General features: G+C 32.7%; 57 protein-coding genes and 2 tRNA genes (2 of these 59 only partly in view). 28 read left to right on the forward strand and 31 right to left on the reverse strand.

Features of this window, described 5'->3' with window-relative positions:
• The 9 genes from NU08_RS06790 to NU08_RS06830 all read right to left on the reverse strand — a co-directional run.
• Positions 1-123, reverse strand: the 5' portion of a protein-coding gene (locus NU08_RS06790; RefSeq protein WP_129746417.1) for an FtsW/RodA/SpoVE family cell cycle protein. The gene continues 1197 nt to the left of window position 1, outside the view; only the first 123 of its 1320 coding nucleotides appear in the window; its start codon is at positions 121-123; the stop codon falls past the left edge of the window.
• A 49-nt stretch (positions 124-172) separates the two neighbouring features.
• Positions 173-532, reverse strand: coding sequence for a four helix bundle protein (locus NU08_RS06795; protein ID WP_129746488.1), 360 nt, complete (start codon positions 530-532; stop codon positions 173-175).
• A gap of 68 nt (positions 533-600) precedes the next feature.
• Positions 601-1932 carry a UDP-N-acetylmuramoyl-L-alanine--D-glutamate ligase gene (gene murD / locus NU08_RS06800; protein ID WP_129746418.1) on the reverse strand — a complete coding sequence of 444 codons (1332 nt, stop codon included), beginning with the start codon at positions 1930-1932 and terminating at the stop codon, positions 601-603.
• On the reverse strand, positions 1933-3165 hold the full coding sequence (mraY, locus tag NU08_RS06805; RefSeq protein WP_129746419.1) for a phospho-N-acetylmuramoyl-pentapeptide-transferase: 1233 nt from the start codon (positions 3163-3165) through the stop codon (positions 1933-1935). It lies immediately after the preceding gene.
• A gap of 76 nt (positions 3166-3241) precedes the next feature.
• Positions 3242-4705 carry a UDP-N-acetylmuramoyl-L-alanyl-D-glutamate--2,6-diaminopimelate ligase gene (locus tag NU08_RS06810; RefSeq protein WP_129746420.1) on the reverse strand — a complete coding sequence of 488 codons (1464 nt, stop codon included), beginning with the start codon at positions 4703-4705 and terminating at the stop codon, positions 3242-3244.
• Positions 4702-6711 carry a penicillin-binding protein gene (locus NU08_RS06815; RefSeq protein WP_129746421.1) on the reverse strand — a complete coding sequence of 670 codons (2010 nt, stop codon included), beginning with the start codon at positions 6709-6711 and terminating at the stop codon, positions 4702-4704. Before NU08_RS06815 ends, NU08_RS06810 begins: the two co-directional genes overlap by 4 nt.
• Complete coding sequence (locus NU08_RS06820) at positions 6702-7049, reverse strand: FtsL-like putative cell division protein (protein ID WP_008467159.1); 348 nt, start codon at positions 7047-7049, stop codon at positions 6702-6704. Before NU08_RS06820 ends, NU08_RS06815 begins: the two co-directional genes overlap by 10 nt.
• Positions 7050-7070: 21 nt before the next feature.
• A complete protein-coding gene (rsmH, locus tag NU08_RS06825) occupies positions 7071-7979 on the reverse strand; it encodes a 16S rRNA (cytosine(1402)-N(4))-methyltransferase RsmH (protein ID WP_192811813.1) in 909 nt (302 codons plus the stop codon).
• Positions 7954-8427, reverse strand: coding sequence for a division/cell wall cluster transcriptional repressor MraZ (locus NU08_RS06830; protein ID WP_035691746.1), 474 nt, complete (start codon positions 8425-8427; stop codon positions 7954-7956). The genes rsmH and NU08_RS06830 overlap by 26 nt, the downstream gene beginning before the upstream one ends.
• Positions 8428-8804: 377 nt before the next feature.
• On the opposite strand from NU08_RS06830, the gene NU08_RS06835 reads away from it, so the two are divergent.
• Both NU08_RS06835 and yihA read left to right on the forward strand, forming a co-directional pair.
• A complete protein-coding gene (locus NU08_RS06835) occupies positions 8805-9569 on the forward strand; it encodes an alpha/beta fold hydrolase (RefSeq protein ID WP_129746422.1) in 765 nt (254 codons plus the stop codon).
• A 44-nt stretch (positions 9570-9613) separates the two neighbouring features.
• Positions 9614-10234 carry a ribosome biogenesis GTP-binding protein YihA/YsxC gene (gene yihA / locus NU08_RS06840; RefSeq protein ID WP_129746423.1) on the forward strand — a complete coding sequence of 207 codons (621 nt, stop codon included), beginning with the start codon at positions 9614-9616 and terminating at the stop codon, positions 10232-10234.
• 845 nt (positions 10235-11079) lie between these two features.
• Here the strand turns inward: yihA and gldC are convergent.
• Positions 11080-11412: a gliding motility protein GldC gene (gldC, locus tag NU08_RS06845; RefSeq protein ID WP_008467164.1), complete on the reverse strand. Its 333-nt coding sequence runs from the start codon at positions 11410-11412 to the stop codon at positions 11080-11082.
• Positions 11412-12368, reverse strand: coding sequence for a gliding motility lipoprotein GldB (gldB, locus tag NU08_RS06850; RefSeq protein ID WP_129746424.1), 957 nt, complete (start codon positions 12366-12368; stop codon positions 11412-11414). The genes gldC and gldB overlap by 1 nt, the downstream gene beginning before the upstream one ends.
• Positions 12369-12467: 99 nt before the next feature.
• Here gldB and nadE point away from each other — a divergent pair, with 99 nt between their 5' ends.
• A complete protein-coding gene (nadE, locus tag NU08_RS06855) occupies positions 12468-13274 on the forward strand; it encodes an NAD(+) synthase (RefSeq protein WP_129746425.1) in 807 nt (268 codons plus the stop codon).
• Between the two features lie 92 nt (positions 13275-13366).
• Entirely contained in the window at positions 13367-13996 is a 630-nt protein-coding gene (locus NU08_RS06860; protein ID WP_008467169.1) for a response regulator transcription factor, read from the forward strand.
• A 95-nt stretch (positions 13997-14091) separates the two neighbouring features.
• On the opposite strand, the gene dnaG is transcribed toward NU08_RS06860, so the two are convergent.
• From dnaG to NU08_RS06880, 4 genes are all read right to left on the reverse strand, one after another.
• On the reverse strand, positions 14092-16164 hold the full coding sequence (gene dnaG, locus NU08_RS06865; protein WP_129746426.1) for a DNA primase: 2073 nt from the start codon (positions 16162-16164) through the stop codon (positions 14092-14094).
• 129 nt (positions 16165-16293) lie between these two features.
• A complete protein-coding gene (locus tag NU08_RS06870) occupies positions 16294-17889 on the reverse strand; it encodes a hypothetical protein (protein ID WP_129746427.1) in 1596 nt (531 codons plus the stop codon).
• Positions 17890-17927: 38 nt separating this feature from the next.
• Positions 17928-18668 (reverse strand): hypothetical protein, encoded by a 741-nt coding sequence (locus tag NU08_RS06875; RefSeq protein WP_129746428.1) that lies wholly within the window; start codon positions 18666-18668, stop codon positions 17928-17930.
• On the reverse strand, positions 18655-19215 hold the full coding sequence (locus tag NU08_RS06880) for an RNA polymerase sigma factor (RefSeq protein WP_129746429.1): 561 nt from the start codon (positions 19213-19215) through the stop codon (positions 18655-18657). The genes NU08_RS06875 and NU08_RS06880 overlap by 14 nt, the downstream gene beginning before the upstream one ends.
• Positions 19216-19388: 173 nt before the next feature.
• Between NU08_RS06880 and NU08_RS06885 the strand changes: the two genes are divergently transcribed.
• Positions 19389-20114 carry a hypothetical protein gene (locus tag NU08_RS06885; protein ID WP_129746430.1) on the forward strand — a complete coding sequence of 242 codons (726 nt, stop codon included), beginning with the start codon at positions 19389-19391 and terminating at the stop codon, positions 20112-20114.
• 13 nt (positions 20115-20127) lie between these two features.
• Here the strand turns inward: NU08_RS06885 and NU08_RS22430 are convergent, their stop codons facing one another.
• The gene (locus NU08_RS22430) at positions 20128-20304 is read right to left on the reverse strand and encodes a hypothetical protein (protein ID WP_207214059.1); all 177 of its coding nucleotides are present in this window, start codon (positions 20302-20304) and stop codon (positions 20128-20130) included.
• 374 nt (positions 20305-20678) lie between these two features.
• Here NU08_RS22430 and NU08_RS06890 point away from each other — a divergent pair, with 374 nt between their 5' ends.
• The gene (locus NU08_RS06890) at positions 20679-21158 is read left to right on the forward strand and encodes a hypothetical protein (protein ID WP_165352425.1); all 480 of its coding nucleotides are present in this window, start codon (positions 20679-20681) and stop codon (positions 21156-21158) included.
• 3 nt (positions 21159-21161) lie between these two features.
• Here NU08_RS06890 and NU08_RS06895 read toward each other — a convergent pair whose 3' ends face one another.
• Positions 21162-22139, reverse strand: coding sequence for a polyprenyl synthetase family protein (locus NU08_RS06895; protein ID WP_129746432.1), 978 nt, complete (start codon positions 22137-22139; stop codon positions 21162-21164).
• Positions 22140-22299: 160 nt separating this feature from the next.
• Here NU08_RS06895 and NU08_RS06900 point away from each other — a divergent pair, with 160 nt between their 5' ends.
• Positions 22300-23163 carry a hypothetical protein gene (locus NU08_RS06900; RefSeq protein WP_129746433.1) on the forward strand — a complete coding sequence of 288 codons (864 nt, stop codon included), beginning with the start codon at positions 22300-22302 and terminating at the stop codon, positions 23161-23163.
• Positions 23164-23338: 175 nt separating this feature from the next.
• On the opposite strand, the gene rlmN is transcribed toward NU08_RS06900, so the two are convergent.
• Positions 23339-24382: a 23S rRNA (adenine(2503)-C(2))-methyltransferase RlmN gene (gene rlmN, locus NU08_RS06905; RefSeq protein WP_129746434.1), complete on the reverse strand. Its 1044-nt coding sequence runs from the start codon at positions 24380-24382 to the stop codon at positions 23339-23341.
• A 337-nt stretch (positions 24383-24719) separates the two neighbouring features.
• On the opposite strand from rlmN, the gene NU08_RS06910 reads away from it, so the two are divergent.
• The 7 genes from NU08_RS06910 (at position 24720) to NU08_RS06940 (ending at position 30249) form a co-directional block, all read left to right on the forward strand.
• Positions 24720-25304 (forward strand): YceI family protein, encoded by a 585-nt coding sequence (locus NU08_RS06910; RefSeq protein WP_242502499.1) that lies wholly within the window; start codon positions 24720-24722, stop codon positions 25302-25304.
• Positions 25305-25597: 293 nt separating this feature from the next.
• Positions 25598-26167, forward strand: coding sequence for a YceI family protein (locus NU08_RS06915; protein ID WP_242502500.1), 570 nt, complete (start codon positions 25598-25600; stop codon positions 26165-26167).
• Between the two features lie 5 nt (positions 26168-26172).
• Positions 26173-27624 carry a hypothetical protein gene (locus NU08_RS06920; protein ID WP_129746436.1) on the forward strand — a complete coding sequence of 484 codons (1452 nt, stop codon included), beginning with the start codon at positions 26173-26175 and terminating at the stop codon, positions 27622-27624.
• Positions 27625-27634: 10 nt separating this feature from the next.
• Complete coding sequence (locus tag NU08_RS06925) at positions 27635-28186, forward strand: hypothetical protein (RefSeq protein ID WP_129746437.1); 552 nt, start codon at positions 27635-27637, stop codon at positions 28184-28186.
• Positions 28187-28365: 179 nt separating this feature from the next.
• Positions 28366-28731 (forward strand): hypothetical protein, encoded by a 366-nt coding sequence (locus NU08_RS06930; RefSeq protein ID WP_129746438.1) that lies wholly within the window; start codon positions 28366-28368, stop codon positions 28729-28731.
• Positions 28732-28842: 111 nt separating this feature from the next.
• On the forward strand, positions 28843-29484 hold the full coding sequence (locus NU08_RS06935) for an O-methyltransferase (protein WP_109191925.1): 642 nt from the start codon (positions 28843-28845) through the stop codon (positions 29482-29484).
• Positions 29485-29529: 45 nt separating this feature from the next.
• Positions 29530-30249, forward strand: coding sequence for a phytanoyl-CoA dioxygenase family protein (locus NU08_RS06940; protein ID WP_129746439.1), 720 nt, complete (start codon positions 29530-29532; stop codon positions 30247-30249).
• A gap of 283 nt (positions 30250-30532) precedes the next feature.
• On the opposite strand, the gene NU08_RS06945 is transcribed toward NU08_RS06940, so the two are convergent.
• The 7 genes from NU08_RS06945 to NU08_RS06975 form a co-directional block, all read right to left on the reverse strand.
• On the reverse strand, positions 30533-31096 hold the full coding sequence (locus tag NU08_RS06945; protein WP_129746440.1) for a phosphatase PAP2 family protein: 564 nt from the start codon (positions 31094-31096) through the stop codon (positions 30533-30535).
• Positions 31096-31443, reverse strand: a complete 348-nt coding sequence (locus NU08_RS06950) for a twin-arginine translocase TatA/TatE family subunit (protein WP_129746441.1) — start codon at positions 31441-31443, stop codon at positions 31096-31098. The genes NU08_RS06945 and NU08_RS06950 overlap by 1 nt, the downstream gene beginning before the upstream one ends.
• A gap of 153 nt (positions 31444-31596) precedes the next feature.
• Positions 31597-33840, reverse strand: a complete 2244-nt coding sequence (locus NU08_RS06955) for a M1 family metallopeptidase (RefSeq protein WP_129746442.1) — start codon at positions 33838-33840, stop codon at positions 31597-31599.
• Positions 33841-33906: 66 nt separating this feature from the next.
• Positions 33907-34413: a DUF6702 family protein gene (locus tag NU08_RS06960; RefSeq protein WP_129746443.1), complete on the reverse strand. Its 507-nt coding sequence runs from the start codon at positions 34411-34413 to the stop codon at positions 33907-33909.
• Positions 34410-35165 (reverse strand): hypothetical protein, encoded by a 756-nt coding sequence (locus tag NU08_RS06965; protein ID WP_129746444.1) that lies wholly within the window; start codon positions 35163-35165, stop codon positions 34410-34412. Before NU08_RS06965 ends, NU08_RS06960 begins: the two co-directional genes overlap by 4 nt.
• Positions 35155-35883, reverse strand: a complete 729-nt coding sequence (locus tag NU08_RS06970) for a carboxypeptidase-like regulatory domain-containing protein (protein ID WP_129746445.1) — start codon at positions 35881-35883, stop codon at positions 35155-35157. Before NU08_RS06970 ends, NU08_RS06965 begins: the two co-directional genes overlap by 11 nt.
• Positions 35870-36688 carry a carboxypeptidase-like regulatory domain-containing protein gene (locus NU08_RS06975; RefSeq protein ID WP_242502501.1) on the reverse strand — a complete coding sequence of 273 codons (819 nt, stop codon included), beginning with the start codon at positions 36686-36688 and terminating at the stop codon, positions 35870-35872. Before NU08_RS06975 ends, NU08_RS06970 begins: the two co-directional genes overlap by 14 nt.
• A 112-nt stretch (positions 36689-36800) precedes the next feature.
• Here NU08_RS06975 and pepE point away from each other — a divergent pair, with 112 nt between their 5' ends.
• A complete protein-coding gene (gene pepE / locus NU08_RS06980; protein WP_129746446.1) occupies positions 36801-37508 on the forward strand; it encodes a dipeptidase PepE in 708 nt (235 codons plus the stop codon).
• Positions 37509-37642: 134 nt separating this feature from the next.
• On the opposite strand, the gene NU08_RS06985 is transcribed toward pepE, so the two are convergent.
• Positions 37643-37715: transfer RNA gene (locus tag NU08_RS06985), tRNA-Gly, on the reverse strand.
• A gap of 96 nt (positions 37716-37811) precedes the next feature.
• Positions 37812-37884: transfer RNA gene (locus tag NU08_RS06990), tRNA-Gly, on the reverse strand.
• Positions 37885-38019: 135 nt separating this feature from the next.
• On the opposite strand from NU08_RS06990, the gene NU08_RS06995 reads away from it, so the two are divergent.
• Positions 38020-38457 (forward strand): GNAT family N-acetyltransferase, encoded by a 438-nt coding sequence (locus NU08_RS06995; protein ID WP_129746447.1) that lies wholly within the window; start codon positions 38020-38022, stop codon positions 38455-38457.
• 1 nt (position 38458) lies between these two features.
• On the forward strand, positions 38459-40042 hold the full coding sequence (locus tag NU08_RS07000) for a murein L,D-transpeptidase (protein ID WP_129746448.1): 1584 nt from the start codon (positions 38459-38461) through the stop codon (positions 40040-40042).
• Here NU08_RS07000 and NU08_RS07005 read toward each other — a convergent pair.
• Entirely contained in the window at positions 40031-40756 is a 726-nt protein-coding gene (locus NU08_RS07005; RefSeq protein WP_129746449.1) for a murein L,D-transpeptidase catalytic domain family protein, read from the reverse strand. The genes NU08_RS07000 and NU08_RS07005 overlap by 12 nt on opposite strands.
• Positions 40757-41268: 512 nt before the next feature.
• Here NU08_RS07005 and gpmI point away from each other — a divergent pair.
• Together gpmI and NU08_RS07015 are read left to right on the forward strand one after the other, a co-directional pair.
• Positions 41269-42786, forward strand: coding sequence for a 2,3-bisphosphoglycerate-independent phosphoglycerate mutase (gpmI, locus tag NU08_RS07010; RefSeq protein ID WP_129746450.1), 1518 nt, complete (start codon positions 41269-41271; stop codon positions 42784-42786).
• Positions 42787-43008: 222 nt separating this feature from the next.
• The gene (locus NU08_RS07015) at positions 43009-43635 is read left to right on the forward strand and encodes a hypothetical protein (RefSeq protein WP_129746451.1); all 627 of its coding nucleotides are present in this window, start codon (positions 43009-43011) and stop codon (positions 43633-43635) included.
• A 127-nt stretch (positions 43636-43762) separates the two neighbouring features.
• Here NU08_RS07015 and NU08_RS07020 read toward each other — a convergent pair whose 3' ends face one another.
• Positions 43763-45016, reverse strand: coding sequence for a DUF445 domain-containing protein (locus NU08_RS07020; RefSeq protein WP_129746452.1), 1254 nt, complete (start codon positions 45014-45016; stop codon positions 43763-43765).
• 222 nt (positions 45017-45238) lie between these two features.
• Between NU08_RS07020 and map the strand changes: the two genes are divergently transcribed.
• The 6 genes from map to pruA all read left to right on the forward strand — a co-directional run bounded on the left by map (position 45239) and on the right by pruA (position 53447).
• Positions 45239-46057, forward strand: coding sequence for a type I methionyl aminopeptidase (gene map, locus NU08_RS07025; RefSeq protein ID WP_111284594.1), 819 nt, complete (start codon positions 45239-45241; stop codon positions 46055-46057).
• Between the two features lie 25 nt (positions 46058-46082).
• Complete coding sequence (locus NU08_RS07030; protein ID WP_129746453.1) at positions 46083-46856, forward strand: class I SAM-dependent methyltransferase; 774 nt, start codon at positions 46083-46085, stop codon at positions 46854-46856.
• Between the two features lie 113 nt (positions 46857-46969).
• The gene (locus tag NU08_RS07035; RefSeq protein ID WP_129746454.1) at positions 46970-49873 is read left to right on the forward strand and encodes a DEAD/DEAH box helicase; all 2904 of its coding nucleotides are present in this window, start codon (positions 46970-46972) and stop codon (positions 49871-49873) included.
• A gap of 74 nt (positions 49874-49947) precedes the next feature.
• Positions 49948-51201 (forward strand): DUF5103 domain-containing protein, encoded by a 1254-nt coding sequence (locus NU08_RS07040; protein WP_129746455.1) that lies wholly within the window; start codon positions 49948-49950, stop codon positions 51199-51201.
• A gap of 80 nt (positions 51202-51281) precedes the next feature.
• Complete coding sequence (apaG, locus tag NU08_RS07045; RefSeq protein ID WP_008467225.1) at positions 51282-51668, forward strand: Co2+/Mg2+ efflux protein ApaG; 387 nt, start codon at positions 51282-51284, stop codon at positions 51666-51668.
• A gap of 153 nt (positions 51669-51821) precedes the next feature.
• Positions 51822-53447, forward strand: a complete 1626-nt coding sequence (pruA, locus tag NU08_RS07050) for an L-glutamate gamma-semialdehyde dehydrogenase (RefSeq protein ID WP_129746456.1) — start codon at positions 51822-51824, stop codon at positions 53445-53447.
• A gap of 80 nt (positions 53448-53527) precedes the next feature.
• Here the strand turns inward: pruA and NU08_RS07055 are convergent, their stop codons facing one another.
• Complete coding sequence (locus NU08_RS07055; protein ID WP_129746457.1) at positions 53528-54274, reverse strand: carbonic anhydrase family protein; 747 nt, start codon at positions 54272-54274, stop codon at positions 53528-53530.
• A gap of 307 nt (positions 54275-54581) precedes the next feature.
• Between NU08_RS07055 and NU08_RS07060 the strand changes: the two genes are divergently transcribed.
• Entirely contained in the window at positions 54582-55313 is a 732-nt protein-coding gene (locus tag NU08_RS07060) for a hypothetical protein (RefSeq protein WP_129746458.1), read from the forward strand.
• A gap of 78 nt (positions 55314-55391) precedes the next feature.
• Here the strand turns inward: NU08_RS07060 and rsmG are convergent, their stop codons facing one another.
• Positions 55392-56021, reverse strand: a complete 630-nt coding sequence (gene rsmG / locus NU08_RS07065; RefSeq protein WP_129746459.1) for a 16S rRNA (guanine(527)-N(7))-methyltransferase RsmG — start codon at positions 56019-56021, stop codon at positions 55392-55394.
• Positions 56022-56128: 107 nt separating this feature from the next.
• On the opposite strand from rsmG, the gene NU08_RS07070 reads away from it, so the two are divergent.
• Both NU08_RS07070 and NU08_RS07075 read left to right on the forward strand, forming a co-directional pair.
• A complete protein-coding gene (locus NU08_RS07070; RefSeq protein WP_129746460.1) occupies positions 56129-57226 on the forward strand; it encodes a fatty acid desaturase family protein in 1098 nt (365 codons plus the stop codon).
• A 75-nt stretch (positions 57227-57301) separates the two neighbouring features.
• A protein-coding gene (locus tag NU08_RS07075; protein WP_129746461.1) for a pyridoxal phosphate-dependent aminotransferase crosses the window boundary here: on the forward strand, positions 57302-57671 show its 5' end (the start). Its footprint extends 821 nt past the window's final position; only the first 370 of its 1191 coding nucleotides appear in the window; its start codon is at positions 57302-57304; its stop codon lies off the right edge, out of view.

Raw genomic sequence — 57671 nt, forward strand, 5'->3', positions numbered from 1 at the left:
GTGACCTATATACGCCAGATTGCTACTTGCACTAAAAACAGGCATAAACGAAAACAACGCCAATAGGGCCACGAATGACCATATTACTCTATCTCCCTTTAGTTTATTTACCAGTTCCTTCATTGTAGATTTCTGATTTTAGATTTTAGATTATTTTCCAAAACCTTCGGTTTTATTTATTGATTCTTTTATTTACTGTTTTTAAACTGCTGACAAAAATGGCTGTTAATTCATTTGCTTCCTTTAGGATTGTCTCCAATTCTTCTTTTACAATCCACATTTTTTCTTTAATAATCTCCAACCAAAACAAAGTTTCATCTGCTTCTTCTAAGACTATATTCATTTTAGCAATAAATTCTCTATCGCTTCTGGCTCGACAAACTGCTCTATAATTTGCTCCAACAGATGTTCCACTTCTTACTATTTGATTAGTTATTGATCTAATCACATTTGTATTTGGCATTTTTTCAGCCAGTTCAATTATCATCAAAGAGAACTTTTTGGTCCTCATTTTCATTTCATCTGTCGTCATAATCAAAAAGAACTTATTTTAATTCAAAGATTGGGAACAATCTAAAATCTGAACTCTAAAATCTAAAATTATAAATTGTATACCGCTTGTTTAAATTGTTTTCCACGATCTTCGTAATTTTCGAATAAATCGAAACTCGCGCAGGCTGGAGACAATAAAACAACATCGCCTTTTTCTGTTAATCTTTGAGCAGTTTTTACTGCATCATTCATATTGTTTACTTCAACCATAATATCAACAACGTTTCCAAAAGCATCGATAATTTTGCGGTTATCGATTCCAAGACAAATAATAGCTTTTACTTTTTCACGCACTAATGACATTAATTCGTTGTAGTCATTTCCTTTATCAACACCTCCAACAATCCATACTGTTGGCGCATTCATACTATCCAAAGCAAAGAAAGTAGCATTTACGTTTGTTGCTTTTGAATCGTTGATATATTGAACGTTTTGTATTTTTAATACTTTTTCTAAACGGTGCTCAACACCTTGGAAATTAGATAGACTTTCACGAATTGTTGCATTTCTAATTTGCATCAATTTAGCTACAGAGCTTGCTGCCATGGCGTTTTTCATATTATGTTTTCCTTCTAACGCAATGTGTTCTGTATCCATTGTAAACTCTTCTTGGTTGATCTTTATTTCCATTTTGTTGTTATTTATAGAAGCCCCTTCATCAAATTTTTTCGTCAATGAAAAAGGAATTAGTTTTGCTTTTGTTTTGTTCTTCTTTAACCATTCGGTACTTGCTTCATCATCTGCATCGTATATGAGATAATCATTTTCAGTCTGGTTCATCGTTATTCGGAACTTCGAATTGATATAATTTTCATATTTATATTCATATCGATCTAAATGGTCCGGACTAATATTAGTTATTATCGCAATATCGGGTCTGTAATTTATTATTCCGTCTAACTGAAAACTGCTTAATTCAAGAACGTATGCATCGAATTTATTTTCTGCAACTTGCCACGCGAAGCTTTTTCCAATATTACCTCCCAACCCGACATTCAATCCTGCATATTTCAGCAAGTGATGCGTTAGCATTGTGGTGGTCGTTTTACCATTACTTCCCGTAATCCCGATGGTCATTGCTTCTGTATAGGGTATCGCAAATTCGATTTCCGAAATCACCTTTACTCCCGCTGCAACCAGCTTTTTTACTATCGGAGATTTATCTGGAATTCCTGGGCTTTTCATCACCACATCTGCATTTAGAATCAAATCTTCTGTATGCTGCTCTTCTTCCCAGGCTATTTTATTAATGATAAGAACTTCTTTATAACTCTCTTTTATTTTTCCAAAATCGGATACAAAAACATCATATCCTTGTTTCTTACCGAGGATCGCGGTTCCTACTCCGCTTTCTCCTCCTCCAAGTACTACTAGCCTCATCTATCGTAATTTTAAAGTAATGATTGATAAAATGGCTAACATTACGGCAACAATCCAAAAACGGGTTACGATTTTACTTTCGTGATATCCCTTTTTCTGATAATGATGATGAAGCGGAGACATCAGGAAAATTCTTCGTCCTTCACCGAAACGCTTCTTCGTATATTTAAAATAAGTTACCTGAATAATTACTGAAGCACTTTCTGCTAAGAAAATCCCGCAGAATAAAACAATCAATATTTCTTTACGAACTGCAATTGCCAAGACTGCGATGATCCCCCCAATAGTCAAACTTCCTGTATCTCCCATAAAAACTGATGCGGGATAAGAGTTGTACCAAAGAAACCCAATCAATGCTCCAACAAAAGCTGATATAAAGACGGTCATTTCTCCCGAATTGGGGATGTACATAATGTTCAGATAATTTGAGAATATGATATTACCTGAAACGAATGTGAATATCCCTAGCGCGAGGACAGAAATTGCGGATGTTCCTGCGGCGAGTCCATCGATTCCATCTGTCAAATTTGCTCCGTTTGAAACTGCTGTGATAATGAAAATTACCACTGGAATAAATACCAACCAAGCCCATTTCTCATATCCTTCACCCATGAAAGACAATACTTCAGCATAGTCAAATTCGTTATTTTTTACGAAAGGAATTGTAGTTGCTGTAGACTTTTCTTCAACTCCAGCAGGCACAATAACTGTCGAATTTGCTGCAGTTTTAAATACATCTGTACGACCTGTATCTGTTCTTACTGTAACGGCAGGATTAAAATAAAGAACTGCCCCAACGATTATCCCTAGACCAACTTGACCAATTACTTTAAAAATACCTTTTAATCCTTGCTTATCTTTTTTGAATATTTTGATATAATCATCAACAAAACCAATTGTTCCCATCCATAATGTTGTTACAATTAGCAAAACAATATAGATGTTGTGTAATCTTGCAAATAATAAAACTGGAACCAAAGTGGCAAAAATGATAATCAGTCCACCCATTGTTGGTGTACCAGCTTTCTCATTCTGACCAGCAAGACCAAGTTCGCGTACTGTTTCTCCAACTTGCTGACGGCGCAAAAAGTTAATTACTCTTTTACCATAAATAGTCGACAAAAGCAACGAAAGCATAAATGCCAAAGCTGACCTAAATGTGATGTACTGGAAAACTCCCGTTCCAGGAATGTCCAATGTTTTATCAAAATATTCAAATAAATAGTACAGCATATTTTTTATTTTTTAAATTCCAATTTTGAAATTCCAAATTCCAATCATTTTGGTGGTATTTGAACTTAATTTTTTCTTATTTATTTAGTTGTTCTAAAATTTCTTTTACCGTTTCCATATCATCAAAATGATGACGAACACCGCTTATTTCCTGATACGTTTCATGTCCTTTTCCTGCAATTAGAATGATATCTTTAGGCTGAGCCAATTGACAAGCTGTTTTAATCGCCTGTTTTCTATCTGTAATTCGCAGCATTTTTTTATAGTTGTGGGGCTCAACTCCCTGTTCCATTTCGTCCAAAATAACTTCGGGATCTTCATTTCTTGGATTATCTGAAGTTAAAACTGCTTTATCACTCAAGTCTGAAGCGATTTTTGCCATAATCGGACGTTTTGTCTTATCGCGATTTCCTCCACAACCCACAACAGTAATTAACTGCTCGTTTTTGGTACGGATATCATTTATAGTTTTTAAAACATTTTCCAATGCGTCTGGCGTATGTGCGTAATCTACAACAGCAGTAATTCCTCCATCTGAAACGATGTATTGAAAACGACCCGAAACACTTTCTAAATCAGACAACAAACGCAACGCTTCTAGACTATCAATACCAAGCTCTACAGCTGTTCCGTAAATAGCTAAAACATTGTATGCGTTGAAAGTACCGATCAGCTTTACCCAAACTTCATTGTCGTTAATTTTTAATAATAATCCAGACAATTGGCTTTCTAAAATCTGTGCTCTATAATCTGCATATGATTTTAAAGCATACGTCAGTTTTTTAGCCACTGTATTCTGAAGCATTACAGAACCGTTTTTATCATCAATATTTGACAATACAAAAGCCGATTTTGGAAGTGAGTCAAAAAATGACTTCTTAACGTCTCTATATTCAGCAAACGTTGGGTGATAATCTAAATGATCGTGAGACAGATTCGTAAAAATGCCACCTACAAAATGCAAAGCTTCTGTACGTTTTTGGTGAATTCCGTGCGAACTTACCTCCATAAAACAGTGCGTAACTCCAGCCTCAACCATTTCATTTAAATAATGATTAATAGTCAAAGAATCTGGCGTTGTATGCGTCGCAGGATATTCCGTTTTATCTACTACGATTTTTACAGTTGACAACAAGCCTACTTTAAAACCAGCTTTTTCAAACAATTGAAACAATAACGATGCAATTGTCGTTTTACCGTTTGTTCCAGTTACCCCAACTAATTTCAGTTTTGCAGATGGATCTCCAAAATAATTAGCTGCCATAAAAGCCAAAGCCGTATTCGTATCTTTTACCTGAATATACGTTACATCATTAGCAGTATTTGCTGGAAGCGTATCACAAATAATTGCTTTTGCTCCTAGCTGAATAGCTTTCTCGATATAATCATGTCCATCTGAAAGCGAACCTCTTATTGCTACAAAAACATCATTTGTTTCTACTTTACGTGAATCAAATTCAATTTTAGAAATAGCAATATCTGTTGAACCTTTTACTGATTCAATAGCTACTTTATATAATATGTCTTTTAATACTTTCACGATAATTCTAATACAATTGTTGTGTTTTTGCTTATACTAGTTCCAGCTTGAATCGATTGATTTTTTACTTTTCCCATTCCATTTACTTTCACTTTTAAACCTAAATTCTCAAGTAAAGCAATCGCGTCCATTCCAGGCATTCCTTTTAAATTAGGAATCTGATTCAATTTTTTATTAGCCTCAGCCGTATATTTATCATAACTAGCATCCTGTTTTGGAATTCTAGTATCTAATTTTTTAATCTTATTTGTTGAAGGCGCATCTGTAAAAATCTTTTGTGCGATTCTTTTAAAAACTGGTCCTGCAACGTCTGCTCCGTAATAATTATTCTTAGCTGTATTCGGTTTATGAACTACCACAATACAAGAATATTTCGGGTGATCAGCCGGAAAATATCCAACAAAGGAAGAAGCATAATACAAGGCTGATTTTCCTTCTTTCCCTCCATAATTCATTTGAGCTGTTCCTGTCTTTCCTGCCATCGAAAAATCCTTCGAATACAATTTAGAACCTGTCCCTTTCTTTACCACATTAAGCAATACCGCCTTCACTTTCTTTAATGTTTCTGGCGAACAAACTTTCGGATTTATAACTTCAACATCAAATTTCTTAATGGTTTTGTTCCATTCCTTAATTTCAGATACAAACTGCGGTTTTACCATCACACCATCATTTGCAATTGAATTATACAATGCCAAAGTTTGCATTGGTGTAACCGAAACGTTATAACCAAATGCCATCCACGGAAGCGTAGTTCCTGACCAATGTTTGTCTCCTGGCTGAGGAATATATGGCCTTCCTTCTCCTTTAAAATGCAATCCCAATGTCTTGTTTAATCCATAACTGTTTATATGGTTAACAAACTTTGAAGGGTTATTTTTGTAATTATCATAAACCGCTTGAACCATTACAGTGTTTGACGAAAGTTCAAATCCACGTGCTAATGAAACTTTTCCATAACCTCCATTATGCGAGTCACGAACCGATCTTCCATAATATTTGACTACACCGTTATGGCTGTCATAAACCGTACTTGTATCTGCCACTTTATCTTCTAAAATCGCCATTAAGTCAACTAGCTTGAAAGTTGATCCAGGTTCATGAGATTCGGCAATAGCATAATTTGTCGTTTCATAATACGATCCGTCTTCTGCTCTTCCTAAATTTGAAATTGCTTTTACATGACCTGTTTGTGTCTCCATTACTACCACACAACCATGATCTGCTTCGTAATCTTCTAATTGTTTTAACAAAGCATGATGTGCAATATCCTGAATGAAAACATCTATAGTTGAAATCACATCGTAACCATCAATTGGATCTACTTCATTAACATCACGAATTGGTTTCCACTGCCCTTTTGCAATCTTCTGCTTTAGAATTTTGCCGTCTTTTCCGTTCAGATAACTTTTGAAAGCCCACTCAATTCCTTTTCCTACCTCTACTCCAGTCGCAGGATCAATTCGATCATAACCAATCGTTCTTTCAGCAATTTTCCCTATCGGATGCTTTCTAACTGTTTCTTGCTCAACAATAATCCCCCCTTTAAAAGCTCCTAGATTGAATAATGGAAAACTTTTTATTTTTACATATTCGGTATAGCTCAGCTTACGAGCGATCAAATAATAACGGTTTTTATTTTCCCGCGCTTTTCGTAGTTCTTTCTGAAAATAGCTACTTGGCTTATCTAAAACTGTTGCCAAAGAATCTGACAATGGTTTTACATATTTCTCAAACGTTTCTGTTTTTGGCGCTTTTGCATCAAAACGAATCTCGTAATTCGGAATTGAGGTTGCCAGCAAACTTCCATCAGCAGAATAGATATTTCCTTTATTGGCCGGAATTACAAAATTTCTCACCGTACGCTGTTTTGCCAGTTTTCTGTAATAATCCCCTTCAACCCATTGAATATTGGTTAATTTAACAACAATAGCAATTGCCATCAAAAAGATGAAAACTGCTACGAGGTAAATTCTGTAGGATATATGTTTATCGTCTACTGCCATATTCTTTTAAAGAAACTTTTTTCTTCTTCTTTTTTAACTTCTATTTTCACTGGAGGAACTGTCGACGGAAAAATCTGTTTTTCTAACATTTTATCCGAAATGGTTGACTCCATTTTTAATTTCATCAATTCTGAACGTCGATCCACAAATTCCGATCTCAGTTCTTTTACTTCATTATTTAACTTCGCGATTTCAAAAACCTTTTGTTCGTATCGCTGTGTATTGGCAATCATCAAAATGGCCAGCAGAATTATAAAGACGATAAATCGCCAATTTTTTACTGCATCTTCATGAATCAGGAATCTTGCTTTTAATATGCTAAATACACCACTTTTCATTATTTCCTACCTTAATATATATTATAGCTTTTCTGCGACTCTTAATTTGGCACTTCTTGCTCTATTATTAATCTTGATTTCTTCATCATCTGGGACAATCAGTTTTCCGATAGTTTTGAATGGAACTGAAAAGTTTCCGTAAAAATCTCTTTCTGGCTCTCCTTCAAACATTCCGTTTTTAATAAATCTTTTTACCAAACGGTCTTCTAAAGAATGATATGAGATAACCGAAAATCTTCCTCCTGGTTTTAAAATCTCTAATGACTGTTCTATAAACTCTTTCAAAACATCCATTTCCTGATTTACCTCGATTCTGATTGCCTGATAAATCTGAGCCAATACTTTGTTTCGAACTTTCTCTGGCAAAAACCTTTTCAAAACTTCTTTTAATTCCTCAGTTGTTTTGATTGGGTAATCTTTTCTTGCCTCAACAATTGTTCTTGCCAAAACCGGTGCGTTTTTCAACTCCCCATAATCAAAAAAAACACGACGTAAATCCTGTTCTTCATATTCGTTAACCACTCGATAAGCATTTAAATCATTTCTTTGACTCATCCGCATATCCAACTCGGCATCAAATCTTGTTGAGAAACCTCTCTCAGGAACATCAAATTGATGTGATGAAACTCCCAAATCTGCCAAGATTCCGTCAACCGCTTTTACTCCGTGAAAACGTAAAAATCTTTTTATGAACCTAAAATTCTCATTTATCAGAGTAAACCTTTCATCTGGCAATGCATTAGCAAGCGCATCTTCGTCTTGATCAAATGCAAACAGCCTTCCGTTTGGCCCTAATCTTCTTAAAATCTCTTTTGAATGACCACCGCCCCCAAACGTAACATCTACATACACACCATCAGGTTTAATATTTAAACCATCTACTGTTGGATGAAGCAAAACCGGATTATGATATTCCATCTTCGTCGTCATTAATATTTCCCATTACTTCTTCGGCTAAATCTGCAAAATCCATATCTTCGCCGCTTATTGATTTTTCGTATAGATCTTTATCCCAGATCTCAACTATATTAACCGCCGATGAAAAAACCACATCTTTAGAAATGCTTGCAAAAGTCACTAAGTCTTTTGGCACAAGTAATCTCCCCAATGCATCAACCTCAACCACTTTAACACCAGCAGTAAACCTTCTAATGAAATCGTTGTTCTTTTTTACAAAGCGATTAAGCTTGTTGATTTTTTTCATCATCGCATCCCATTCTACCATAGGATACAATTCTAAACACGGCTGAAAAACAGAACGCTTCAAAACGAATCCGTCTTGAAGAGAAGCCGTCAACTGCTTTTTTAAAGGCGCAGGCATCATTAGCCTTCCTTTAGCATCGACTTTACACTCATATGTTCCAACAATTGTGTTCAAAAAAACTAGTTAACATGTTATACAGCAAAAATATAAAAAATATTACCACATTTTACCACTTTATACCACTTTGTTAATAAGTTTAACCACTTTGCCACCACTTTCTATAATTCGCACTCAATCAATACCTTAACTATTAATTAACAGATTCTTAAATACGCTAATCATTCAAAAAAATAATGCGCTAATTTTCTTAAAAAATTGATTATAATGCATGTTTCTTAACATTTGGATATTTAAGCAAATAAACTTCTAAATACTGATTTTTAACGATTTACAAGTTCTACTCAAATTATCTAGTTAAAAAATGACATCAAAAATTCATTTTTGTGTAATTAACCCTATATTTGTCGAAATTGAAATTGGCATTAGATTAGATGGACAAACACTATAGAAAAGAAGGCAAATACAGCTATTTTGAAGCTGGAGAAGGAACTCCGATCGTTATTCTGCATGGTTTAATGGGAGGTCTAAGTAACTTTGATGGTGTAGCACAATATTTCCCAACAAAAGGATATAAAGTTGTTATCCCAGATTTGCCAATATACACTCAAAGCATTTTAAAAACAAACGTAAAAAGTTTTGCGAAATACGTAAAAGACTTTATCACTTACAAAGGATTTGACAAGGTTATTCTTCTAGGAAATTCTCTTGGAGGACACATTGCTTTGTACCATACAAAACTTTATCCCGAGAAAGTTGCCGGACTTGTAATTACCGGAAGTTCTGGACTTTACGAAAGCGCAATGGGAGACAGTTATCCAAGAAGAGGCGATTATGAATACATCAAAACAAAAGCTGAAGCTGTATTTTATGACCCAAAAATTGCAACTCCTGATTTGATTGATGAAGTTTACGCGACGGCTAATGACCGAATCAAATTGATCAAAACTTTAACCATTGCAAAAAGTGCGATTCGCCATAATATGGCTAAAGATTTGCCAAAAATGGACGTTGAAACTTGCATTATTTGGGGTCGAAATGACTCTGTAACTCCTCCGAATGTTGCGGAAGAATTTGACAAATTACTACCGAATTCAACTTTATACTGGATTGATAAATGCGGTCACGCAGCAATGATGGAACATCCTCAGGAATTTAATGAAATTCTTGAAAAATGGCTTACTGAAAAGAATTTATAGCCATTAAAACTTATTTTTTTTAGGAGGTTTTAAAACGAAAGATTATGAAAATTAACACCGCCGAATTTATTGTCAGCAATTCTGACGCATCAAAATGTCCGAAGGATTTTTTGCCGGAATATGCTTTTATAGGAAGATCAAACGTAGGTAAGTCATCTTTGATAAACATGCTTACCAACAATAAAAACTTAGCCAAAACATCTGGAAAACCAGGAAAAACACAATTAATTAACCACTTCAAAATCAATAATAATTGGTTTTTGGTCGATTTGCCTGGGTACGGTTACGCTAAAGTTTCAAAGAAAACAAAATCAACTTTTCAGAAGTTTATTACTGACTATTTCGAAAACAGAGAGCAATTGGTTTGCGCTTTTGTTTTGATTGATATTCGCCACGAAGCACAAAATATTGACATTGAATTTATGTCTTACATGGGCGAAAGCGAAATTCCGTTTTGCATTATTTTTACTAAAGCAGATAAAATTGGTAAAACTAAAATAGATTCGCATATCGCAGCTTATAAAAAACAGATGTTTGCCAACAACTGGGCCGAAATGCCGCAGTATTTTGTAACCTCATCTACAGAATCAATCGGAAAAGAAGAGCTTTTGTCTTATATCGATCAAGTGAATCAGGAAGTTTTTAAAAACAACTCAGAATTTTAAAGTTTAAATTCCAAAGTTTTAAAAATATAAAATAAAAGAAATCCCAAATTCCAAGTCTTAAAATTGGAATTTGGGATTTTTTTATTGGAATTTATCACTGTAGTTTTTTCTTCGTTTTTCTTCTAAAATTTAAAGACCTCCATTCTTTATAAATCAGAAACTGATATAGAATATAAAAAAGAGAATTGAAGAACCAGAAATCGAGTACAAATGGTTCTGTAAAAATTACCGATTCGCTGTTTCCAGACAGAAAAATACCCGCACTGCTTGTTACATAAATAATTAGTCCATTACAGAAATAGAAATAATTATGTTTATGCTTTTTTAAATTTGAGACAATAAAATAGACTGCATAAAATAACAATGGAATAGAGGTTATAGCTATTTCAACTAAATTAAATTCCCAATACAACGAAGGCCTTTTAAAATATTGATAGCCTAAAATAATCAACACCGAAACAAACACAATTACCATTATCTGTTTTAGCGCCTTACTTGAAAAGCTTTTATAAAAAAATAAATTGAGCGTAACAAATTGGAAAATAAAATAGTAATGCGAAAGGAAAAAATTAGAATTTGGATAAAGAAATCCGATAATATGGCAAAGCAGTTCTACACCAAACAAGAGAACCAAATAAGCTGTTATAATACGATATAAGACATCTCTTTTTTTGCAGGTCATGTAAAACCGTATCGCATTGGCAAGTAAAAAAAATAATCCGACAAGACTTACCAGAAAAGGAAACAGCATATAATTTGTTTTACCTAGACAATGTACAAAATAAAAAATCCCAAACCCAATATTTAAGATTGGAATTTGGGATTTGTTTTTATTTAAAATCTGACTATTTCGTTAATTCTAGTTTTTCTGCAAAGTAATCGCAGAAATCTTTCATGGTATCAGACATTTTTTCGTCGTCTGTTGCACGTTTAAAAGTGTCTGACATTGCCACTAAAGTCTGGTGGAAGAAAATCTTCATTTCGTCTACCGGCATATCTTTTGTCCACAAATCGATACGCATGGTTTCTTTTGCTTTACTATCCCAAATAGACAGCATAATTGCTTTTGCCTCTTCGGCCTGGACTCCACCGTCTTGTGCACTCCATGTTAGTTTTTCTGGAACGCGGTTTTCGTCCAATTCTATATTGAATTTAATCTCTGAGTTTATATTTGCCATTATTTCTTAGGTTTATATTTTGATTGTTCGAAAATTACCTTTGGCTCTATCTTAAATAATTCAGCCAAAGAAACATCACTATTATTTTTCATGTAAGAACGTACCATCTGCCAGCCAATCCAAGCTCCCACTCGCCCTGGAGAATCGTTATCTATTTCTAAAAAGAATTTAGAAAAAGGTGCTGGAGCTATAAATCGAGCTCTCAACTTTGGGTCTTCGCTATATAGCATTTCATTTTCTATAAAATAACGCCACATATAAGCTTCGTTTTCTTCGCACCATTTTATCTGCTCTGGAGTATACCCCATTTTTTCAGCATCAGTATATTCAGGAATCAATAAATCTTTAGCGTAAAGCTGTTTTCCTTCAAAAATCATTTGCGCTACAAAACTCTTATCTATAGAATTTGGAATATTTCGATACGAAAAACTAGAAACCACATCTGGCATAATTTGTCTTTCTTCAAAATTCTCTTTTAAATAATTTGGAAACTCATAAAACTTATGATCTTTTCCTAAATATAATTCCAAAGCTACAACCACAAGACTGTCTGCATAAATTGTCTTTGCATTATAATCCATTTCTCCAATAACAGTAATTACTTTTGGAATTTTAGTTTTAGGAAAATAATATTTTACGTGCTGAAAAAGCTCATTAAATTCTTTGCGAACAGGTTCAAAATTGCTGTATTTTTTCTGAACTTCTTCATAAACTTCTCTCCAGATCGGGTCGTTCATTTTCTGAATCCAGACATTATCATCATTGCCAGGAAAGAAAAACGGATATTGTTTTTTTATTTTTGGAAGATCTTGAGGTTTGGTCTCAAAAAACACCTTGTCAAATCGTTCCACCTTAATATCAACAGGACTTTCTTCTACTTCTTTTTCAACCTTACTCTTTTGGTTACAAGACAAAAAAAACAGGCACAGAACCACTGCAAAGCGATAAATTTTCATTTTATTTTAATTAGATTTGTGTTATCAGAATTTTAAGCAGTTGCATACTCAAAATAATTCTGCAAATATACATCCCTGCATCTTAAAACTTAAACTATTATGGCTAAAAAAAGCACAATTCAGACAGAAAAGGTAAATACGCACATTGTAGAGTGGTTAAAAAATTACGCTACTAATGCAAAAGTAAACGGTTTTGTAATTGGAATCTCTGGAGGTGTAGATTCTGCAGTAACTTCAACTTTATGCGCACAGACAGGACTGAACGTTTTATGTGTAGAAATGCCGATTCACCAGGCAGAAAGTCAAGTTTCAAGAGGAAGAGAACACATTGACCAGCTAAAAAAACGCTTTCCTAATGTTTCTGACGTTAAGACTGATTTGACCGAAACTTTTGAATCATTCAAAAATGCCGTTCCTTCAACAGAAGATACTGCAAAAGTAAATTTAGCTTTAGCAAACACACGCGCACGTATTAGAATGACTTCTTTATATTATTTAGCAGGAATTCATGGTTTATTGGTTGCCGGAACCGGAAACAAAGTAGAAGATTTTGGTGTAGGTTTTTACACAAAATATGGAGATGGCGGCGTAGATTTAAGTCCGATTGCTGATTTAATGAAATCTGATGTATACGCTTTAGGAGAATTTTTGCAAATCCCGCAATCAATTTTAACAGCTGCTCCTACTGACGGATTATTTGGAGACAATCGTACAGATGAAGATCAATTGGGAGCAAGTTATGACGAACTAGAATGGGCAATGTTAGCCGCGGAGTCAGGAAATACGGCATCTGACTTTGAAGGGAGAGAAAAATCTGTCTTTGAAATTTATAAACGATTAAACACCAGCAACAAGCATAAAATGGATCCGATTCCAGTTTGTTTAATACCAAAAACGTTAAAATAATACATTTTAACATTCTCTGCGAGTTATTACAGAATTTATTTATTAATTTTACCGTTCCAAAAACATGAACAATTCTAAAAAAGGTAAAAATTATGATTAAAGTATGTCTAGCAGACAATCATCCTGTGACGCACTTTGGCGTTAAGTCTTATTTCAAAGACCACGATCAAATTTCAATTGTTGCCAACGTAGGCAATTTTTCAATGGTTAGAGATATTCTTCAAACGAAGGAAATCGATATTCTGATCTTAGATTTAGAATTAGAAGGTCTTTCAAGTATCTTCGAAATTAAATCAATCCTGAAAAATTTCCCAAAAACAAAAATTGTTATTTTCAGTGATCTTGCTGAGCAAATGTACGCTCCAAACGCAATTAAAGCAGGAGTTTCTGGGTATGTGCACAAAACAGAAAAACTTGAAACATTAGGTCATTCTATTATTAAAGTACACGAAGGAAAAATTATCATCAACGAAACAGTACGCAAAAACATGGCTCTTATCGCTAAACAAAGTAAAAGCGAGCGTCTGTACAGAAAACTTTCTAACCGCGAGATCGAAGTTTTACGTTACTTAAGTGATGGTAAGAAAAACAATGAAATCTCTAAAATCTTAAATCTGAACGAAAAAACGATCAGTACTTACAAACTAAGATTATTAACAAAATTAAATGTTACTAATTTAGTTGACTTAGTAAACAAAGCTAAGACTTTAGAAATTATTTAATTACAAAATCGATTAGCTTCAAATTTCAGCTAATCAAAACTTTATAAAAACTCTATCTTTTTTGAATCAATCAAATTAGATAGAGTTTTTCTCTTTTAGTGATAAGGCACCACTACTCGACCTAATTTTTTAGAAAAATTATTTAGGAGTTTAGAATAATCGATCACCATACTTAGAATTTCTGAATTGTCTTCTTGCGGATTAGTCAAAAGAGAATTCTTTAATTCTGCAATAATTCCAGATACCAAATACCATCTCATAGAAAATATCGTATCAGAAACATTCTGCTCTATAGTTTCGCTTTTGTGTTTTGGAAAAATATTCTGTCCTTCCCAGTTATGAATGGTCAGTCTTTCATCTTCCATTAAAATATTGGTTACTTCCTGAGCAAATTCGGGCTCTAAATGCATTAAATATTTATCTAAACTAAATGTCTCATTCTGATTATAAAAATCAATAATGTTTGTGTAAATATTCTGAAATAAAACATTCGACAACTGTACCTCATCTTCTTGAAGGCTTAAATATATTTTTTCGAATACTTTATATTCTCTTTTTTCTGAAACTTCTTTTACATTTCCTTCTTCATCCGCTTTTAAGTACACATCTTCAAAACTCTCGACAACACTTCCGTACAAAAGTAAAATCTCAATGACTTTCCTTTCAAAGCCAAATAAAATATCTACTTTTTGAGTCTGCTCTTGCGGATAATATCCCGGATCTCCTGGATAATCGTAACCTTCCGGCGGCCCGGTTCTAGGATCTTCTGGGTCTCCTCCTGAAAATGTACCTGCTTGCGGAGGCTGGTTCCTAACTACCTCAAAAGGCCTCTGCTCCTGTTTCTGCTTTTTATTTGCATCAGCGATATCTTTCTGAATAAGCTGTGCCAAAGTACTTGTCAAAACCTGCTCTGAAATATCCATAATTCGAGCACATTCCTGAATGTATACCTCACGCTGAATACGGTCTGGTATTTTAGAAATACTGGTTACCATATCACGAATCAGATCGGCTTTTTTTATAGGATCGTTTTTGGCTTCATTCATTAAGATCGAAGCCTTGAACTGTATAAAATCTTTACTGTTGTTTTCTAAATAAGCGACTAATTCATCGTGCGAATTTTTACGGGCAAAACTGTCAGGATCTTCTCCATCAGGAAAAGAACAAACTCTTACATTCATTCCTTCTTCCAGAATCAAATCGATTCCACGAATAGACGCACGCAAACCCGCAGCATCTCCATCAAAAAGAACCGTGATATTTCTCGTCAGACGATTAATCAAACGAATCTGATCTGGTGTTAATGCCGTTCCCGACGAAGCCACAACGTTTTCGATTCCCGCCTGATTAAACTGAATCACATCAGTATAACCTTCAACCAAATAACAATTGTTTTGTTTGGCTATTGATTGTTTTGCATGATAAATGCCATAAAGCACTTTACTTTTATGGTAAATATCACTTTCTGGCGAGTTTAGGTATTTTGCTGCTTTTTTATCGTTGGTTAAAATACGTCCTCCAAAACCCAGAACACGCCCCGACATACTTTGAATCGGGAACATTACACGCCCTTTAAATCGGTCAAAAGGACGATCTTCTCTTGGAATGGTTAAACCTGTACTTTCTAAAAATTCTAATTTATAGCCTTTTCCTAACGCTTCTTTGGTAAAAGCATCCCAAGTTTCTGGAGAATATCCCAGATTAAACTTTTTAATAGTCTCGTTGGTAAATCCTCTTTCTTTAAAATACGACAAACCAATTGCTTTTCCTTCCTCAGAATTCAACAAAACATCCTGAAAATACTTTGCAGCAAATTCAGAAACCAAATACATACTTTCGCGAATATCTGTATTGGCTTTTTCTGCTTCTGTCTGTTCAGTTTCTTCAATTTCGATATTGTACTTTTTAGCTAAGTATCGAATAGCTTCTGGATAGGTAAAATGAGAATGCTCCATCAGGAAGGCAACAGAATTTCCTCCTTTTCCAGAACTAAAATCTTTCCAGATACCTTTTGCTGGAGAAACCATGAACGAAGGCGAACGCTCATCTGAGAACGGGCTCAAACCTTTAAAATTACTTCCTGCGCGTTTTAAATTGACAAAATCGCCGATAACCTCCTCTACTCGAGCAGTTTCAAAAACAGCGTCAATGGTGCTTTGTGAAATCAAAGTGTATTAAATTTTTAAAAGTTGAGAGCTAGCAAAAATACGCAATTCTTGCTGGAATTTTTATCATTTCAAACCAAAAAAAGCACCTCTCTCGAGATGCCCTTTTACTAACTAAACTTAATTTTATATTTAATTGAAATCGAAGCGTAATCCCAAAGAAATATTATTTTGATCGACAGCATTTTTTTCAAATAAAGGTTGCAAATCATATTTCAAATACAAACTTGTCGCTTTGTAACCCACATAGGTGCTTAGTCCATAATTAAAATCATTTACATTAAAATTACCCTTTGTTTTTTGCTTTACATCATTTCCAACCGCATCGTCAAAACATAAAATTTGTTTTGATTTCACTCTAAATCCTGCATAACCCCCTATACCAAATCTGGCACTTTTATGAGATTTAAAATAGCTAACTCCATCTCGAACTTCTTTCTTAGTAAAATCAAACTCTAAATGCAATGGCACCATTACATATACATTTCTAAATCGGGATTCTTCTAAATGTACAGGGCTCGTAACTAAATCGGTTTGCGCACCATTTTTTTCAAAATAACGATCATCTGTAGCTCGCAGATTATTGTACATCAGAGACATTCCGTATTTAAAATGAAGCAAATTATCATCTTTTAAAATCCTAGTGTTCCCAGTTATCCCCCATTCATAAAAGTGAGACGGCAAATATTTAAAATCTGAATGGGCAACTTGGCCATCTGTCACTAAATTATTTACTCCAAAAGCAAAAACGAATTGGGTAGTGGTTCTTTTTGATTGGCGTTTATCAACATCTTTTTGCCCGTGATACACTTTCATAGAAGTAAGATTAATGATTGTTTTATCCTCTTTATCACAATCATTGCAATCTCCAATTACAAACTTTGTCCCTTTGCTTTTATTTGAATTTTCGGTCTCAATTTTTCCATCAACTCTATCTTGAACCAATTGACTTAATTTATTTTCTTCGATAGCAACATTTGTTTCGATATTAGCAGCATGAACTTTAGCTTTACTTAATTTAAGTTCTTCTGCTTTTTCTTTCGAAATCTTTCCTTTTGAAACCTCATTATCTAATGAATCTACTTCGACTTTTAAAGCATTTTTTTCATCCTCTGTTATTTTTTTAATTTGATCAGCAATCGCTTTTGCTCTTACTTCAAATGGAATTTCTTTATGATCTTGTCCTTTAGTTAACCCAGTTTCTGGAACACTATCATCAACCACTTCAAGTTTTACATCTTTAAACCAAATTTGCCCTGGCCCATCTAATAAAACCCCATAAGCAATTGATGTTGCACCCTTTGGCACAAATAAAACAACTTCATATTTTGTCCAATTAGTCGAGCCTTTTATAGGTCTGTTCTGCATATTATCAAAAGCAAGTGTACGAGCAGCATAATAATCGATACGCATCCACAGTCCAGCCCATGAACTTACGTTTTCTGTCTTTACATAAGCAGTCATTTTAAGCTTTTTATCCTGATACAAATTTGGTTTTGCTCCTTTTCCCAGACTGCCAAAACCTTTTATTTTACTTTGAACTGATTTTATGGTAAAGATATTTTGATCTCCTGATTCAGGGTCTTTCTCAAAATTCATTTCATATTTTACAGGGTCATGTTGCCAATAAGACCAGTCTAAAACTTTTTTATAACTGCCATTCTCTTGTGCTGATAATTTAGTCGCCATGACAACTATCATCATTGTAATTAATATAATTTTTTGCATGATTTTCGTTTTTTGATTGATGATTGATGATTGTTTATTTATTCTTCGTAATTCCTATTTGCTATAGCACTTTTTACAGCCTTCAAACTTTTATTAAATTTATCTAGTGCAGACTCTCTATAAGATTGATTTAATTCTGTTTCAGCATTTAATAGCAAATCATTAGGATTTACTGAAACCGCTTTTCTGTTTTTTTTAATTACCTCATCAGCAGATTTTGTTTCGACTTTACCACTGACTTCTGCTAATAGTTGTTCTGCAGTAATGTATTTGCTTTTATTTTCAGGTTGGTAATTTTTATTTTCAAAAGAATTAATTATTGCGCTATCTCTTTTTAAATCATTCCTGGCTGAAAGCTCCACTTTACTCTCAAGTTGTTTTGGATTCTTGTTTTGATTATGAGTGCCAACAACAGCTATCGCATTTTTCATTATTGGTTTCTGATTATGCTTATTGACACTTATAACATCCTCTTTGTGTATTCCTAAATCCAAAGTGTCTTTATTTATTTTTTGTTCTAAGACTATCGGCGTATTCTTTCTTATTTCTACAGTTTCAGAACGATTAAAATAAATTGTGCCAACCAATAAAAATCCGATGAAACTGGCCGCGATATACAACCATTTTCTTTTTGATTTTTTTGAATCAAGTTTAATCGGTTCTTTCTCTTCTGCCACACTCAACATCGCATCCAATCGATCCCAAGCTTTGCTGCTTGGCTCAATTTCGCGTTGGTTTAGTTTTTCACGGAAATCCTTTTCAAAATTATTCGGTTCCATTATCTTGTCTTTTTAAAATAGTAATTTGTGTTTGCAGCATTTTTCTAGCGTGCGATAATTGCGATTTCGATGTTCCTTCATTAATGCCTAGCATCTTGGCAATTTCATTGTGTTTATAACCTTCGATTGCATATAAATTGAAAACCATTTTATAACCGTCTGGCAAAGCATCAATTAAATACTGAATTTGTTCTACTGTAAACTGGCTGTCGATTTCATTAAAACTTTCTTCTACAAAAAATTCATCTTCGGCAAATTTTACTTTTTTCTGAACTCTTAAATAAGAAATAGATTCGTTAACCATAATTCGGCGGATCCAGCCTTCAAAACTTCCTTTGTGTTCAAAGTTTTCCAAATTTGTAAACACTTTCATGAAAGCTGTTATCATTACATCTTCTGCCAATTGAATGTCCTTTATATATTGACGGCAAACACTTAACATTTTCGAAGAATATTTACCATAAATCTGCTGCTGTGCCTGACGATTGTTCTCAACAGCCAGCTTTATGATTTTGGTTTCTTCTTGATGTAACTGAATAATTTTCATTTATAAGCTTTTCGGTTTTGTTTTTAGAAACAGACTTCTATTAGCATAGACGATTGTCGATTTGAAATGGTTGCATGAGCTTAAAAAAAAATAAAATTTTAAATCCCAAATTCCAAAACAATAGAAACATTGTAAGTTTTTATTTATAATTTTGTAAAATAAATCATTAGATTATGAACGAGAATATACAACTTTATCCGAATATCGAGAATGTCTTCGTTGACAAATCATTAGGTATTTTTTTCAAACCTCTTCTAACAATAAAAACATTGATTAATGATGAAGATTATAGTATTCATATAATTTCAACAGATGGTCTTTTTTGTAAAAATCAATACAAATATTCTGAAAATAATTTTTTTGGCTTTAAATACATTAATGGCAAATATGAATTTCTAGGTGAATTGGATGTTTTTGATGATTATGAAAAAATTCACAAACTCCACAATGCTTTAGAAAAAGACTTTACTCAAAATAGAGATACTTATTTAAAAGAAAAAAGAACTGTAGATGATTATTTAGAAAACATACTTCTACAATTAGAAAAAAATAATGTCTATGATTTTTCAAATGCGGAATACTATGCAGAAGCATTTTACAGCTACAATTTTACTAAATATTTCTATGAAAAATTTGGAGTCCATAAGCATATATCAGTCATAACTGAAAATTACGGCAAAAATACCGATCCTTTTTTATTAGATAAAAAAGAAGCTCTTTCCATCCTTGAAGAATTTTTAATTAATATGAATTATAATTTAAAAAGCGATTACCAAATTAATCAAAATATGCTTATGGCTGCTACAGAAATTTCTCGATTTATGACAATTGCAAGAGATGGAATAGTATTTTCTTTATTAGACACAACAAATAAAATTGTTTATATACTTGAATATTAAACGAAATAAAAAACTATTTTTTTCTCTCAATAACATAGTTGAACATCAAAGTCAGCGCCTCTTTATACTCAGAATCTTCGAAGTTTTGAAGTAGAGCAAGTGCTTCACTTCTTCTTATAATTAACATTAAAAAATAAATTAAATCTGAGTAAATATTATTTACAGCTTCATTTACAATTTTATCTCTCATATAATCAAATATGAATAAAAAAAATCTGTATAATAATTTTAGTTTTACTTTCTTCCTGTAAACAGAATAAAACAGACAAAAGGGTAAAAACTCAAAAGGATAAAACAGCCATTTTAAAATTAAACGATACTTCAAATCATAAATTTTATCCAAATAGAAATTGGCAAAAAAACATTCCTAAAGACAGTATTACTGAAATTTATTGGAAGGAAATTATTAGAAAAGAGTCTTTAAACAAAGAATTTAAAGACTCTTTTACGAATTCATTTCCTTTAAAAAATAAAACTATAACTTTTTTATGGACAGAAACAAAACAAGGGATTTTAATAAATGAAAATTATTGTAAAACAATTTCTGAACCAGAACGAGCTGCATTGGCTTTTATTGCCAAGAATGCTTTAAGTAATGGATCATTCAATAAAACAATGAAAGATTGCAATATTGAAATCGCTTTAAATTTAGATTATCAATGTTCAAATAAATATAATTACTATTTGCAATTATGGTTTAGAAATGATCTTTCATCTTTAGAAATAATAAAAAATTGTTCTAAAATGTCTGATATGGCATCTGTTCAATCACATTTTAATAAAATTACTTTGAAAATACAAGGAAATAAAATTTTTATTGATTCTAAACTCACCGGTTTCAATCGTGATATTTGGGACTGTACTTGGACTGAAAATTTTATTTTTTCAGTAAATGGAGACAATATTAAACTCATGAAGAAAACACAATCTGAGGAACAATATGTTTATTACTTTCCTAACGGAAGCGATGTAATTCCTCCTTCCGGCTATAAAAATAATGGACATGGTGAATATCGTTTGCCTAGAAAATCTAAAAAGAAATAAAACCTATTTCTTTCTCTCAATAACGTAATTCACCATCAAAGTCAGAGCATCTTTATACTCAGAATCTTCGAAGTTTTGAAGTAATGCAAGCGCTTCTTGCTGAAATTCGACCATTTTGTTTTCGGCGTAAGCCAAACCATTATTTTTTTTTACAAAGGCAATAACTTCTTTTACGCGTTTTTTGTCTTTGTTGTGGTTTTTGATGGAGTTTATCAACCACTTTTTTTCTTGCGGAGTACAAGTATTTAAAACGTGAATTAAAGGCAAGGTCATTTTTTGCTCCTTAATATCTATTCCTGTTGGTTTTCCAATGGCTTCTTCGCTATAATCAAATAAATCGTCTTTGATTTGAAAAGCCATTCCGATTAATTCACCGAATTTACGCATATTTTCAACCTGAATATCGTCTTCGATTACGGCTTTCGCGCCAAGCGCACAACAAGCTGCAATAAGCGTTGCCGTTTTCTTTCTGATAATTTCATAGTAAACGTCTTCGGTAATGTCAAGTCTTCTTGCTTTTTCTATTTGGAGCAATTCTCCTTCACTCATTTCGCGAACGGCTACAGAAATAATTCTCAATAAATCAAAATCGCCATTATCAATAGAAAGCAATAAACCTTTCGACAATAAATAATCTCCAACCAAAACGGCAATTTTATTTTTCCAAAGCGCATTGATTGAGAAAAATCCGCGACGGCGATTACTGTCGTCAACCACGTCATCGTGTACTAAAGTTGCTGTGTGAATAAGCTCAATTACCGAAGCACCGCGATACGTTCTTTCGTTTACAGTGCCTCCAGAAACCATTTTTGCAGTAAGAAAAACAAACATTGGACGCATTTGTTTTCCCTTGCGGTTTACGATATAATAGGTGATTCGGTTTAATAACGCAACCTTCGAAGTCATCGATTCATGGAACTTTTTCTCGAAAAGTTCCATCTCGTTAAAAATAGGCTGCTTTATTTGAGACGTAATATTCATTTAGACTCCAAATATACTATTTTAAATAAAAAAACGTTGTGTATTTTAGGTTAGCTTTTAAATATTTTATTCTCTAACCTGAAAAAAAACACCAAAAATAGCTCTAACTAATACTGATTTGAATTCATTAACGTAAAAGAAAACCCAAAACTATTTATTTATGAAAACAAAATTTTTATTAATTGGAACATGTATAATTACATTGTCTTTTTTCATTAGTTGTAATTCTGATGAAAAAACAAGTGACGGATCATCAGCTAAGATTACAAACGACGAAATTATAGCTAATTCTAAAATCGACGCTTCTGTAGAAGACGTTACTAATATTGCTGAAGACCAGTTTAGTTCTCAGCTCAACGTAAATTCAAAACCTAGTGGACCGATAAAAAATTATCTTCCAAGCTGTGCCACAATTACCACAGTTTTAACCAATAATACTTGGACAAAAACAGTAGATTTTGGTGTTGAAGGCTGTACACTTAATAACGGAAATACAGTAAAAGGAAAAATGGTTGTTTCTTTTTCAAATGATTTTACTTCTTCCACACAAACCATCAGCTATACTTTTGAGGGATTTTATCATAATGGCAAAAAAATTCAAGGAAGCAAAAGTATTGTGAGAACTATTAAAGAAACCAATTTATTGGTAACGCCACACCCAGTTTCAACAGCTGCTATAGATTTAACGATTACTTTTGACGATGGGAAAGTTTATGCAAGAAAAGGAACTTTGGTAAAAGAAATGACTTCTGGTTACGACACTTGGTTTGATTGGGATGATAATGTGTTTGTCGTTACAGGAAGTTGCTCTACAACTTTCCCTAATGGAGATACTTTTTCGGCAGAAATCACAACCCCTTTAGAGTTTAATGCTTCGTGCAGAAAATCTATTGCAGTAAAAGGAATCGTTTCTATCACTAAAAATGGTGCTTCGGCAACTATTGATTATGGAAACGGAGAATGTGATACTCTTGCAAAAGTCACCAAAGACGGAGTTACAGAAGAAATAGATTTGAAAAAATAAGCATCCTTTTTGTCCAAAATAAAAAGCATTAAAAACGAGAAATACTTCTGTTTTTTAATGCTTTTTTTTTATCGTGTAAAACCAATCAAATTTCCCGATGGGACATATGCACGATTGTCAATATTTTTTTCCTACCGATCAGATACTCCTAGCGGAGTATATTTGGTGAATATTTTTATGCTTCTTTATTGGCTAATTGTCCGCAGGCTGCGTCAATATCTTTGCCTCGGCTTCTTCTCACTTTCACCACTACTCCAATATTTTCCAGAGCTTTTATATAAGCCATAATCGATTCTTCTGAAGCTTGCTGAAATTCGCCATCATCAATCGGATTATATTCAATTAAATTGACTTTGCAAGGCACATATTTACAGAATTTAACCAAAGCATCAACTGAAGCTTTATCGTCGTTAATTCCTTTCCAAACTACATATTCGTATGAAACTTTGCTTTTTGTTTTTCTATACCAATATTCTAATGCTTCTCGTAAATCTTTTAACGGAAAGTTTTTACTGAAAGGCATAATGCGGGCACGCGTTTCGTCTATAGCTGAATGCAGAGAAACTGCCAGTTTAAACTTCACATCGTCATCTGCCATTTTTTTAATCATTTTCGGAATTCCTGAAGTAGAAACCATAATTCGTTTCGGAGACATTCCTAAACCTTCCTCTGATGTAATCATATCGATAGCTTTAATGACATTATTATAATTCATTAAAGGCTCTCCCATTCCCATGAAAACAATATTCGAAAGTGGATGATTGTAATATAGACGACTTTCTTTATCTATAGCCAGAACCTGATCGTAAATTTCGCCTGGTTCTAGATTTCGCATTCTTTTTAATCTTGCTGTTGCACAGAAATTACAATCTAAACTGCAACCAACTTGACTAGAAACACAAGCAGTAGTTCTTGTTTCTGTCGGAATTAAAACCGATTCAACCACCAGTCCGTCATGAAGTCGAACGGCATTTTTTACTGTTCCGTCACTACTCTTCTGCATTGTATCAACCTTAATATGATTGATAACAAAATTATTCTCAAGCATAGATCTTGTAGCTTTGGCTACATTTGTCATATCCTCAAAACTGTGAGCGCCTTTGCTCCATAACCACTCATAAACCTGATTTCCACGGAAAGCTTTATCTCCATTTTCAACAAAAAAATCGCGAAGCTGTTCTTTTGATAAGGCTCTTATGTCTTTTTTCTCCATTTGCATGCTGCAAAGTTAATCACTTTTGCCATTTTTTGTTTGGTTTTTGCATTCATTCTTAATTAAACCTCAAAAAAAGCTAATCAAAAAATTATATTGGCATTTTCCCACACAGAACACAACACATTAACAAACAAGTATTTAGCAGTTAATTTTATTTTAAAAGATTAAAATCATAGCAATAATAGGGCTTTACACACCTTACTATAACAATTTAATAAAACTTTCATCATGATTTTTATCATTCCTTTTCTTTCGTACGCGCGATAATTTTGGTCCAAGAAATAAGAAAAAGTTTTTCATTCTCTAACCACTAAATGAATTTTAAAACTTCCTTATTTAAATGATTAACCTATACTTTATCAACATGAAAACAATTCAATCCTTTTTACTAACAGTAATTTTTACCACAATTTCATTACATACAAATGCACAAAGAAATTATACCGTAGCTGCAAACTCAACTTTTGAAGTAGCGGGAACCTCTACCGTACACGACTGGGTAATGAAATCTACAGAAGGAACAGGAACAGCCAATTTAATCATTAAAGACTCTAAACTGACAGGCATTAATAGTTTAAATGTTTCCTTATTGGCTGAAAGCTTAAAAAGCTACAAAGCAAGCATGGACAAAGTGGCTTATGAAGCAATGGATACTGAAACACACAAATACATTGAATATGTTTTAAAATCTGCTGAAAAGCTTGATGAAACAACTTGGAACTTAACGGGTGTTTACACTATTGCAGGCGTAAGCAAAGAATTTAAAACTCAGGTAAAAGTAACTACAAACAAAGGAAGCATCATTTTGCAAGGTTCTAATCAAATTACTTTTGGCGATTTTGAGATGACACCTCCAAAAGCTGCTTTGGGAGTTGTAAAAGCAGGAAAAGATCTAACTGTAATCTTCAATATTATCTTAAGCTAAATCTTAATGTTAAAAAACATTCTTTTTTAACATTTTATCTCTTCGAATTAAATGTTAAAAAATAGCAATTCAATAAAATGAACCATCTCTTTTTGCGTAACTGATCGATTCTATAGAAAATGAAAACGTTGTAGTTATTAAATACCTATTTAATAAAATTTTAACAATGACTTTTATCATGTATTAAGCTGATTTATAGAAGGATCTTTGATACAAGTTAAAACAACATTCTTAGTACTAAATAGAAACTGGCCGACAATTAACTTATTTTTTATAATATAAACATGACAAAAATGAAAACAAATACATTAAAACTTTTCGCCGTTGTAACAGCATTTTTAGGAATCAGCTCTTTTGCAACAGCACAAAAATCATATGCTTTAGATAGCAAATCAACTTTTTCTGTTGCGGGTACTTCTACACTTCACGACTGGGAAATGAAATCGACTTCTGGAACTGGAACAGCTACTTTAAACATTACTAACGGAAAGCTAACAGACATTGAAGCTCTGACTGTAACTCTTTTAGCAGAAAGCGTAAAAAGCGAGAAAAAAAGCATGGATAAAGTGGCTTATGAGACTTTAAAAACAGACAAAAACAAAAACATTAAATATGTTCTTAAATCTGCTGAAAAAGTAAACGAAACAACTTGGGAACTTACAGGAACTTACACCATTGCTGGAGTTAGCAAAGTTTACAAAACCTCTGTAAAAACAACGGTTACAAAAGATGGTTTAAACCTTCAGGGAACTAACAAAATCACTTTTACAGATTTCGGAATGAAATCTCCAACAGCAATGCTTGGAACAATTAAAACAGGTCAAGACCTAACACTAAAATTCAATTTAAACTTTAATTTATAAACGCCATGAAGAAAATTTATATTCTATTCGTCACATTAATCAGCACATTTGCTGTTCAGGCACAAGTAAGCTTTGGAAACATGCAAAATCAAATCTCTAGAGGAAAAGACGGTATCAACGTTTTTGACGTACAAAAAGACACTAGAGAATTTAAAGGTCTTAGTATTGACCTTGGAGGTGCTTTCAACATGGATTTTCAAGCTACAAATTCATTCAACGACCAACCTAATAACATTACAACTACAACTACTACAGCTACTGGAACAACCACTAGATCAATTACAGGGTATCGTTTAATGAATACTGAAAACAATTTTACTCTTCCTGCTGCTGATATGTATATTGGTGCTCAATTATTTGATGGAGTAAGAGTTAATTTAGATGTTTATTTGGCTTCAAGACACCACAATGATTCTTATGTAAAAGGTGGTTACTTGCAAATTGACAAGTTAGACTTCATTAAAAAAGACTTCCTAGCTGATTTCATGAAATATGCTACTATTAAAATTGGACAAATGGAGAACAATTTTGGTGATGCTCACTTTAGAGGTTCTGATAATGGTAATACAATCAGAAATGCATTTGTTGGAAACAACATCATGTATTCTTTCACTACAGAAATGGGTATGGAAGTTTACTACAACAGAAGTGGATTGGTTAGCATGTTAGGTGTTACAAATGGTAACTTAAATCAAAGTAATGAAGAAGTTTTTTATCCTGCTGGTCCAAACGCTAATACAACGCACAGCCCTTCAATCTTAGCTAAACTTGGTTATGATAAACAGCTTAATCAAGATTTAAGAGTAAGAATAACTGGTTCTTATTACCATAATGCAAATCTTGGTAATGCAAACATATATGCTGCTAATAGATCAGGATTTGGTTATTGGGGTATTTTGAATAATAACGCTTATAAAAATACTATTACGAAGACCGATGCTAATGGTACTGTTATTTCTACAACTACTACTGATGTTCCTACTAGTTTCAGTAAAACATCTACTCCAGAGGCTACGTTCAACCCTAATTTCAAAAATTGGGCTACTACATACATGATTAACCCTTTTGTAAAATATAAAGGACTTGAATTCTTCGGAACAATCGAATTAGCATCAGGAGGAGACAAAGCTGGTACTGATGACAAACGTACTGCTAATCAATATGCTTCAGAGCTTATTTACAGATTTGGAAACACTGAACAATTCTATATTGGAGGAAAATACAATACCGTATCTGGAAAATTATCTAATGCCGATGCTAAAAAGGTTACTGTAGATAAATTTGAAGCAAGTGCTGGTTGGTTTATGACTAAAAACATTTTAGCTAAACTAAACTACGTTAATCAAAAATATAAAGATTATTCACAATTTACTGGAGATCCTACTACTGGAAATCTAAACAACTTTTATGGTGGTAAATTTGAGGGTTTAGTATTCGAAGCAACAATTGCATTCTAATATAAAAAAAATGAAAACAAGATTTTCAATCTTAATTATGGGTTTAGTGGTTTTCTTTTTCTTAGGAAGTGCTAAACCCACTTTTTTTGCAGAAGATACAGCTGTGGCAATCAATAAAATAAAAATAGAAATCACAGGTCTATCAACTGTGGGCAAATACAATTGCTCAAACATCTTTACTATAAAGGACACTGTTTACGTAAACTCAATTAAAAAAAATACTTTTAATACCGACATCAAAATGTCAAACTTTGATTGTGGCAATAAAATAATGACGAAAGATTTGCAAGGAACAGTAAAAGTGAAAAAATTCCCCAACAGCACAGTTTGCATAAGTGACATTAAGCCAATTGGGAAAAATTATAAATGCAGGTTAAACTTTTTTATAACCGATAAAACACTCAAATACAAAGATTTTATACTTTATAATACAGACGATAAAATCCAAGGAACACTTAGTTTGAAATTCTCTGATATCGATTTGGAACCGCCAGTAAAAATGGCTGGATTAATTAAAGTAAAAGACGATATTGTAATTAATTTCAGTTTATATAAAAACTAAAATTTTTCTTCTAAAAAAAATAATGCGCAGCAGCATAATTTCAAAATTTTGGCACAAGAATTGTCTAGCTCTTAAAAGAAAAATAATCTTACAAAGAGCTCAATCATTTTAAAATTTGTAATTTTATTTTTCAGCCATGTAACCTTTAAGTTTTATCAACCTAAAAAAAAATTGAAATTATGAAAAAACAAATTTTGAGTTTAGCTGTAATTGCTTTATTAGCATTCGCTGTTCAATCATGCGAGAAAAAAGAAAACAAACCTGCAGAAGATGAATTAACACTTGGCAACAAAGTAGATTCTCTTACCTCTGATATCGAAGAAGTAAAAGATAGCGCTGTAAGCAAAGCTGAAAATGCAGCAACTAAAGCAAAAGATGCAACAGAAACTGCAGCTCAAGACGTAAAAGACGCAACTAAAAAAGCAGCTGAAGATGTAAAAGATGCCACTAAAAAAGGTGCTGAAAAAGTTGAAAATGCTGCTAAAGCTGCTAAAGACGGAACTGTAAAAACAGCCAAAGAAGTAAATGAAGCTTTGAAAAAATAAATTTCATCAAAATCTAAACAGAAACCATTCGCAATACGAATGGTTTTTTTATGCAAAATTGCAAGCGAATTATTTTTGTATTTTTGCATTCAAATTACTAGATTTTACAACATGCATTTTATATCTCAAGAATTAGAAGATTATATCGAACAGCATTCTGAAAACGAACCAGAATTGCTAGCGAAACTTAATAAAGAAACCTACCAGAAAATACTTTTGCCAAGAATGCTAAGCGGTCATTTTCAAGGCCGTGTTTTAAGCATGCTTTCAAAATTAATTCGTCCAGTCAATATTCTTGAAATTGGAACTTACACAGGTTACGCTGCTTTATGTTTATGCGAAGGAATGCAGGAAAACGGGCAATTGCATACCATTGATATCAAAGAAGAATTAGTCGATTTTCAGCGAAAGTATTTTGACGCATCGCCTTGGGGAAAACAAATTTTTCAGCATTTAGGGGAAGCCGTAAACATTATTCCAGATTTAGACTTGAAATTTGATTTGGTTTTTATTGATGCCGACAAAGAAAACTACTTGAATTACTGGGAAATGATTGTTCCAAAAATGAATAAAGGCGGTATCATTTTATCGGATAATGTTTTATGGAGCGGAAAAATTCTAGAACCGGTTCATCCAAACGATGTCAGCACAAAAGTACTTTTAGAATACAATCAGCTTTTAAAAGACGATCCAAGAGTAGAGACTGTTTTATTGCCAATTCGTGATGGATTGACGGTTAGTCGTGTTCTATAATTTTTTAGATTTCTAAGGTTCTATTCAGATTTTAAACATTTTATAATGATTCACTTAAAACAAATTGATAGCGAAGGATTTTCAATAATTAATAATGTTTTTACAGAAAATGAAATTGAAAATCTAATTTCATTAATTGACAATAAAACTAAAAATGATTCTGATAATTCGACTTTTAGAAAATCTGACGATTTATTTGCAATTAGACAATTTCATAAAGAAGTCCCAGAAACTCTTCCTTTTATTTTTAATGAAAAACTACAATACATTATAGAATCTACTTTCGGTAAAGGCTTTTTTATAACTAAATCAATTTATTTTGATAAACCAGAAAAATCAAATTGGTTTGTAGCCTATCATCAAGATTTAACGATTTCAGTTGATCAAAAAATTGAAATAGAAAATTTTGAAAACTGGACGATAAAACAAAATCAATTTGCCGTTCAGCCACCTACAGAAGTATTAGAAAACAATTTCACAATTAGAATTCATATTGACAAAACTACTAAAGACAATGGCGCTTTAAAAGTGATCAATAATTCACATTCAAAAGGAATTTTGCGAATTGAAAATCTTGATTTTGAAAAAGAAAAAGAAACAATTTGTGAAGTCGAAAAAGGTGGCATTATGATCATGAAACCGCTATTATTTCACGCATCAAATAAAACCACAAACAACGAACGCAGAAGAGTAATTCATATTGAATTTAGCAAACAACAGCTTCCAAATGGCTTGGAATGGAGTGAAAAAACCATCATTAACTAAGGTTCTGAGATGCTGAGTCGCTAAGTTTCTAAGTTTTACATTACTTAATTGCCTCCAGATTTAGCTGGAGGTATATAATTTAACTCCCCAAGGCTTTAGCCAAATATTATGAAGTATTTGGCTAAAGCCTTTTTATTTGCCCATAAAAAAAACCTCCAGCTAAAGCTGGAGGCAATTTATAATATATATCTTTAAAAACCTTAGTATCTCAGAATCTTAAAAACTTAGCACCTTTAAAAAAACTTAGAATCTCAGAACCTTATTATCTTAGCATCTTAAAAAACTATCCTGGAAAATACTGCGGTTTCAGCTTTCTATAAACTAAATAAAGCAAAAATCCGAAAAGAGCTCCGAAGAAATAGCCAGTAAGAATATCACCTGGAAAATGCAATCCTAAATAAATTCGGCTGTAAGCAAAAATTAATGGCCATAGAAATATAAATCCGAAATATTTGAAATAGCGCTTTAGAATCAAAAATAAGAAAGTCGCAACCGCCATAGTATTTGCTGCATGTCCAGAGAAAAAGCTATATGATTTTCTAACCTGTACAACTCTAATAATTGAATTTATTTCAGGATCATTGCATGGTCGCAAACGCTGAAAAGTGTGTTTGAATAAGTTACAGGTTTGGTCTGTAAAAGCAATCAAAACTGCGATAAAAAGCAACAAATACAGGGTTTGCTTACCTCCTATTTTTTTATAAATAAGATAGAATAGCAATAAGAAAAATGGCGTCCAATATAATTGATTGGTAATAATAAGCCATAATTTATCGTATGTTTCAGAACCTAATCCGTTAAGAAAGATTAAAAGATCTTTATCTAATTCCTGTATTTTTTCAAGCATTACATTTGGCGTTTAATAGGTCCAGAGAGTGTGTCAATATCTTCTTTTACTTTTTCGATTTCATTTGCAGTATCTCCTAAAAGATTTCCTGTATCTCCAAGTAAATTCGATTTTGCATTGTTAATTTCTGCATTGATATTTCCAGTAATATCGTTCAGAGATTTTGCATCAAGACCATTTGCCTCTGCTCCTTTCTGAATTTCGCTTTTAATATCATTAGTTGCATTTTTTAATTGAGCCATAGCTTTTCCCATTGTACGTGCAATTTCCGGCACTTTATCTGAACCAAAAAGCATTAGTACTATAAACAGTATAAAAACTAATTCTCCTCCTCCTATACCAAACATAACTTTTAATTTTGTAGTCACAAAGATATTAAATTTTGCAGCTTAGAGTTTTAAAATTAACTTAAAAAGTCCTTGAAAATGCATTTAATTAAAATAAAAAAGCTCACCAAGCATTTATACACCTGATGAGCTTTTTATAAGCTTTTAATTTATTTAGTCAAATTTTGACTTTGTTTCTACTTTTGGCCAAGAGTTATTGGTTACATCAATATCAGCCGTTAGCAATTGCGGGTCAATTTGAATACTCTTAATTGCTTTTGTTGTAGCATAAACTTTTTTAGCGGTATCATTACTTTTTCTCCAGATTTGTGCTGGATATTTGTAATTATCTTTAGAACCATCTTCGTAAGTAATCTCAACCAAAATAGGCATGATCATTCCGCCTGGCTTGTTAAATTCTACTTCGTAGAAGTACTTAGGAGATTTAATGCTAGCTTTTTCTTCTGCTGTAAAAGTCTGATCTACATAATCTGCTAAAGGTTTGAAATCTTGCACTTTTAAAGCTTTTTTCTTAGAATCACTTACTTCTGCATTATCTCCTGCAACCAAGTAAACAAAAGGTCCTTTTTCATATCCAAAACGTCCTTTTCTAACTTTTACGTCTTTGATATCTGTAGTTGGAGTATCTGAAACGTAATATTGTTTTACGTCTTTAATTCCGATATCAACAAAATCAGTTGAATAGAACCAACCTCTCCAGAACCAATCTAAATCTACCGCCGAAGCATCTTCCATTGTTCTAAAGAAATCTTCTGGGGTTGGGTGTTTAAATTTCCATCTGTTTGCATACGTTCTGAATGCATGATCGAATAACTCTCTTCCCATAACTACTTCTCTTAAAATATTAAGACCTGTAGCTGGTTTTCCGTAAGCATTATTTCCGAATTGGTGAATTGTTTCAGAGTTTGACATAATTGGCTCTAAAAACTTCTGATCACCGCTCATGTAAGGAACAATATTTTTTGCTGGCCCTCTTCTTGACGGGAAATTTGAATCTAATTCTTGTTCAGCTAAATATTCTAAAAATGAGTTTAAACCTTCATCCATCCAAGTCCATTGACGTTCGTCAGAGTTTACAATCATTGGGAAGAAAGTATGTCCAACTTCGTGGATAATAACACCAATCATTCCGTTTTTAACTTCTTTGCTCGTTACCCCATTTTCATCAGGACGACCAAAATTCCAACAAATCATTGGATATTCCATACCTTGATCTTCTGCAGAAACAGAAACTGCTTTTGGATAAGGATAATCAAAAGTATGAGACGAATAACTTTTTAGAGTATGAGCAACTACCATTGTAGAAGTTTCTCCCCAAAGCGGGTTTGCTTCTTTTGGATAAACAGATTCTGCCATCACAGTTCTGTTTCCAATTTTCACAGCCATTGCATCGTAAATGAATTTTCTTGAAGAAGCAATCCCGAAATCACGAACATTTTTAGCGCTGAATTTCCAAGTTTTTTTCTTTTCAGAAAAACCTTTTTCAGCCGCTTCTGCTTCTGCCTGCGTTACAATAACTACAGGTTTATCAAATGATTTTTGCGCTTGTTCGTATCTTTTTACTTGTTCTGCAGTAAATACTTCGCTTCTGTTCATTAATTCTCCTGTTGCATCAATCACGTGATCTGCAGGAACTGTAATGTTTACATCAAAGTTTCCGAAAGGAAGAGCAAACTCTCCGCTTCCCCAGAACTGCATATTCTGCCATCCTTCAACATCATTGTAAACCGCCATTCTTGGATAGAACTGAGCGATTACATATAATTTATTGCCATCTTTCTCGAATAATTCATATCCTGAACGACCGCCTTCTTTTCTATAGTTATTGATATTGTACCACCATTTAATAGAGAATGAAATTTTTTCTCCAGGTTTTAAAGGCGAAGTCAAATTAATACGCATCATGGTTTCGTTGATCGTATATGACATTGGATTCCCTTTAGCATCTTTTACCTGTTCGATATTAAAACCACGCTCTAAATCTTTCTTTAAATATTTAGAAGAAAAACCTTCAAGCGGTAAAACCTGATTGATTTTTTCGCCCTCTGCTAATGAAGTCTGTCCATTTGCTCTTGCTTGATTTTGGTCCAGCTGAATCCATAGATACTCTAAGCTGTCTGGCGAATTATTACTATAAGTAATCGTTTCAGATCCGCTTAATTTTGAATTTTTATCATCCAATTCAACATCGATTTTGTAATCTGCCTGTTGTTGGTAATAAGCTGGTCCTGGAGCTCCAGAAGCTGTACGAAACATGTTTGGTGTTGCCAGCAAATCGTACATTTGGCTAAACTTGTTCGTGTCGTACTTTCCCTGTTGTTTAGTAGGTGTGGTTGTTGCTTTATCCTGCGCCACTAACATTGCAGGAAAAAGTAAGAATAATGAAAGTTTTTTCATAAATTTTTAATGGTAATTTCTTTAGGCTGTGAAAATAGTAATTAAAACATTAATTTTACCAATACATTAATATTTTAACAATTCTTTCCTTGAAGATTCTGTAAAAAGAACACTTCTTTTTGTATCAAATGCTGAAATATGTGTAATGTTTTGCTGTTCTGAGTTCCAATCCACTAAAATAGTGTTTGAAATCTCAAGGGTTTTGAATTTATCTATGTCCTTAATTCTAGAATAACAGACCAAAACATCGTCAGCTTCGACCTCTTTAGATAAAAAAGTTATGACTTTTTGCTGTCCATTTACTTTAATTGAAAAATGTTCAGATAGATATTTTTTTAATAATTCAACATCTGCCGGAGTTTCTTTGCTAGTACCAACAAATGTCTTTTTGTGATACTTTTTCTCCATAGCATTATTCAAATCATCAATAAAAATTCGGGAAGTAATCTGGAGCATCTTCTTTTCAGCAGCATAATTTACTTGAAAAACCCCTACATAAAATTTATGAAAAGCAAATGCCGAAGTCAATACAAACAAAACTCCAAGCAATGGATAAATTATTCTTTTTTTCATTTTTGAGCAGCCTCAGCCTTCTTAAATTCTTTGTTCTTATTGATCATAAAGTCCATCAATTGAAACTTCTGATCTGGATCAACTAATTCTTTAGAATGCGGATCGTTTGAGCAATACATCAAAAACAATTCTACTTCATCATCTTTAAGATTGAGTGTTTTAGAATAAAAATCTTTTGTAAAGTTATCTTTAGCATATTCTACAAAAGCAATATCTGTGATTTCTTCCTCTTTTACTTCGTCTTTTTTGCTCAAAAGTTTTTTGACGTCTTTAAAAATTCGAACAAAATCGGTACCATATTTTATGGTTTGATCAGAAAGCATTGCATTATTTTTTGCGGTAGACTGTTTATCGTCTTCAAACTGCATATCTACATATTTCTGAGAACCGCCTTGTAATGATTTTACTTTTAATTCCTTATGAACCACAACTTCTTTAAGCTGATTATTAACCAAATCCAGCTTTATTTTCAAAAGAACCTCAGCACAATCTTTTTCAGTTAAAACCACTTTTTTTGATTGAAATGTCAAGCCAGAAAACAACAAAGTATCTTTAGGTTGTGCCATGATATCAAACAAACCGCCAGAACCAATAAATGTTCTGACATTCGCATTAATATTCATTACATAACCACTTTCAATGGCCAAAAAATCGTTTATAACCTGACCGTGTAATGGTTTCCTGAAACCGTTTTGCCCTAATACAAATTGACAAAATAAGCAGACAACGAGTACTCCTAGTTTATTTTTCATTTTCGAGAATTATTAGATATTTTCTTGCTAGATCTGTAATTAAAAACATACTCATTGTTTTGTTTTTAGTATTCAAAGATACAGCAAAATCGGCATCATCCACACAAAATAATTGAAATCCTTTAATATCATCGAAAGGAATTTTCAATCTATCTGTATAATAATTCTCCTCAAAAAGATATTCCAATTTTCTAAAAAGCGCTTCTTTTTTCTCTACATTCACTTCTTTTTTCAGCATTGCAGTCCGTCCCGAAATTTTATTTAATAGCTTATCAATAGATGTTGAAGTCGCAGTATAAACTTTTCGTTCTGCTGGCGTGTATTTTTTTTGTCCGTACGGAATAATCCCAAGATTTTCGGCTGTTATATTAGCATTTTCATTAACAACCACCTCTTTCAGCTCCACTTCTTTCGCAGTCATTTTTACAACTAAAGAGCTATTTATTAAATGTTCGGGAGCAATTCTAATCCTTACAGGATCGAGATTTACGGCTGAAAAAACCAAAACATCTCCTTCCCGAACAGCAATCGAAAAATTACCATCAGAGTCAGACACGGCAGTTGCTTGAGTAGCATTATTTATAATATTTACTCCTTCAACAGGACTAGATTGCTCTTGCACTTTTCCTGTTAAAAGTTTAACATCATTTTTTTGCCCAAAACCAATCTGAACAAAAAAAAGAAAAACAACAATAGCTATAATCTTATTTACTCTCACCAGCAATCATTTCTTTATATTTAACAGCCAATTCTCCTAAAAGAAATTCTGTAGAAGTTTTATTTTTAGAATTCAAAATAGCCGTAAACTTATCATTTTCTATAGCATAATATTCAAACCCTTTCACATAATCTGCTGGGATTTTTAATCGGTCAGTAAAATGATCTAGGCTAAACATATTTTCCAGAAGTCTCATAAAAAACTCTTTCTTCTCAACAGCAACTTCTTTTTTAAGCATAGCCGTTCTTCCAGAGAAGAAATTTAGCAACGGATCTGCAGAAATAGAACCTCCAGCCATCATTCCCGCATCTGCTGTAGCATTTAGCGCAGTCGCTGTCTGCAACTTACGTTCTGCTGCAGTGTATTTCTTTTGTCCTAAAGGTACTATTCCTAAACTTTCAGCATTAATATTATCATATCGCTTCACAACAACTTCTTGCAGTTGATACATCACCATAGTAAGATTCACAGAAAAATTAAGATTTGAAAAATCTCCTTGCTTCAATGAGACTCTTTTTTCTTTAAAACTTATTGAAGAAAAAACCAGCACGTCATCAGGCTTTGCTAAAATCGAAAAAAATCCCGACGCATTTGTCGTTACCGTTTCTTCTGTTTGCGCATTAATCACATAAACACCTTCCAAATCTAAGGTATTAGAAGTTACTTTCCCATTAAAAACAGAACGTTCCAGAGTTTGTGACCAGCAAGCTTGCCCCGCCATAACAATTAAAAAACAAGTAATTTTCTGAAACAAAATGAAATAAATTAAAAATATTCTTAAAACGGTAAAAATATCCCAAGTCATTCCAAATTTAATATTAATGACTTGGTAAAAATATGTTAATTAAAATATTAAAAATTCAAACAAAAACAGAGTTTTTAATACCTTTAACAAACAAAATTTGAGTTTGAAAATCATGAAAAGCATTATCATTGCAAGCACCTCTACTTTACACGGAGGCAACTACTTAGAATATCTTTTACCTACTTTAAAAACACATTTTAAAAATTGCAAAACAATTTTATTTATTCCTTATGCTCGTCCAGGAGGAATTTCGCATGACGAGTATACGCAAAAAGCAGCAGAAGCTTTTAACAGCATCAATGTCAATGTTAAAGGAATTCATGAATTTGAAAATTCGCAGGATGCTGTTAAAAATGCAGAAGGAATCTTTACTGGCGGAGGAAACACTTTTTTATTGGTTACCCAGCTTTACAAAAACAATATTATGCAGTTGCTTTCTGAAACCGTAAAAAACGGCACGCCTTATCTTGGCTCAAGCGCTGGAAGCAACATTTGCGGTTTATCAATGCAAACCACAAACGACATGCCTATTATTTACCCTCCAAGCTTTCAGACTTTAGGATTAATTCCATTCAACTTAAATCCGCATTATCTGGATGCCGATTTGCAATCTAAGCACATGGGAGAAACTCGCGAAACAAGAATCAAAGAATTCCATGCTTTCAATTCAATTCCTGTTTTAGGTTTAAGAGAAGGGAGTTGGCTGGAAGTTAAAGGCGAAAAAATTACTTTGAAAGGAGCTTTGTCTGCGAGATTGTTTCAGCAAAACCAAGAAGCTCAAGAGTTAGAACCAGAAAGCGATTTGAGCGATTTGAAATAATTTTTTAAACCATATAAATGATATAAGTTCATGTTAAAAGCTCAATAAAAAACTTTTATTTTTCTTATATCACTTATATGGTTCAAAAAACAAAAAAACAAAAAAGCCTCAAACAATGTTTGAGGCTTTTGAAGAGCGAAAGACGAGGCTCGAACTCGCGACAACCAGCTTGGAAGGCTGGAGCTCTACCAACTGAGCTACTTTCGCATTAACTGGGTGCAAAACTAAAAAATTTAATTTTTAAAACAAAATAAAAATCAAAAAATTTATTCTCACATAAAGTAAAACGTGTTTACTTTTTAGAGCGAAAGACGAGGCTCGAACTCGCGACAACCAGCTTGGAAGGCTGGAGCTCTACCAACTGAGCTACTTTCGCATTTGTTGTGCAAATATAGAAAGAAAGTTCAGTTCAAAACAAGCTTTTGGGCAAAAAAAATCAATAAAATTCAACATTTTTTTATAACTTATTTAAAATTAAAAAGTTATAAAAGCATTATTTTTTCAAAAAATCATGATTACAATCAGAGAAATTCCATCAAAAGAAACTTATACCGTTCGTCAACCTGTTTTAAGAAAAGGAAAACCTATAGAAAGCTGTGTCTTTGAAGGAGACGACCTAGAATCTACGCATCATTTCGGTTTATTTGAAAACGAAAATTTAACAGGAATTATTTCATTATTCGAAAAAATCAATCCTATATTTGCCGCTCAAAATCAAGCTCAGATTCGAGGGATGGCTGTTTTAGAAATCCACCAGAAAAAAGGAATCGGAGAAGCTTTGGTAAGACATTGCGAAGTGTATTGCAATGAAAACCAAATAGATTTAATTTGGTTCAACGCCAGAACTGCCGCTGTCGGATTTTATCAAAAAATGAATTATCAAACACTTGGTGAAGCATTTGAGATTAAAGATGTTGGCGAACATTATTTGATGTTTAAAAAATTATAAAATGAGAATATTTTACTCTTTAGTAGTAATATGCCTTTTTTTGGGCTGTAAAAAAGAAGACCCAAAACCTACACCTATTATCAAAAAAAAGGCGCCAGCAATTATACTTACTGACGAGAGAACGGTTGAAATAGACACAGGATTAATAGGAATCTATAAAAGTGAAACCTTAAAACAGTTTTATGCCGCATCTGAGAATCAAACCGTATGGGGAAATCTTAAAAAGAGAACTTTTGTTTTAGCACAATTAGAAAAATCAGAAGAATTAGGTTTAGAACCAGAAGATTATAAAATATCTCAACTGAAAAAGTTTGAAAGTAAAGTAACCTCACTTAGTGATAAAGATTTAGCTACGTATGATATTTTGTTGACTTATAATTTTGAAAAATATCTAAATCATATCTATAAAGGAAAGCTAGATCCTAAAAAACTGTATACCAATTGGGATTTGGACGAAAAAGAATTTGATGTGAATTCTGTTCTAATTAAAGGATTCAACAAAAATAAATTAGATAGCATTGTAGAAAATATTCAGCCTAAAACAGAAACATACAAAGAACTCCTAAAAGCGTTGGAAATCATCAATACTTTCCCAGATGACAACGTAAAAACTATTGAAGCAACTGATAAAATTGTTTTAAACGATACTAATCCCGCTTTAACAAACATTAAAAAAAGGCTTTTGTACTGGAATGACATGTCTGGAAAAGATAGCCTTAGCAATATTTACAACCACAAAACTTTTGAAGCCATAAAAAGATTCCAAGAAAGGCACGGTTTAGCTGCAGATGGAGTTATCGGAGCTGGAACTATTCGTGCTCTAAATTATTCTAAAGAAGATCGAAAAAAACAGATTATTGCCAATTTGGAGCGTTGGAGATGGTATCCGTCAGAATTGGCCGAAAACTATTTCATTATTAATATTCCCGATTACAGCTTAAATGTTGTCGAAAATAAGGACACCACTTTAGTTAGAAATATTGTAGTAGGAACCAGCAAAAGAAAAACTCCTATTATTACTTCTTTTTTAAAAACGGTTGTTTTTAATCCAACTTGGACTGTTCCTCCGACAATTTTAAAAGAAGATGTGGTTCCGGCTATGAAAAGAAACCGAAATTATTTGGCTAATAAGAATATCACTATCTATGATACTGCCGGCAAGGTAGTTTCTCCGATGGCATGGAATGAAAACAAACCTAACAACTATCGCTATGTGCAAAGTCCTGGTTATGACAATTCGTTAGGATTAATGAAAATCTTATTCCCAAATCATCACAGCGTGTATCTTCACGATACAAATCACCGTAATATTTTTGGGCGCAATAATCGCTCTATGAGTTCTGGATGTGTACGTGTTGAAAATCCATTAGAACTTGCCCAACATATATTAGATGTTGACGGAAACTGGCCTCAAGACAGAATTGACACTATTATTGCGAGTAAAACAACAATGAGTTTCAAGATTACCAAAAAGTACGCTTTATACCAATGGTATTGGACAGCATGGAGCAAAAAAAATCAGCTCATTTTTAGAGCTGATATTTATGATTTAGATTCGGATTTATATAAGCAATTAAGAAATTAGCCTCTCTTCCATCGCAAAACTTCTTGACGGATGGTAGATATACAAACACGATTTGTCTTTTATTAATTCTATGATCTCATTTGTCAATTCAACTGGAACTGCTGGACAACCTTGGCTTCTCCCTAATCTTTTATGATTTCTGATAAAAGATTCCGATACATAATCTGCACCGTGCATTACAACGCCTCTTTCGCGAGCATTGTCATTTACGCCATTTTCTAAACCATCTAAACGCAAAGAAGCACCATGTTTTCCTTGATAAATTTCGCCAGTAGCATAAAAACCTAAACTGCTTTTAAATGATGAATTAAGATTTGAAAATGCTGAAGCAAATTCTTCTCCCGTATTTCTACCGTGAGCTACAAGCGAATTAAACAAAATTGTATTGCTAGTTAAATCAATCACCCACAAACGTTTAGTGTTTGATGACAAACTGAAATCAATTAATGTTAGGATATTTTTCTTGATTACTCCTCTTTCTTTCAACAAATAAAATCCTTTTAAAGCTTCCGAAAAAGTTTTAAGCTCAGGCATTTTAAAATTGTTCGAATTTAATGAGTTATAAACGCTCTCGATTTTAGAATCAACTGTAACTTTTTCGACTTTAGCAATCGTCTTTACAGTGGCATTTTTTTTTAGATCGGCTGTGTTTTTTGAATCTTTTCCAAAAGACAATAGCAAAAACACAAATAACGGATAAATTTTGTAAATCATTGAATTTCTTTAGGTTAAACAAAAATTTGGGTATCGCAAAAATATAAAAAAATCATACCGTGCAAAATACAAGCCTGATTTTCAAGTGTTTTTTGTTTAAATTTTAACACTAAACGACCTTTCTGTAAGATTTTATCTTACGCTAAAAATCACAACGTTTTAACCCGTTTCTTAAAAAAAGTAAAACAAAATGAAAATCGTAAATTCAAAACATACAACATTACTAGTTTTGAATGAGTTATTAATAAAGATTTCGAGCATAATGTGTCATGACTATTAAGTAATGTAGACTAAAACACATCTTTTCTATTAATGTAAAATACTTTATTGACTACAATGCTGTCAAAAATAAGATCAGAAAAAGAGCTTAGCGTGAATTAATTTTAAAAAATAAAGGCTTCTTCAATTAAATCAATATTTTTTTTTATAGTTCATTTTATTAAATATAAATGTAACATTCCTCAGTTTTCAAACTTTAGAAATGCCTTATATTTGTAGAAAACAAAAAAGTAATGAACAAAAAAGTTATCCTTATGATTTTAGACGGTTGGGGAAAATCTCCTGACCCTAAAGTATCTGCAATAGACAATGCAAATGTTCCTTTTATAAACAGTCTTTATAAAAACTACCCAAGCGCACAGCTTAGAACTGACGGATTAAATGTTGGTCTTCCAGAAGGGCAAATGGGAAATAGTGAGGTTGGACACATGAATCTAGGTGCAGGAAGAATTGTATACCAAGATTTAGCCAAAATAAATTTAGCTGTAGAACACAAAACTTTAGCAAAAGAACAGGTTCTTATTGACGCTTTTACTTATGCTAAAGACAACAATAAAAAAGTACACTTTTTAGGATTAGTTTCAGATGGTGGTGTTCACTCACATACTTCACACCTTCGCGGATTAATCGATGCTTCACAAGAATACGGTTTAGATCAGGTTTATGTTCACGCTTTTACAGACGGACGTGATGTTGACCCGAAATCTGGAGCAAAATACATTCATGATTTAGAAGATTATATTAAAGATACTCCTGTAAAAATCGCTTCTATCATTGGTCGTTACTATGCAATGGACCGTGATAAAAGATGGGAACGTGTAAAATTAGCTTACGATCTTGTAGTAAACGGTGTTGGAACTCCATCAACAAATCCCGTTTCTAGTGTTTTGGAAAGCTATGAAAAAGACGTTACAGACGAGTTTATCGAGCCTGTTGTTATGGTTGATGCAAATGCAAAACCGCTTGCAACTATCGTAGAAGGTGATGTTGTAATCTTCTTTAACTTTAGAACAGACAGAGGTCGTGAACTTACTGAAGCACTTTCGCAACAGGATTTCCACGAACAAAATATGCATAAACTAAACTTATATTATGTAACATTGACAAACTACGACGAAACTTACCAAAACGTAAAAGTAGTTTACAATAAAGATAATATTACCGAAACTCTTGGTGAGGTTTTAGAAAAAGCAGGTAAAAAACAAATCAGAATTGCGGAGACTGAGAAATATCCACACGTTACTTTCTTCTTTTCTGGCGGTAGAGAAACTCCTTTTGAAGGCGAAGAAAGAATCTTAAGAAATTCTCCAAAAGTAGCAACTTACGATTTAAAGCCAGAAATGAGCGCTTACGAACTGGCTGATGCTCTTGTTCCAGAATTGAACAAAGGTGAAGTTGATTTCGTTTGTTTAAACTTCGCAAATGGTGACATGGTTGGCCATACTGGAATTATGGAAGCTGCAATTAAAGCTTGTGAAGCAGTTGACGCTTGTGCGAAAAAAGTTATCGATGCTGCTCTTGCTAACGATTACACTACAATCGTAATTGCAGATCACGGAAACTGCGAAACAATGATTAATCCTGATGGATCTCCAAATACGGCTCACACAACAAACCCAGTGCCGATTATTTTAGTTGACAAACAACTTAAAAGCATTCAAGATGGTGTTTTAGGTGATATTGCTCCAACAATTTTAGAATTAATGGGAGTTCAGCAACCAAATGCTATGACTTGTCATTCATTATTGTAGAAAATATTTTTCTTTATATAAAAAAGAGGCGAATTCTAAGAATTCGCCTCTTTTATTTTACATATAATTCCACGCCAATACTCCAGCGGATTATAATATTAGCCAAACAACATTTCTCCGAAAAAAAGCTCCAGCGGAGCGAAATAATTTTACTAGAAAATATTAACCGACTAATTTCCAAGAGAAAATTCTTACTTTTGTATTGATTTAATTATTTTTAAAATGAAAAAGGAAATTTTAGATAGAATAAAACAATTAGGCGGAAATATAGACAATGTAAAAGGTAATTCGCTATTGGAAGATTTACCATCCATAACTTTTGATACTGTTTTGTATCAGCGACCAACGGATACACCTTGGGCAACCGCTCAAGAAGAAGAACCTATTTACGGAATTGGTGATTTTATAAACGAAAACGAAGCTCTTTTTAAAGAAAACAAAAAAGCTTTTTACGATAAAATCATTCAAAAATATTTTAGATTAACAGAAGAAGGATTTGGACAAATGTTTTGGCAAGCTTACCCTTTTACTCCATTCAAAGAAGGCACAGAAGATTATAAAGAATGGAATGATGAATTTATAGATGAAGAAACTGATTTAAGTGAAATCATAAAAGTTACCAATAACCCAACACCCGATTTTATTTTACTGGTTACAAGCTATGGTTTTCCCGATAATTTTTATATCACTTTATCCGATCCAGATCCTGAAAACCCAACTTTATTTGGTACAGATCATGAAGTTTTTTTTAGAGAAGTTACTAATGAAGGTAATTTAGAAGATTTCCTAAAAACTTTTATGACGAAAGAAGAGCTTTTAGAGATTGTAAAAAAGAGAATTGAAAGTTAAAACTAGAATTTATTTACTTTTTTGATATTTAACGAAAAATTGCAATAGAAATTCCTCAGACAAATCACAATCTTTGCGGAATTTCTAGTGCAATTTCTCGTTCCTCGAAATGACAAAATTGTGATTATTACATTATAAAATAATGATACAATTGTTCCACACCATAAATAATAAGTCCAATAACGCCACCAACTAATGTTCCGTTGATCCTGATATATTGAAGATCTTTTCCTATTTCTAATTCTAGTTTTTCTGAAACTTCTTTTCCGTCCCAGCTTTTTACGGTTGACGAAATCAAATCCCCAATTACTTTTTTGTTATTTAAAAGAACCGATAATAAATCATTTTTTATAAAACTGTTGATTTTATCAATCATAACGGGATCTTCTTTAATTCCGTTTCCGAAAGTTTGAATTAAATTTGAAATACTATTTTTTATTGAAGAATCATCACCTTTATTTAAATCGTTTGTAATGGATAATTTTATTTCATCCCAAATTCCGTTGATGTAATCCTGAACCTCTTTTTTTCCAACAAAACCCAAAATCATATCATTGATTTTAATTCTCATTTCTTCGGAGTTTTTTATTTTGTCTAGAAAATTATAAACGTATTCGTCAATTTTAAGTCTTACCGTGCTTTCTGGATTTTTTGCTTCGTTTAAAAAATCTTGCAATCCATTAAAAACACCTTCCGTTATACTTTTATCAGCCAATCCGAAACTTAAAAAGGGAGTTGAAGCTTTTACTTTTTTTCGAATTAAATCTTTATTGCTCGTCAATTCAGCACTCATCACTTCCAAAAGATTAGTCAATAATTGATCTTTTACATTACCTTTTTGTAAAGGTTCTAAAGCCAATGCGACCCAATCTCCAAAATTTATTCCTTCAATTTTTTCTTTAAATTGAACCTGAATAAATTTTCTAACATCTTCATCTTTTATAGTTCTTAAAATACCTGGAACAATATTGAGAGCAACAACACTTGCAATTTTATTAGCATTTTCTTCATGCGAAAGCCATTCTGAAGCCTTGGTTGCAAAATTAAATTCATCCAGTTTAATTTCTAATTTTTCTCGGTCCAGAAATTCCTCAGAAACAAAATTTCCAAGGTTCTCTCCTATTTCATTTTTCTTGGTCGGAATAATGGCTGTATGCCAAATCGGAATTCCCATCGGATGGCGAAAAAGTGCCACAACCGCAAACCAATCGGCAATTCCACCAACCATTGCCGCTTCGCTAAAAGCCTGTAGCATCGGAATTTTAAAATAAATAGCAATTAAAAACAACAATACTGCAATACCCAAAAGTCCTAAAGCATTTCTCTTCATTTTCTTAAGAGCCTTTACTTTAGCAATATCTCGATCTATAATAGTTTCCATAATTATAAGCATTTGTACTACTAATTTATGTCTTTTTTCCGAAACGCTTTAACTCTATTGATTGTTTTGATAGTCACTAATTCACGAATTTTCTTTAAAAATTAATTAATCCATTTGTGTAATAACTTTTTTTTAATTTTTGGTTTGAGAGAATTCGAGAATTCGTGGCTAAAAAATTTAGATAAAATATTGTACTTTTGCGAACTGAAAAATGGAAAAAATATGATTATCCAAAAAACTAGAGAGGAAATCGAATTAATGCGCGAAAGTGCTTTAATCGTATCAAAAACATTAGGAATGATTGCTTCTGAAATTAAAGAAGGAGTTACTACATTATATCTTGACAAATTAGCCGAAGAATTTATTCGTGATCACGGTGCAGTTCCAAGTTTCCTTGGATTGTACGATTTCCCGAATTCGCTTTGCATGAGTCCAAATGCTCAAGTTGTTCATGGTATTCCAAATAATGTTCCTCTTAAAAATGGTGACGTTATTTCGGTTGACTGTGGAGCTTTCAAAAATGGTTTCCACGGAGATCACGCATACAGTTTCGAAATTGGAGAAGTTGCTCCTGAAGTTAAAAAACTTCTACAAGTAACTAAAGAATCTCTTTATGTTGGAATTAGAGAATTTAAAGCAGGAAATCGTGTGGAAGATGTTGGAAATGCGATTCAAAAATATACTGAAGCTCATGGTTATGGCGTAGTTCGTGAATTGGTTGGACACGGTGTTGGACAAAAAATGCACGAAGAACCAGAAATGCCAAACTATGGAAAACGTGGACGTGGAAAGCTTTTTGTTGAAGGAATGGTTGTAGCAATCGAACCAATGATCAACATGGGAACTAGAAACATCAAACAACTAAAAGACGGCTGGACAATTTTGACTGCCGACGGAAAACCTAGTGCGCATTTTGAGCACGATGTGGCTTTAATTGATGGAAAACCAGAATTATTATCGACTTTTCAATACATCTACAAAGCTCTAGGAATCGAAAGCAACGAAGAAGACGAATTCAGAAAAGTGCCTTTGGTTCTATAATAAAAAATAACCCGAATCTATTCCTGTGAAAAAATTATTTAAACTTGTACTTAATACAATTCCGCGCCCTTTATTAATTCGCTTGAGTTATGTTGCGCGTCCAATTTTGGCTTTCTCTTTAAGAGGAGATAAATTTACAGATCCTATTGATGGAAGAAGCTTTAAATCGTTTTTGCCTTACGGATACGGGAAACAACGTAATAACGTGCTTTCGCCAAGTACACTTTCTTTAGAAAGACACCGTTTACTTTGGTTGTATTTGAATGATCAAACTGATTTTTTTACAACGCCAAAAAAAGTATTGCATTTTGCTCCAGAACAAGCTTTTTATAAAAGATTCCGAAATCAGAAAAACCTCGATTATACTACAACCGATTTACTTTCGCCTTTGGCTGATGTAAAAGCAGATATCTGTAATTTACCTTTCAAAGACAATGAATATGACGTTATTTTATGTAATCACGTTTTAGAACATATTCCAGATGACACAAAAGCAATGCAGGAATTATACAGAGTTTTAAAACCAGGCGGAATGGCGATTTTACAGATTCCTCAGGATTTATCTCGCGAAGTTACCTTTGCAGATGATTCTATTACAGATCAAAAAGAACGTGCTAAAATCTTCGGACAATACGATCACGTGCGCGTTTATGGACGCGATTATTTCGATAAATTAAGAAGCATTGGTTTTATTGTTATCGAAGAAGATTATACGAATAAAATTGCACCAGAATTGGTTGAAAAATATTGTTTAGCAAAAGGCGAAATTATTCCGCTTTGCTTTAAACAAGAAAACTAATTCTTTCCACCATAAATAAGTTCATTTAAAGAGTTTTCAAATTATTGTTATTTTGAAAACTCTTTATTTTTTGCCCAATTCCCAAATTACAAGCCTAATCAAATCCCTAAATCTTGGAACCTACAAAACCATTTCAATTCTGTTTTGACATCAGTTTGGAAAAAAATCTGAATGTCTATATTCCAACTGCCTACATCGTTGAGAATACTACTGAAATTAAGTATTTAAACAAAAAAGCCAGTCCCGACGTGCTGGAAAGTTTTGGAATCGTTTTTGAAAATTTAGATTCTAATACCAAAAGAATTTTGACAGCCTGCGATTCTTTAAAACCTGAATTCATTTTCAAAAAGTTCAGCGCAAAAATCAAATCGGCTAAAACAATTGCTGATCTTCAAAAAGATTCTAAAATTGATTTTGCCATTCGTCAGCATTTAAAATTCAATTTGAGTTCATTTTACGATTTGATTGTAAAAGAGCAATTTCCTTTGTCACTAAATCTCGGACCAGAAAAAGATTTTTATCGTTCGAGAGTCAATATTGATCCGCTTGATTTTGAACCTCAGATTCAATTTGACAAACATCCCGAAGGAATCACTTACACTCTTTCTTTAAAAGAAAATGAAACCACTTTTGCTCCAATGGATATCAAAGCTGAAATTCTTTTGGATGAACCTGGCTGGCTCATTATCAATAAAAAATTAGGACAGTTAAAAGAGCTAAATTCTAAGAAACTGATGCCTTTTTTAAAGAAAAAATCAATTGAAATCCCTTCAAAATTAGTTGATGATTACTTTAAAAGTTTTATTCCGCAAATAGCGAAAAAAATTGATATTGAAGCAACTGGTTTTGAAATTGAACTTCGAGATAAAATCATTTCCTGCACGATTCAGCCTATTCATGATTTCTTTAAAAACTCTTATTATCTCAATCTTTATTTTGATTATAACGGATATTCATTTGATGCAAGCAAAACTAAAAAAACACATTCTTTTGTCGATTTCAGTGTTGCTAATGAACCTAAAATAATTCAGTTTAAAAGAAATTCTGAAGAAAGTTTTTTTATCGAAAAATTAAATGAAATTGGTTTAACCAAAATCAAAAACGAACTATTTGGATTACATTCAGAAGCAGAGAATAAAGATCCTTATGTCAATATTCAACTAATTATTGATAATAAAGAAAAGCTGAAAAGTTTAGGTTTTACTGTCGAAAATCTGAAATTAGAAAGCAGAGAGATTGTTACAGAAAGTTATACCATTTCTGCATCAAAAGAAACGACTGGAGATTGGTTTGATATTAAAATAATTATTACCGTTGGAAATTATAAAATCAATTTCAGCGAAATTATTCCAAATATAAAAAGCAAAGAAAGACTTTTTGCGTTGCCTGATGGAAACTATTTCTTGATTCCGTTAGAATGGTTTAGCAAATACGGCTCTTTGGCAAAATTAGCCAAAACAGAAAATGGTGTTTTACTTTTACGAAAAAGCAATTTTACTGCTTTAGACGGAATTTCAGAAATCGACAATGATTTAGATCAAATTCATCAAGCTGAATTTACAGCTTCAGATTTAATAAAAGCAACTTTAAGACCCTATCAAATTGATGGTGTAAAATGGCTTTTAGGGCATTTTAATTCCAATATGGGTGCTTGTTTGGCCGATGATATGGGACTTGGAAAGACGTTACAAACTTTGTCTGTTTTGGTTTCGGTGCAAGAACAATTAGGCTTTACAACCAAAACTACTAATTTTGATTTATTTGCCAACGAAACTACTGTCGAAAGAGAACCGCTTAAAGCCCTTATTGTTCTTCCTTCTTCATTAGTTTTTAACTGGTTTAATGAAGCTGGAAAATTTACGCCTCACTTTTCGAAAATGCAATATGTTGGAAATGACAGAAAATCATTAGCAAGCAGAATCAATTCAACCGATTTGATTTTTACAAGTTACAGCATCATTCATCGCGATATTTCAATTTTAGAAAAATACGATTTCCGTTATTTGATTTTGGACGAAAGTCAATATATCAAAAACAAAAATTCTAAGATTTTTAAAGCCATAAATAAAATTAGTACGGGACATAAAATTGCCTTGAGTGGAACTCCGATCGAGAATTCGCTTGACGATTTATGGTCGCAAATGCAGTTTATCAATCCAGAGATTTTGGGCAGTTATGCTTTTTTTATGGAAAATTTCAAAAATCCGATTGAGAAAAAACAGAATGAAGAGGTTTTGGCAGAATTAAAAAATCTTATTCAGCCTTATATTTTGCGACGAACTAAAGAACAGGTTTTAAAAGATTTGCCAGAATTAACAGAGCAGATTTATTACTGCGATATGGATCCTGAACAGGAAAAATTATACGAAAAAGAAAAATCTAAAGCTCGTAATTTCCTTCTTAAAACTGACGGATCTCCTGACAAAATCAGCATTATCAATACTTTGATGAAACTGCGTCAGTTAAGTAATCACCCAAAAATGGTCGATGCTGACTCAGAAATTGATTCTGGAAAATATATTGCGGTTACGAACTATTTAGAAAGTTTAGTAAAAGGAAAACAGAAAGCGATTATTTTCAGTTCGTTTGTTACCAATTTAAGTTTTTATACCGATTGGTGTAAAGAAAATAAAATTGAATTCTGCGAAATTACAGGTGAAACACCTGCAGACAAAAGAGAACAGCAAGTAAAATTATTTCAGGAAAAAGAAAATCCGTTGTTATTCTTTATTTCATTAAAAGCCGGTGGAGTTGGCTTGAATATTACAAAAGCTTCTTACGTATTATTCTTGGATCCGTGGTGGAATCCTTTCGCAGAAAAACAAGGAGTTGGTCGAGCACATAGAATTGGGCAATTGAATAAAGTAAATGTGATTCGTTTTATTTCTAAAAACACTGTTGAGGAAAAAATCATAAAATTACAGGAAAACAAAAAACTATTATCTGATTCCCTTTTAGAAGAAAGTTATATTAATGATGAAATTGAAGGTAACTTAGAATATATTTTGGGTTCTTAATAGTTAAATCCAATAGATTGGCATCTTTTTCGTTATATAAAATTGTTATATTTACAATCTTACAACGAAATAAGATGCCAAAATTTTTCTATTCAAGCTTCATTTTTCTTTTTATTTTAACTTTAGCGAAAGCTCAAGAAAAAGAAATCGATCCTCCTTATAATATTAAAACTGTCTCTTTTATTCAGAATGGCAGTAATGTTTCGCCCATTTTCGAATTAGGTTCAGCATTTACATTTCAATTTGATGATTTGTTTGGCAATGAAGCCAATTATTATTTTGAAGTTATTCATTGCGATTACAACTGGTATCCAACAGATATTCCAAAAACTGACTATATTCTCGGTATGGATAATCAGAGAATTACAGATTTTTCGAATTCTTTTAATACACTTCAGGTTTATACGCATTACAGACTTTCTTTCCCTAATCAGTTTACGCAGCTATTGAAACTTTCGGGAAATTATATGCTTCGAATTCTAAACGATGATAAAGAAGTCGTTTTCTCAAGAAAATTTATTTTGTACGAAAACCATTGTACCGTTGGAGCTCAAGTAAAAAGAACCCGTAACCTCAGCAATATTGACTATAAACAGAATCTTGATATTGCAATTTTGTCAAATGATATTGTTTTTCAGACACCATTGCAGAATGTAAAAGTTCTTTTATTGCAAAATGGAAACTTTCATACTGAGATAAAGAATATTGTTCCTCAATATACCATTGGTAATCAGCTTATTTATAAATATGACAAAGAAACCCAATTTTGGGGCGGAAATGAGTTTTTATATTTTGAAAATAAAGACATTCGTGCAGCAAATAATAATGTGGCTAAAGTAGGTTCTAACGGCGATATTTATAACGCTCATTTATACACTAATGCAGCAAGAGGAAATCAGATTTACACCAATTATGAAGATGTAAATGGAAATTTTGTTGTGAAAAATATCAATGGTTCTAACAATGATATTGAAGCCGATTATGCTTGGGTATATTTTACACTTTCGGCACCTGCTTTTAGATTGAACAAAGACATTTATATTACCGGAATGTTCAATAATTATAGTCTTACGCCAGAATATAAAATGGATTACAACACTGACAAAGGCGTTTTCGAAAAAGCCATTATGATCAAACAAGGTTTTACCAATTTTCAATATACTGTAGCTGATAAAAAAGGAGTCATTGATAATGAAAATGCTATTGATGGAAACTTTTATCAGACTGAAAATGAGTACACGATTTTAGTCTATTATAAAGAAGCTACAGATCGTTATCAGCGTGTAATTGGAAAAGGAAATGCAAACTCTATCAATATAGTCAACTAAAACAAATGTTAAGGTTCTAGTTTAACTAATTTTTTTTCGTAACTTTGCCACTATAACACTCACATATATACGGCGTTAGTATGGTTTCTCAAATTACACGAGGCATAAAAATATCTGTTTTGACTAGTTTTGAAGGTACATACTTCAAAAACTACAAGATTCATTTTGCTTTTAGCTACGTAGTTACCATCGAAAATCATAGTAAAGATTCTGTACAGTTAACTTCACGTCACTGGGAAATTTTTGATTCTTTAAACGACTTAGAAGTTGTAGACGGCGAAGGCGTAATTGGCAAAAAACCGGTTTTAAAACCTGGAGAAAATCATACTTACAGTTCTGGCTGTTTATTATCCTCTCCTTATGGCGCTATGAAAGGTCATTTTAATATGATCAATTTTACTACAACAAAAACATTCAAAGTTATCGTTCCTACTTTTAGAATGTGTGCTCCTTTTGCTTTAAATTAAGATATAATTTGCAACGATTGCTTTTATCGTTATCTTAATCATAAAATTGTCAATTTATTAATTTATCCTTTGTACTTTTGTGCAGCGTTAGATTATTCGTAACAAAACAAATCGTCTAACTTTAAATTGTCTAATTCACAAATTTTAAATAACATGCTTAAAGGATTTTTCCATGTACCAAAAGCGGTAAACGAGCCTGTAAAAAGCTACGCACCAAACTCTCCAGAAAAAGCAGCTGTTCAGGCGGCTTACACAACAATGTGGAATTCTCAAATTGACGTTCCTTTGCATATAGGAAGCGAAGAAATCAGAACTGGAAACACAAGAAACATTACAGCTCCACACGACCACAAACACGTTGTTGGAAAATATCATTTAGCTGAAAAACAACATATTGAAAAAGCAATTGCTAATGCTCTTGAATCAAGAAAAGCATGGGCAAATATGGCATGGGAACAACGTGCTGCTATTTTCTTAAAAGCTGCTGAACTTATCGCAGGACCATACAGAGCTCGTATCAACGCTGCGACAATGATTGGTCAATCTAAAAATATTCACCAAGCAGAAATCGATGCTTCTTGTGAATTGATCGACTTTTTACGTTACAATGTTGAATATATGACTCAAATCTACAACGATCAGCCAAAATCAGATTCTTCTGTTTGGAATCGTGTAGAATACAGACCTTTAGAAGGTTTTGTTTATGCTATTACTCCTTTCAACTTTACTGCAATCGCTGCAAATCTTCCTGCTAGTGCTGCTATGATGGGTAACGTTGTGGTTTGGAAACCAAGTGATAGCCAAGTATTTTCTACAAAAATCATTTTAGATGTTTTCAAAGAAGCTGGAGTTCCTGATGGAGTTATAAACGTAGTTTTCGGAGATGCTTTAATGATTACTGATACTGTTTTGGCAAGCCGTGATTTTGCAGGTATTCACTTTACAGGATCAACTCACGTATTTAAAGATATTTGGGCAAAAATTGGTGCAAACATCCACAACTACAAAACCTACCCAAGAATTGTTGGTGAAACTGGAGGTAAAGATTTTATCATTGCTCACCCAAGCGCAAACGTAAAACAAGTTGTTACAGGAATTACTCGTGGAGCTTTTGAATTCCAAGGGCAAAAATGTTCTGCAGCATCTAGAGCTTATATTCCGCAAAGTTTATGGCCAGCTGTAAAAGAGCAATTAATTGCTGATGTAAAATCTATGAAAATGGGTTCTCCAGAAGATTTTGGAAACTTTATTACAGCAGTTATTCACGAAGGTTCTTTCGATAAACTAGCTAGTTATATTGATCAAGCTAAAAAAGATGCTGACGCAGAAATCATCGTTGGAGGAAATTATGACAAATCGGTTGGATACTTTATTGAGCCAACAGTTATTGTTACTACAAATCCAAAATATACTACAATGGAAACTGAGTTATTTGGACCAGTTATCACTATTTATGTTTATGAAGATACTAAATGGGAAGAAACTCTTGAATTAGTTGATACTACATCTGAGTACGCTTTAACGGGAGCTGTATTTAGCCAAGATCGTTATGCTATTGAATTGGCTACTACTAAATTACAAAACTCTGCTGGTAACTTCTATATCAATGATAAACCAACTGGAGCTGTTGTAGGAATGCAACCATTTGGTGGAGCAAGAGCTTCTGGAACTAACGATAAAGCAGGTTCTGCATTAAACTTATTGCGTTGGGCTTCTCCAAGAACTATCAAAGAAACTTTTGTAACTCCAGAAGATTACAGATACCCTTTCTTAGGATAATCTGATTTAGATTTTAGAGTTCAGATTATAGATTATAAAAAGGCTTAGACTTCATTCTGAAGTTTAAGCCTTTATTTTTATTAAAGAAAAATTACTTCTCCAGAATGCAGATCATAATAAGCACCTATTATTTTGATTTCGCCTTTATCTTCCATTTCTTTCAAAATTGGGCTTCTCGATTTTATATCTGTAATTGTCTGTAAAACATTATTTTTTGCAACATATTCTACAAAATCATCGTTCTTGACAGTTTTATCACCAGCAAAATCTTGAGATTTAGCAATAGCTGGTTTTATTTTTGCAAGCATTGCTGTAATATTTCCGAGTTTTACATCATCTATTGCAGATTTAATGGCTCCGCATGATTCATGTCCTAAAACCAGAATAAGTTTTGCTCCAGAAACTTTACAACCAAATTCCATACTGCCTAGTAAATCCTCATTTACAAAGTTCCCTGCAACTCTTCCAACAAAAAGATCTCCAATTCCTTTATCAAAAACATCTTCAACTGCAATTCTACTGTCAAGACACGAAAGAATAACAGCTTTTGGATATTGCCCTTCTGCGGCATCACGCACTAAGGCTGAATGATCTCTTAAAGTAAGATCATTATTCATATAACGCTTGTTTCCATCTTTCAAACTTTTTATGACCAAATCTGGAGTCAAAGCTTTCTGCTCTTCGGCAGTTAAAACTTTCTCTTTCAAAGGAACTAATTTCGAAATCTTGTCCAAAGATTCGTTCTCAGATTTATTTTTATCTGATTTTTTTTCGCAGGAAACTGCTAATACCAATAAAGGGAGCAACATAAAAATTACTTTTTTCATTTAAGATAATTTTAAAATTATGAAAAACACCTAAAACATAAAACACTACAAATAAGAACTTTAAATAATTTTACAGAAGTAAAAACTTACACTAAAGTATAAAAATATCTACACATAAAAAGATCATTTTTGCATAATATTTTTTGTAATACTTTTCTTATTTATTTAAAAATCAACACTTTAAAAACTCAAATTGTCTTATTTTAATACTTTAAAAACTTATTGTTCCTTTCAAAAAAAACTCATCCGCATAAATTTGCTCATCATTAATCAACATTAAAAGATTTAATAAATTAACAACATAAGTATGAGAAATTTAAACAATGTTCCTAAAGTTATTATGGAATCTAAAAGCATTGGACATGCTATTGATTATAAATGGACAAAAAAGAAAATAAATAAACTTCTAGATCCCGTTGAAGAAAATGAAGAGCTTGAAAACACTTTAATGCACATCAACCATAAAGGCTCAATTGGTTTGACTGCTGCATTATTAGAGTGGGTTTACTGGCGTTTTACAGGTTACAGTCAAGCTACAAATGATACACAAAAACGAATTGAAGCTCTTTGGTGTTCTGTCACTAATCTTGAACAAACAAATCCATTATTATTTGATACCGATTTTGAAGTTCCTGCAAATGGTTCTGTCAATGGTGCATTATGGATTGCATTAATGAACGTGACAATGATTGATGCAAAATACAGAAGAGGTTCTTACTTCTTACAAAATGATCTTGTTGGATTAATATTGTTGGCGCGCCACATTACTCCAAAAAAGAAAAAATTTGACAATTGGTTGGGTCAGACAATTACAAACTTAATTCACACACATCCAAATCCATATCAAAATGATGAATTAGATGAAAGTGATGAAATGATTTATGATTCTTCAAACGAACCTGTAATTTCGAGAGAATACTTCTTTGACACAGCATTTGAATATTCTGCTGAAGCATCAGAAAATGCTATTCATAGTTTCATCGACAATTTAGATCATAAAGCAAATACATTCCTGAATTTTTCAAAGAAAGCTTCATAATTTTAAACGTTAGTTTTAATTCAAAAAAATAACCCGATTTAGAAACTCTAATCGGGTTATTTGCTTTTATATAAAATATTACGGTTTAAACTTTAAAGGAAGATGAACTACTTTTTTGGTTTCAAAAAACTCATTTTCAAAATAATCTGCCAAATCATATAAGGTAGCATTTGGAAAATCTTTTAATTCATCAGCTAAATCTCCACCTTTTAAATAAAGAATTCCATTTTTTAAAGTGTGTTTGTGCTGTTTCTTAATTTTATCTTTAATCCAAGAAACAAAATCAGGCATATTGGTTACAGCGCGGCTTACTATAAAATCGAAATCTCCTTTTACCAATTCAGCACGTTTTTGTTCTGCTTTTACGTTTTTCAATTCTAATGCATCTGCAACGCCTTGTACTACTTTTATTTTTTTAGCAATAACATCAATCAAATAAAAACGAGTTTCAGGAAAAAGAATTGCTAACGGAATTCCAGGAAAGCCTCCTCCTGTTCCAACATCTAGAACAGTCGCTCCAGGTTCGAATTTCATTATTTTAGCAATTCCTAACGAATGCAAAATGTGTTTCGTATACAAAGAATCAATGTCTTTTCTAGAAATCACATTGATTTTTTCATTCCAATCGTGGTATAAAAAGTCTAATTTTTGAAATTGTTCGATTTGAAGATCGCTCAAATTGGGAAAATATTTCAATATCTCATCCATTGCTGTAAATTTTTAACAAAAGTACTACTTTACGATTGAAATATTTAACTCAATTTTGCAAATTGAGAATTTATAATAATTACCTTTGAAAACTATTTAAATCAATTATGAATAACGACGCACCTATTTTTGCAAGGCAAGACAATCTGAAGTTTTTCAGAACGCTTAACTCTCGGGTAAACAATTATTTCAAAGAAAATAATATTAAAAAGACCGGGAATTGGCAGTTACATTTAAAAGCTGTTATTCTATTTGCTGTTTTTTTAACTCCCTACTTTTTAATCCTTACGCTTGACATGCCTTTTTGGGTAATGTTGCTTTTATCAATCGTAATTGGAATTGGAATGGCTGGCGTGGGAATGAATGTAATGCACGACGGAAACCACGGATCATATTCTACTAAGAACTGGATTAATAAATTCATGGGTGGAACTATTTACGTTTTGGCAGGAAATGTATACAACTGGCAAGTACAGCATAATGTTTTGCATCACACTTATACTAATATTCCTGGTCACGACGAAGATCTAGACGCAGGTCGTATTATTCGTTTTACGGAACATGCAGAATGGCATAGTTTTCACCGTTTCCAACATTATTACTCTGTTTTCTTATACGGTTTATTAACTTTCAATTGGGCTTTAACAACCGATTTTAAGCAGATGAGAAACTATTTAAAGAGAAAACTATCTTATGGCGAGCCCAAAAATCCAAAGATTTTGTGGACAACACTTATCATTACTAAAATGATTTATGTTTCAATCTGGATTGTTTTACCAATCGTAATTGGAATTACTTGGTGGAAAGTGCTTGTTGGCTTTTTTGCTATGCATTACACAGCTGGATTAATCCTAAGTATTGTGTTCCAATTGGCACATGTTGTGGATCACACTACAAATCCAACTCCAAATGAATTAGGAGAAATGGATAACACTTGGGCGGTTCACCAATTGTACACAACAACTAATTTTGCTCCAAAAAATGCAATTGTAAATTGGTACACAGGCGGTTTAAATCATCAGATCGAACATCATATTTTCCCAAATATCAGTCATATTCACTACGGTAAAATTGCTCAAATTGTAAAAGAAACAGCAAAAGAATGCAATTTGCCTTATTACGAATACAAAACAATGCGAAGTGCCGTCATTGCTCACTTTAAGCATTTACGTGAATTGGGAATGAAACCAGAATTATCTGTTTAAAAAGCTAAAAAAATCTATTAATAATAACCTTCCTTAATAAAACATTCAAAGTTAAGGACATTCAAAATTTTCATAATGAATCATATTCTTTCGGACAGAATCAACAACCTTGCGACTTCGCAAACTTTAGCAATGGCCGCTTTGGCAAGAGAATTAAAAGCACAAGGAAAAGACATTATCAGCTTAAGTTTAGGCGAACCTGACTTCAACACACCAGACTTCATTAAAGAAGCAGTAATAAAAGCAGTAAACGAAAATTATAGCACTTACTCTCCAGTAGAAGGTTACCTAGAATTGAGAGAAGCAATTTGCAGAAAATTCAAGAGAGACAATAATTTGGACTACAAACCAACTCAAATTGTAGTTTCTACAGGAGCAAAACAATCATTATACAACATTGCGCAAGTAATGCTAAACGAAGGCGATGAGGTTATTTTACCTGCAC

This window comes from Flavobacterium anhuiense, assembly GCF_004151235.1.
Lineage (GTDB): Bacteria > Bacteroidota > Bacteroidia > Flavobacteriales > Flavobacteriaceae > Flavobacterium > Flavobacterium anhuiense_A.

Coding starts and splice junctions, on each gene's coding strand:
- NU08_RS06795 (WP_129746488.1), bottom strand. CDS start 532: ATGACGACAGATGAAATGAAAATGAGGACCAAAAAGTTCTCTTTGATG.
- murD (WP_129746418.1), bottom strand. CDS start 1,932: ATGAGGCTAGTAGTACTTGGAGGAGGAGAAAGCGGAGTAGGAACCGCG.
- mraY (WP_129746419.1), bottom strand. CDS start 3,165: ATGCTGTACTATTTATTTGAATATTTTGATAAAACATTGGACATTCCT.
- NU08_RS06815 (WP_129746421.1), bottom strand. CDS start 6,711: ATGGCAGTAGACGATAAACATATATCCTACAGAATTTACCTCGTAGCA.
- NU08_RS06820 (WP_008467159.1), bottom strand. CDS start 7,049: ATGAAAAGTGGTGTATTTAGCATATTAAAAGCAAGATTCCTGATTCAT.
- rsmH (WP_192811813.1), bottom strand. CDS start 7,979: ATGACGACGAAGATGGAATATCATAATCCGGTTTTGCTTCATCCAACA.
- NU08_RS06835 (WP_129746422.1), top strand. CDS start 8,805: ATGGACAAACACTATAGAAAAGAAGGCAAATACAGCTATTTTGAAGCT.
- yihA (WP_129746423.1), top strand. CDS start 9,614: ATGAAAATTAACACCGCCGAATTTATTGTCAGCAATTCTGACGCATCA.
- gldC (WP_008467164.1), bottom strand. CDS start 11,412: ATGGCAAATATAAACTCAGAGATTAAATTCAATATAGAATTGGACGAA.
- gldB (WP_129746424.1), bottom strand. CDS start 12,368: ATGAAAATTTATCGCTTTGCAGTGGTTCTGTGCCTGTTTTTTTTGTCT.
- nadE (WP_129746425.1), top strand. CDS start 12,468: ATGGCTAAAAAAAGCACAATTCAGACAGAAAAGGTAAATACGCACATT.
- NU08_RS06860 (WP_008467169.1), top strand. CDS start 13,367: ATGATTAAAGTATGTCTAGCAGACAATCATCCTGTGACGCACTTTGGC.
- NU08_RS06870 (WP_129746427.1), bottom strand. CDS start 17,889: ATGCAAAAAATTATATTAATTACAATGATGATAGTTGTCATGGCGACT.
- NU08_RS06875 (WP_129746428.1), bottom strand. CDS start 18,668: ATGGAACCGAATAATTTTGAAAAGGATTTCCGTGAAAAACTAAACCAA.
- NU08_RS06880 (WP_129746429.1), bottom strand. CDS start 19,215: ATGAAAATTATTCAGTTACATCAAGAAGAAACCAAAATCATAAAGCTG.
- NU08_RS06885 (WP_129746430.1), top strand. CDS start 19,389: ATGAACGAGAATATACAACTTTATCCGAATATCGAGAATGTCTTCGTT.
- NU08_RS22430 (WP_207214059.1), bottom strand. CDS start 20,304: ATGAGAGATAAAATTGTAAATGAAGCTGTAAATAATATTTACTCAGAT.
- NU08_RS06895 (WP_129746432.1), bottom strand. CDS start 22,139: ATGAATATTACGTCTCAAATAAAGCAGCCTATTTTTAACGAGATGGAA.
- NU08_RS06900 (WP_129746433.1), top strand. CDS start 22,300: ATGAAAACAAAATTTTTATTAATTGGAACATGTATAATTACATTGTCT.
- rlmN (WP_129746434.1), bottom strand. CDS start 24,382: ATGCAAATGGAGAAAAAAGACATAAGAGCCTTATCAAAAGAACAGCTT.
- NU08_RS06910 (WP_242502499.1), top strand. CDS start 24,720: ATGATTAACCTATACTTTATCAACATGAAAACAATTCAATCCTTTTTA.
- NU08_RS06915 (WP_242502500.1), top strand. CDS start 25,598: ATGAAAACAAATACATTAAAACTTTTCGCCGTTGTAACAGCATTTTTA.
- NU08_RS06920 (WP_129746436.1), top strand. CDS start 26,173: ATGAAGAAAATTTATATTCTATTCGTCACATTAATCAGCACATTTGCT.
- NU08_RS06925 (WP_129746437.1), top strand. CDS start 27,635: ATGAAAACAAGATTTTCAATCTTAATTATGGGTTTAGTGGTTTTCTTT.
- NU08_RS06930 (WP_129746438.1), top strand. CDS start 28,366: ATGAAAAAACAAATTTTGAGTTTAGCTGTAATTGCTTTATTAGCATTC.
- NU08_RS06935 (WP_109191925.1), top strand. CDS start 28,843: ATGCATTTTATATCTCAAGAATTAGAAGATTATATCGAACAGCATTCT.
- NU08_RS06940 (WP_129746439.1), top strand. CDS start 29,530: ATGATTCACTTAAAACAAATTGATAGCGAAGGATTTTCAATAATTAAT.
- NU08_RS06945 (WP_129746440.1), bottom strand. CDS start 31,096: ATGCTTGAAAAAATACAGGAATTAGATAAAGATCTTTTAATCTTTCTT.
- NU08_RS06950 (WP_129746441.1), bottom strand. CDS start 31,443: ATGTTTGGTATAGGAGGAGGAGAATTAGTTTTTATACTGTTTATAGTA.
- NU08_RS06955 (WP_129746442.1), bottom strand. CDS start 33,840: ATGAAAAAACTTTCATTATTCTTACTTTTTCCTGCAATGTTAGTGGCG.
- NU08_RS06960 (WP_129746443.1), bottom strand. CDS start 34,413: ATGAAAAAAAGAATAATTTATCCATTGCTTGGAGTTTTGTTTGTATTG.
- NU08_RS06965 (WP_129746444.1), bottom strand. CDS start 35,165: ATGAAAAATAAACTAGGAGTACTCGTTGTCTGCTTATTTTGTCAATTT.
- NU08_RS06975 (WP_242502501.1), bottom strand. CDS start 36,688: ATGACTTGGGATATTTTTACCGTTTTAAGAATATTTTTAATTTATTTC.
- pepE (WP_129746446.1), top strand. CDS start 36,801: ATGAAAAGCATTATCATTGCAAGCACCTCTACTTTACACGGAGGCAAC.
- NU08_RS06995 (WP_129746447.1), top strand. CDS start 38,020: ATGATTACAATCAGAGAAATTCCATCAAAAGAAACTTATACCGTTCGT.
- NU08_RS07000 (WP_129746448.1), top strand. CDS start 38,459: ATGAGAATATTTTACTCTTTAGTAGTAATATGCCTTTTTTTGGGCTGT.
- NU08_RS07005 (WP_129746449.1), bottom strand. CDS start 40,756: ATGATTTACAAAATTTATCCGTTATTTGTGTTTTTGCTATTGTCTTTT.
- gpmI (WP_129746450.1), top strand. CDS start 41,269: ATGAACAAAAAAGTTATCCTTATGATTTTAGACGGTTGGGGAAAATCT.
- NU08_RS07015 (WP_129746451.1), top strand. CDS start 43,009: ATGAAAAAGGAAATTTTAGATAGAATAAAACAATTAGGCGGAAATATA.
- NU08_RS07020 (WP_129746452.1), bottom strand. CDS start 45,016: ATGGAAACTATTATAGATCGAGATATTGCTAAAGTAAAGGCTCTTAAG.
- map (WP_111284594.1), top strand. CDS start 45,239: ATGATTATCCAAAAAACTAGAGAGGAAATCGAATTAATGCGCGAAAGT.
- NU08_RS07040 (WP_129746455.1), top strand. CDS start 49,948: ATGCCAAAATTTTTCTATTCAAGCTTCATTTTTCTTTTTATTTTAACT.
- apaG (WP_008467225.1), top strand. CDS start 51,282: ATGGTTTCTCAAATTACACGAGGCATAAAAATATCTGTTTTGACTAGT.
- pruA (WP_129746456.1), top strand. CDS start 51,822: ATGCTTAAAGGATTTTTCCATGTACCAAAAGCGGTAAACGAGCCTGTA.
- NU08_RS07055 (WP_129746457.1), bottom strand. CDS start 54,274: ATGAAAAAAGTAATTTTTATGTTGCTCCCTTTATTGGTATTAGCAGTT.
- NU08_RS07060 (WP_129746458.1), top strand. CDS start 54,582: ATGAGAAATTTAAACAATGTTCCTAAAGTTATTATGGAATCTAAAAGC.
- rsmG (WP_129746459.1), bottom strand. CDS start 56,021: ATGGATGAGATATTGAAATATTTTCCCAATTTGAGCGATCTTCAAATC.
- NU08_RS07070 (WP_129746460.1), top strand. CDS start 56,129: ATGAATAACGACGCACCTATTTTTGCAAGGCAAGACAATCTGAAGTTT.